This is a genomic window from Qipengyuania sp. L-5Y, assembly GCF_056859455.1.
Window position 1 is genome coordinate 56,007 of the sequence record NZ_JBSXOM010000021.1, and the last position, 55,901, is coordinate 111,907.

Annotated in this window: 60 protein-coding genes (2 of these 60 cut by a window edge); 25 read left to right on the forward strand and 35 right to left on the reverse strand. The window is 60.3% G+C overall.

Annotated features, from left to right (window positions below; all coding sequences use genetic code 11):
- On the forward strand, positions 1-714 hold the 3' portion of the coding sequence (locus AC13F2_RS03400; RefSeq protein WP_482965189.1) for a hypothetical protein. Its footprint begins 84 nt before the window's first position; the window shows 714 of its 798 coding nt (coding positions 85-798); its start codon lies beyond the left edge, outside the window; it ends in the stop codon at positions 712-714.
- Here the strand turns inward: AC13F2_RS03400 and AC13F2_RS03405 are convergent.
- Together AC13F2_RS03405 and AC13F2_RS03410 are read right to left on the reverse strand one after the other, a co-directional pair.
- On the reverse strand, positions 711-1,679 hold the full coding sequence (locus AC13F2_RS03405; protein ID WP_103023371.1) for an NAD(P)H-dependent flavin oxidoreductase: 969 nt from the start codon (positions 1,677-1,679) through the stop codon (positions 711-713). The two genes, AC13F2_RS03400 and AC13F2_RS03405, sit on opposite strands and share 4 nt — an antisense overlap.
- 80 nt (positions 1,680-1,759) lie before the next feature.
- Positions 1,760-2,809, reverse strand: a complete 1,050-nt coding sequence (locus AC13F2_RS03410) for an amidohydrolase family protein (RefSeq protein WP_482965190.1) — start codon at positions 2,807-2,809, stop codon at positions 1,760-1,762.
- 228 nt (positions 2,810-3,037) lie between these two features.
- On the opposite strand from AC13F2_RS03410, the gene AC13F2_RS03415 reads away from it, so the two are divergent.
- On the forward strand, positions 3,038-4,840 hold the full coding sequence (locus AC13F2_RS03415; RefSeq protein ID WP_482965191.1) for a sensor domain-containing diguanylate cyclase: 1,803 nt from the start codon (positions 3,038-3,040) through the stop codon (positions 4,838-4,840).
- Here the strand turns inward: AC13F2_RS03415 and leuA are convergent.
- Complete coding sequence (leuA, locus tag AC13F2_RS03420) at positions 4,837-6,519, reverse strand: 2-isopropylmalate synthase (protein ID WP_482965192.1); 1,683 nt, start codon at positions 6,517-6,519, stop codon at positions 4,837-4,839. The two genes, AC13F2_RS03415 and leuA, sit on opposite strands and share 4 nt — an antisense overlap.
- Positions 6,520-6,747: 228 nt before the next feature.
- On the opposite strand from leuA, the gene AC13F2_RS03425 reads away from it, so the two are divergent.
- Positions 6,748-7,170 (forward strand): PaaI family thioesterase, encoded by a 423-nt coding sequence (locus AC13F2_RS03425; protein WP_482965193.1) that lies wholly within the window; start codon positions 6,748-6,750, stop codon positions 7,168-7,170.
- On the opposite strand, the gene AC13F2_RS03430 is transcribed toward AC13F2_RS03425, so the two are convergent.
- From AC13F2_RS03430 to miaA, 7 genes are all read right to left on the reverse strand, one after another.
- Entirely contained in the window at positions 7,167-8,315 is a 1,149-nt protein-coding gene (locus AC13F2_RS03430; RefSeq protein WP_482965194.1) for an alpha-hydroxy acid oxidase, read from the reverse strand. The genes AC13F2_RS03425 and AC13F2_RS03430 overlap by 4 nt on opposite strands.
- A gap of 76 nt (positions 8,316-8,391) precedes the next feature.
- On the reverse strand, positions 8,392-9,048 hold the full coding sequence (locus AC13F2_RS03435) for a YceI family protein (RefSeq protein WP_375245558.1): 657 nt from the start codon (positions 9,046-9,048) through the stop codon (positions 8,392-8,394).
- Positions 9,049-9,157: 109 nt separating this feature from the next.
- On the reverse strand, positions 9,158-10,192 hold the full coding sequence (ilvC, locus tag AC13F2_RS03440) for a ketol-acid reductoisomerase (protein WP_196846244.1): 1,035 nt from the start codon (positions 10,190-10,192) through the stop codon (positions 9,158-9,160).
- A gap of 25 nt (positions 10,193-10,217) precedes the next feature.
- Positions 10,218-10,733 (reverse strand): acetolactate synthase small subunit, encoded by a 516-nt coding sequence (gene ilvN, locus AC13F2_RS03445; protein ID WP_482965195.1) that lies wholly within the window; start codon positions 10,731-10,733, stop codon positions 10,218-10,220.
- Positions 10,730-11,029: a hypothetical protein gene (locus tag AC13F2_RS03450; protein WP_103023380.1), complete on the reverse strand. Its 300-nt coding sequence runs from the start codon at positions 11,027-11,029 to the stop codon at positions 10,730-10,732. Before AC13F2_RS03450 ends, ilvN begins: the two co-directional genes overlap by 4 nt.
- Entirely contained in the window at positions 11,029-12,780 is a 1,752-nt protein-coding gene (gene ilvB, locus AC13F2_RS03455) for a biosynthetic-type acetolactate synthase large subunit (RefSeq protein ID WP_482965196.1), read from the reverse strand. Before ilvB ends, AC13F2_RS03450 begins: the two co-directional genes overlap by 1 nt.
- 25 nt (positions 12,781-12,805) lie before the next feature.
- Entirely contained in the window at positions 12,806-13,840 is a 1,035-nt protein-coding gene (gene miaA / locus AC13F2_RS03460) for a tRNA (adenosine(37)-N6)-dimethylallyltransferase MiaA (protein ID WP_482965197.1), read from the reverse strand.
- Between miaA and serB the strand changes: the two genes are divergently transcribed.
- Together serB and AC13F2_RS03470 are read left to right on the forward strand one after the other, a co-directional pair.
- Positions 13,833-14,729: a phosphoserine phosphatase SerB gene (gene serB / locus AC13F2_RS03465; RefSeq protein WP_482965198.1), complete on the forward strand. Its 897-nt coding sequence runs from the start codon at positions 13,833-13,835 to the stop codon at positions 14,727-14,729. The two genes, miaA and serB, sit on opposite strands and share 8 nt — an antisense overlap.
- Positions 14,730-14,797: 68 nt before the next feature.
- Positions 14,798-15,631: a Coq4 family protein gene (locus AC13F2_RS03470; RefSeq protein WP_482965228.1), complete on the forward strand. Its 834-nt coding sequence runs from the start codon at positions 14,798-14,800 to the stop codon at positions 15,629-15,631.
- Positions 15,632-15,670: 39 nt separating this feature from the next.
- Here the strand turns inward: AC13F2_RS03470 and AC13F2_RS03475 are convergent, their stop codons facing one another.
- From AC13F2_RS03475 to AC13F2_RS03490, 4 genes are read right to left on the reverse strand one after another with little or no spacing between them, the layout of a single operon-like run.
- Positions 15,671-16,420 carry a DUF72 domain-containing protein gene (locus tag AC13F2_RS03475; RefSeq protein ID WP_482965199.1) on the reverse strand — a complete coding sequence of 250 codons (750 nt, stop codon included), beginning with the start codon at positions 16,418-16,420 and terminating at the stop codon, positions 15,671-15,673.
- Entirely contained in the window at positions 16,405-18,651 is a 2,247-nt protein-coding gene (gene purL, locus AC13F2_RS03480) for a phosphoribosylformylglycinamidine synthase subunit PurL (RefSeq protein WP_482965200.1), read from the reverse strand. The genes AC13F2_RS03475 and purL overlap by 16 nt, the downstream gene beginning before the upstream one ends.
- 10 nt (positions 18,652-18,661) lie before the next feature.
- A complete protein-coding gene (locus AC13F2_RS03485) occupies positions 18,662-19,342 on the reverse strand; it encodes a hypothetical protein (protein ID WP_482965201.1) in 681 nt (226 codons plus the stop codon).
- Positions 19,343-19,346: 4 nt separating this feature from the next.
- Entirely contained in the window at positions 19,347-19,742 is a 396-nt protein-coding gene (locus AC13F2_RS03490; protein WP_482965202.1) for a DUF2177 family protein, read from the reverse strand.
- A 64-nt stretch (positions 19,743-19,806) separates the two neighbouring features.
- On the opposite strand from AC13F2_RS03490, the gene AC13F2_RS03495 reads away from it, so the two are divergent.
- From AC13F2_RS03495 to queA, 5 genes are all read left to right on the forward strand, one after another.
- Positions 19,807-20,064: an exodeoxyribonuclease VII small subunit gene (locus AC13F2_RS03495; protein ID WP_103023388.1), complete on the forward strand. Its 258-nt coding sequence runs from the start codon at positions 19,807-19,809 to the stop codon at positions 20,062-20,064.
- Complete coding sequence (locus tag AC13F2_RS03500) at positions 20,061-20,969, forward strand: polyprenyl synthetase family protein (RefSeq protein WP_482965203.1); 909 nt, start codon at positions 20,061-20,063, stop codon at positions 20,967-20,969. The genes AC13F2_RS03495 and AC13F2_RS03500 overlap by 4 nt, the downstream gene beginning before the upstream one ends.
- Positions 20,969-21,478, forward strand: a complete 510-nt coding sequence (gene coaD / locus AC13F2_RS03505; RefSeq protein ID WP_482965204.1) for a pantetheine-phosphate adenylyltransferase — start codon at positions 20,969-20,971, stop codon at positions 21,476-21,478. The genes AC13F2_RS03500 and coaD overlap by 1 nt, the downstream gene beginning before the upstream one ends.
- Before the next feature lie 83 nt (positions 21,479-21,561).
- On the forward strand, positions 21,562-22,311 hold the full coding sequence (locus AC13F2_RS03510; RefSeq protein WP_482965229.1) for a peptidylprolyl isomerase: 750 nt from the start codon (positions 21,562-21,564) through the stop codon (positions 22,309-22,311).
- A gap of 37 nt (positions 22,312-22,348) precedes the next feature.
- Positions 22,349-23,377 (forward strand): tRNA preQ1(34) S-adenosylmethionine ribosyltransferase-isomerase QueA, encoded by a 1,029-nt coding sequence (gene queA, locus AC13F2_RS03515; protein ID WP_482965205.1) that lies wholly within the window; start codon positions 22,349-22,351, stop codon positions 23,375-23,377.
- Here the strand turns inward: queA and AC13F2_RS03520 are convergent.
- Positions 23,347-23,943, reverse strand: coding sequence for a TetR/AcrR family transcriptional regulator (locus AC13F2_RS03520; RefSeq protein ID WP_301642767.1), 597 nt, complete (start codon positions 23,941-23,943; stop codon positions 23,347-23,349). The genes queA and AC13F2_RS03520 overlap by 31 nt on opposite strands.
- Before the next feature lie 45 nt (positions 23,944-23,988).
- Here AC13F2_RS03520 and AC13F2_RS03525 point away from each other — a divergent pair, with 45 nt between their 5' ends.
- From AC13F2_RS03525 to AC13F2_RS03550, 6 genes are all read left to right on the forward strand, one after another.
- Positions 23,989-25,419 carry an 8'-apo-carotenoid 13,14-cleaving dioxygenase gene (locus AC13F2_RS03525; RefSeq protein WP_482965206.1) on the forward strand — a complete coding sequence of 477 codons (1,431 nt, stop codon included), beginning with the start codon at positions 23,989-23,991 and terminating at the stop codon, positions 25,417-25,419.
- Positions 25,420-25,425: 6 nt separating this feature from the next.
- The gene (locus tag AC13F2_RS03530) at positions 25,426-26,367 is read left to right on the forward strand and encodes an ABC transporter ATP-binding protein (RefSeq protein WP_301642769.1); all 942 of its coding nucleotides are present in this window, start codon (positions 25,426-25,428) and stop codon (positions 26,365-26,367) included.
- Complete coding sequence (locus tag AC13F2_RS03535; RefSeq protein ID WP_397490658.1) at positions 26,364-27,128, forward strand: ABC transporter permease; 765 nt, start codon at positions 26,364-26,366, stop codon at positions 27,126-27,128. The genes AC13F2_RS03530 and AC13F2_RS03535 overlap by 4 nt, the downstream gene beginning before the upstream one ends.
- 62 nt (positions 27,129-27,190) lie before the next feature.
- Positions 27,191-28,144, forward strand: a complete 954-nt coding sequence (locus AC13F2_RS03540; RefSeq protein ID WP_482965207.1) for a DUF481 domain-containing protein — start codon at positions 27,191-27,193, stop codon at positions 28,142-28,144.
- Between the two features lie 9 nt (positions 28,145-28,153).
- Positions 28,154-29,278, forward strand: a complete 1,125-nt coding sequence (gene tgt, locus AC13F2_RS03545; protein ID WP_482965208.1) for a tRNA guanosine(34) transglycosylase Tgt — start codon at positions 28,154-28,156, stop codon at positions 29,276-29,278.
- 25 nt (positions 29,279-29,303) lie between these two features.
- The gene (locus AC13F2_RS03550) at positions 29,304-30,065 is read left to right on the forward strand and encodes a M50 family metallopeptidase (RefSeq protein WP_482965230.1); all 762 of its coding nucleotides are present in this window, start codon (positions 29,304-29,306) and stop codon (positions 30,063-30,065) included.
- Between the two features lie 4 nt (positions 30,066-30,069).
- Here AC13F2_RS03550 and AC13F2_RS03555 read toward each other — a convergent pair whose 3' ends face one another.
- Positions 30,070-30,240 (reverse strand): hypothetical protein, encoded by a 171-nt coding sequence (locus AC13F2_RS03555; RefSeq protein WP_173829991.1) that lies wholly within the window; start codon positions 30,238-30,240, stop codon positions 30,070-30,072.
- Positions 30,241-30,360: 120 nt separating this feature from the next.
- Positions 30,361-30,975 carry a 30S ribosomal protein S4 gene (gene rpsD / locus AC13F2_RS03560; protein ID WP_103023398.1) on the reverse strand — a complete coding sequence of 205 codons (615 nt, stop codon included), beginning with the start codon at positions 30,973-30,975 and terminating at the stop codon, positions 30,361-30,363.
- Positions 30,976-31,181: 206 nt separating this feature from the next.
- On the opposite strand from rpsD, the gene AC13F2_RS03565 reads away from it, so the two are divergent.
- Positions 31,182-31,493, forward strand: coding sequence for a chorismate mutase (locus tag AC13F2_RS03565; RefSeq protein WP_103023399.1), 312 nt, complete (start codon positions 31,182-31,184; stop codon positions 31,491-31,493).
- Here the strand turns inward: AC13F2_RS03565 and AC13F2_RS03570 are convergent.
- The 11 genes from AC13F2_RS03570 to AC13F2_RS03620 form a co-directional block, all read right to left on the reverse strand.
- Positions 31,483-32,211 (reverse strand): RNA methyltransferase, encoded by a 729-nt coding sequence (locus tag AC13F2_RS03570; protein WP_482965209.1) that lies wholly within the window; start codon positions 32,209-32,211, stop codon positions 31,483-31,485. The two genes, AC13F2_RS03565 and AC13F2_RS03570, sit on opposite strands and share 11 nt — an antisense overlap.
- Positions 32,198-32,668 carry a transcriptional regulator NrdR gene (gene nrdR, locus AC13F2_RS03575; protein ID WP_103023401.1) on the reverse strand — a complete coding sequence of 157 codons (471 nt, stop codon included), beginning with the start codon at positions 32,666-32,668 and terminating at the stop codon, positions 32,198-32,200. The genes AC13F2_RS03570 and nrdR overlap by 14 nt, the downstream gene beginning before the upstream one ends.
- Positions 32,669-32,893 carry a hypothetical protein gene (locus tag AC13F2_RS03580; protein WP_301642773.1) on the reverse strand — a complete coding sequence of 75 codons (225 nt, stop codon included), beginning with the start codon at positions 32,891-32,893 and terminating at the stop codon, positions 32,669-32,671.
- An 11-nt stretch (positions 32,894-32,904) separates the two neighbouring features.
- Complete coding sequence (gene glyA, locus AC13F2_RS03585; RefSeq protein ID WP_482600574.1) at positions 32,905-34,182, reverse strand: serine hydroxymethyltransferase; 1,278 nt, start codon at positions 34,180-34,182, stop codon at positions 32,905-32,907.
- 37 nt (positions 34,183-34,219) lie between these two features.
- Positions 34,220-34,657, reverse strand: a complete 438-nt coding sequence (rpiB, locus tag AC13F2_RS03590; RefSeq protein ID WP_482965210.1) for a ribose 5-phosphate isomerase B — start codon at positions 34,655-34,657, stop codon at positions 34,220-34,222.
- Between the two features lie 100 nt (positions 34,658-34,757).
- Complete coding sequence (locus AC13F2_RS03595) at positions 34,758-35,123, reverse strand: response regulator (protein ID WP_222827404.1); 366 nt, start codon at positions 35,121-35,123, stop codon at positions 34,758-34,760.
- Positions 35,120-36,535, reverse strand: a complete 1,416-nt coding sequence (locus AC13F2_RS03600) for a sensor histidine kinase (RefSeq protein WP_482965211.1) — start codon at positions 36,533-36,535, stop codon at positions 35,120-35,122. Before AC13F2_RS03600 ends, AC13F2_RS03595 begins: the two co-directional genes overlap by 4 nt.
- A 166-nt stretch (positions 36,536-36,701) precedes the next feature.
- The gene (gene rpoD, locus AC13F2_RS03605; protein WP_103023406.1) at positions 36,702-38,723 is read right to left on the reverse strand and encodes an RNA polymerase sigma factor RpoD; all 2,022 of its coding nucleotides are present in this window, start codon (positions 38,721-38,723) and stop codon (positions 36,702-36,704) included.
- 52 nt (positions 38,724-38,775) lie between these two features.
- Entirely contained in the window at positions 38,776-40,632 is a 1,857-nt protein-coding gene (gene dnaG, locus AC13F2_RS03610) for a DNA primase (protein WP_482965212.1), read from the reverse strand.
- A gap of 36 nt (positions 40,633-40,668) precedes the next feature.
- Complete coding sequence (locus AC13F2_RS03615; RefSeq protein WP_482965213.1) at positions 40,669-41,361, reverse strand: hypothetical protein; 693 nt, start codon at positions 41,359-41,361, stop codon at positions 40,669-40,671.
- Positions 41,358-41,810: a GatB/YqeY domain-containing protein gene (locus AC13F2_RS03620; protein WP_103023409.1), complete on the reverse strand. Its 453-nt coding sequence runs from the start codon at positions 41,808-41,810 to the stop codon at positions 41,358-41,360. Before AC13F2_RS03620 ends, AC13F2_RS03615 begins: the two co-directional genes overlap by 4 nt.
- A 149-nt stretch (positions 41,811-41,959) precedes the next feature.
- Here AC13F2_RS03620 and carA point away from each other — a divergent pair, with 149 nt between their 5' ends.
- The 3 genes from carA (at position 41,960) to greA (ending at position 47,136) form a co-directional block, all read left to right on the forward strand.
- Entirely contained in the window at positions 41,960-43,138 is a 1,179-nt protein-coding gene (gene carA / locus AC13F2_RS03625) for a glutamine-hydrolyzing carbamoyl-phosphate synthase small subunit (RefSeq protein WP_482965214.1), read from the forward strand.
- Between the two features lie 94 nt (positions 43,139-43,232).
- Positions 43,233-46,556: a carbamoyl-phosphate synthase large subunit gene (carB, locus tag AC13F2_RS03630; protein WP_482965215.1), complete on the forward strand. Its 3,324-nt coding sequence runs from the start codon at positions 43,233-43,235 to the stop codon at positions 46,554-46,556.
- 112 nt (positions 46,557-46,668) lie between these two features.
- Positions 46,669-47,136, forward strand: a complete 468-nt coding sequence (gene greA / locus AC13F2_RS03635) for a transcription elongation factor GreA (RefSeq protein WP_103023412.1) — start codon at positions 46,669-46,671, stop codon at positions 47,134-47,136.
- Positions 47,137-47,272: 136 nt separating this feature from the next.
- On the opposite strand, the gene AC13F2_RS03640 is transcribed toward greA, so the two are convergent.
- From AC13F2_RS03640 to AC13F2_RS03660, 5 genes are all read right to left on the reverse strand, one after another.
- The gene (locus AC13F2_RS03640; RefSeq protein ID WP_482965216.1) at positions 47,273-47,503 is read right to left on the reverse strand and encodes a DUF4170 domain-containing protein; all 231 of its coding nucleotides are present in this window, start codon (positions 47,501-47,503) and stop codon (positions 47,273-47,275) included.
- 113 nt (positions 47,504-47,616) lie between these two features.
- Entirely contained in the window at positions 47,617-48,147 is a 531-nt protein-coding gene (locus AC13F2_RS03645; protein WP_482965217.1) for a hypothetical protein, read from the reverse strand.
- Positions 48,148-48,195: 48 nt separating this feature from the next.
- Complete coding sequence (locus tag AC13F2_RS03650; RefSeq protein ID WP_222827411.1) at positions 48,196-48,519, reverse strand: hypothetical protein; 324 nt, start codon at positions 48,517-48,519, stop codon at positions 48,196-48,198.
- Positions 48,516-48,947, reverse strand: a complete 432-nt coding sequence (locus tag AC13F2_RS03655; RefSeq protein WP_482965218.1) for a phage holin family protein — start codon at positions 48,945-48,947, stop codon at positions 48,516-48,518. The genes AC13F2_RS03650 and AC13F2_RS03655 overlap by 4 nt, the downstream gene beginning before the upstream one ends.
- Before the next feature lie 22 nt (positions 48,948-48,969).
- The gene (locus AC13F2_RS03660; protein WP_103023488.1) at positions 48,970-49,479 is read right to left on the reverse strand and encodes a hypothetical protein; all 510 of its coding nucleotides are present in this window, start codon (positions 49,477-49,479) and stop codon (positions 48,970-48,972) included.
- 13 nt (positions 49,480-49,492) lie between these two features.
- On the opposite strand from AC13F2_RS03660, the gene AC13F2_RS03665 reads away from it, so the two are divergent.
- The 4 genes from AC13F2_RS03665 (at position 49,493) to AC13F2_RS03680 (ending at position 53,356) form a co-directional block, all read left to right on the forward strand.
- Complete coding sequence (locus tag AC13F2_RS03665; RefSeq protein WP_482965219.1) at positions 49,493-49,711, forward strand: hypothetical protein; 219 nt, start codon at positions 49,493-49,495, stop codon at positions 49,709-49,711.
- A 70-nt stretch (positions 49,712-49,781) separates the two neighbouring features.
- Complete coding sequence (gene eno / locus AC13F2_RS03670; RefSeq protein WP_482965220.1) at positions 49,782-51,071, forward strand: phosphopyruvate hydratase; 1,290 nt, start codon at positions 49,782-49,784, stop codon at positions 51,069-51,071.
- A 144-nt stretch (positions 51,072-51,215) separates the two neighbouring features.
- Positions 51,216-52,265 (forward strand): phosphotransferase family protein, encoded by a 1,050-nt coding sequence (locus tag AC13F2_RS03675; RefSeq protein ID WP_482965221.1) that lies wholly within the window; start codon positions 51,216-51,218, stop codon positions 52,263-52,265.
- Complete coding sequence (locus tag AC13F2_RS03680; protein WP_375245528.1) at positions 52,265-53,356, forward strand: Rv3169 family protein; 1,092 nt, start codon at positions 52,265-52,267, stop codon at positions 53,354-53,356. The genes AC13F2_RS03675 and AC13F2_RS03680 overlap by 1 nt, the downstream gene beginning before the upstream one ends.
- Here AC13F2_RS03680 and ribH read toward each other — a convergent pair.
- Together ribH and ribB are read right to left on the reverse strand one after the other, a co-directional pair.
- Positions 53,353-53,775, reverse strand: coding sequence for a 6,7-dimethyl-8-ribityllumazine synthase (gene ribH / locus AC13F2_RS03685; RefSeq protein WP_482965222.1), 423 nt, complete (start codon positions 53,773-53,775; stop codon positions 53,353-53,355). The genes AC13F2_RS03680 and ribH overlap by 4 nt on opposite strands.
- A gap of 5 nt (positions 53,776-53,780) precedes the next feature.
- Entirely contained in the window at positions 53,781-55,022 is a 1,242-nt protein-coding gene (gene ribB, locus AC13F2_RS03690) for a 3,4-dihydroxy-2-butanone-4-phosphate synthase (RefSeq protein WP_482965223.1), read from the reverse strand.
- A 230-nt stretch (positions 55,023-55,252) separates the two neighbouring features.
- Between ribB and AC13F2_RS03695 the strand changes: the two genes are divergently transcribed.
- Positions 55,253-55,901 carry the 5' portion of a tyrosine-type recombinase/integrase gene (locus tag AC13F2_RS03695; protein WP_482965224.1) on the forward strand. The gene runs 650 nt beyond the window's last position, so the window shows 649 of its 1,299 coding nt (coding positions 1-649); it begins with the start codon at positions 55,253-55,255; its stop codon lies beyond the right edge, outside the window.

Genomic DNA, 55,901 nt, shown 5'->3' on the forward strand with positions numbered 1-55,901 from the left:
CGTGACGCCCTGCATAGAATGATAGCGGATATACCGCGTGCCGATGTGAGCATTCCCCGCATATTGAATGCCTCGGAAATTGTGGAAGTCATTGTCGATGGCCTGACATTCGATATCCATGGCCTCGCATCGGATGCTCCGATTTCTCCTCCGCGCATCCACTATGCATTCGATTGTCGCGTTGAAGATCTGTCGGGTTGTGATGTGATGGGCCTTTATCCGGCGCCGCATCTGTCAGGCGGCGCAAATGCCTTGCCCGTCATCCGCACGATGCTGAGTCTCGGCATAAAGCTTGCGGAACGTATCGACGGGGTGCGCGCCGTGTGCTGGACGCCCGCCAGAACTGCGATTGCAGCATCGACGTTCATTGATGCGGTCAATGCTTGGCTGGCCGGCGGGCAAATTCCCGCGCCCGGCCTGTTCGGGCTTTACAGCGAAGCGGACGGTACGCGGAGAACCGATGGACTGACCTTCCTCTTCGGACGGGAGCTCGTCATCGACAAAGATCTTTGCAATGACGACGCCGCTGCCATGCGTATGGCTGCGAGCATCGCCCACGATCTGGCAGGCTACGGCGCCCCCGATGTTGCGGAAGACCGCTGGCTGGAGGATGGCTGCGTAATCCGACTTGAACCGGATGATCGGACGGCAACCATTGGCGTGAGACCCGCACCAAAATCTGCCGAACTGGCAGTTGCGGCGCGCGCCCGTTAGCCGATAGTTTTCGCCAGTTCCGTCTTGGCCGCCTGATACTCGCGTTCAAGCCGGGAGACGGTTTCTTCGACCGGCGCACTTTTCGTGACCGTTCCGATGCCCTGACCCGAACCCCATATGTCTTTCCAGGCCTTGGCCTTGGTATTGCCCCCGCTGCCGAAGTTCATCTTGCTCGGATCGCTGACCGGAAGATTTTCCGGATCGAGGCCGGCGCCTTCGATGCTCGAGCGCAGATAGTTTCCATGCACACCGGTAAACAGGTTCGTATAAACGATGCCGTCGGCACGCCCTTCCACGATTGCCTGCTTGTAGCGTTCGTCGGCATTGGCTTCGGTGGCGGCGATCCAGGGCGATCCGATATAAGCGAAATTCGCGCCCAGCGCCTGGGCCGCCAGGATCGAGCGCCCATGCGCGATCGAGCCAGACAGGGCCACCAGCCCGTCGAACCATTCGCGTATTTCCTGCATCAGCGCGAACGGGCTGAGGACACCTGCATGGCCGCCCGCGCCCGCTGCCACGGGGATGAGGCCGGTAGCACCCTTCTCGATAGCCTTGCGCGCAAACCGGTCGTTGATGACGTCGTGCATGGAAATGCCGCCCCAGCCTTTGACGGCGCTGAACACCTCTTCGCGCGCGCCGAGCGAGGTGATGACCAAGGGCACCTGCCATTTCGCGCAGGTCGCCATGTCCGCTTCGAGCCGGTCGTTCGACTTGTGCACGATCTGGTTCACGGCATAGGGCGCCGCCGGACGATCGGGATTGTCGCGATTATGTGCGGCCAGTTCTTCGGTGATCTGATGCAGCCATTCGTCGACCTGGGTTTGCGGGCGGGCATTGAGCGCGGGGAAAGACCCGATGATCCCCGCCTTGCATTGCGCAATGACCAGTTCCGGACCCGATACGATGAAGAGCGGCGAGCCGATGACCGGCAGGCGCAGCTTGTCGAAGGGGGCGGGCAGGGTCATGGCGGTAGGTCCTCTCTCGTGTGATCGAGGAGGGGTTATGGCGGCTTCGTCCCGTTGTCGAGGGTGACGTTACGTAAACGTCAAGCGGCGGGAAGAATGTGCTCGATGTCGTAAATGCGCGCGGCATTGCCTGCAAACAACGCACTCTTTTCCTCGGCGCTGTAACCTTGAGCAAGCCGTTTGAATGCATTCCACAACACCGGATAACTCGCGCCCCACCGGTCGACGGGATAATTCGATTCGAACATCGCCCGGTCTGTGCCGAAAGCTTCGATGCAAGTCTCGATATAGGGCTGCCACATTTTGGCGAGTTTTTCTGACCCATCGCCTGCTGCAGGTCCGTCTTCGGGCATGCCGCAAAACGCCATGGCAAGACCGCCCAGTTTTACCGCGACATTCGGGCATTCGCCAATCGCGTTGATCGATGCGCGCCACGTGTCGAAGCGTTCGTCCAGCTTTCCGCGATAGCTGGCAATGTTGAGCGGCGTACCGCAATGGTCGAGAACGATCTGCTGATCGGGAAACGCTTTTGCCAGCTCCAGCACATCGCCGAGTTGCGGCTCGAGCAGCCAGGCATCGAAAGTCAGTCCGTGCTCGGCATAAGCGGCAAAGCCGGCGCGAAAGGCATCCGATCCGTAAAGACCTTCCGGAGCGTGAAACGGAGGTCCGAGGACCTCTGCATCGGCATCCCAGGCGCCTGCATGGCGGATCCCCTTGAACCTCCCGTTGCCAGCTGCAACCAGCGCTTCGATCACCGGATTGACTGCTTCGCCCAGTGTAAGGTCGGCATGGCCGATGATTGCGGCACAAGGCCGGTAATCGCCGTAGAGCCCGCTCGCGCCCTGTGCCGCCACGCCGTTCACGAATTCGACCTCGCCCACGGGTTTCATCGCGTCGCCGCGATTTGCGTCGTAAAAGGCACCGCATTCCATGAACACGGTGCCGATGATGTTATGGCCGCTATGCGTGTCCGAATGCAGTTCGTCGAAGGTGTAGTAAGCTGCCCCGGCGATGGCATCGATGAAATCGTGTCGCGGTTCGGGGAATGCCGGGATCAGGGGCCGCAAATCCCATAAATGATGATGCGGATCGATGATCGGCAAATCGGGTTCAAGAATGTCTTCGGTCATCGTCAGCCTCTTCCCTTTTCTTCTTTGCAGCGATGTAAACCTGAAGTGGCACGGCCCTGACAAGCGAAATTGGCGAGTCCGTCCAATTGGTTCGCCCATTGGTTCGACGCCGTGGTGAGGATCGCGGCCGACTACGTGATCTCACCAATATGCTTCCCTTCGCGCGATTAACTGCCGGACTGTATCCAGACGCTCATGGCGATTGCGGATCGAACTATGCGCGCCGCGATGCGTATCGTGGCCTACGGAACGCTCTTTCTTGCCGTTACCTGCTGCACGATCTTCTGGACCCGCTTCACGGGTGGCCTGGCCTTCGTGTGGCTGGGAACTGCGATCGCTTCGGCGCTGTTCCTGGCCCTGCCGCGCGACCAGCACTTCATGGCCGCTGCCTTTCTCACCATGATGAGCACAGCTGCGACCAGCCTCTTCGGGTTCGGACCAGTCTGGGCCTTTCCTCTGGCGCTGATCAATGTGTTCGAAGCCTGGTTCATTGCCTGGCTGCTGGTGCGGATCCGGCCTGAGCGCGACTATATCGAAAGCGAGCGCGGGATCGTATGGCTCGGATTGCTGGCAGGAGTTGTGGGCCCGTTCGCGGCGGCCATTCCCGGTGGGCTGCTGGTCACGCAGATCGTGGGCGGAAGCGCACAATTTCACGCTTTCTCATGGCTGGTGGGTCATGGCCTCGGCACCCTGCTGGTAATGCCGCTTGCCCTGCTGCTGACGTCGTACCGTGAGCCCCTGGTCATGCGGGTCAGAGAAGTCGGGAAAGTGTTCTCCTTCTCCGCCGTCGTCCTGCTAACCCTGGCAATTTCAGCCTGTGCTCTTCTTCAGTCGACATTGCCGTCGCTGTTTTTGCCGATCGTACCGCTGGTACTGGCAAGCTACCATTTCGGTCGCTTCGGTGCATCGATCACCGTCCTGATCATAACGGCATTTTCGGCCGTGACGCTCGGGCTGGATGTCGGTGTCTTTGCCGAACTCCACCTCGCACTGTGGCAGAAAGTCCTGTTCGTTCAGTTCTACCTCAGCGTGCTCCTGCTGATATCGTTTCCTCTAGCCGTGGCGCTCAAGCAGCGACAGCGGTTCATGCAGGAACTGGTCAACCGGGAAGCAATGCAACGGTTGATTGCCGATCATTCCGACGATGCTCTCCTCCATCTGGATGAAAGCGGAACGATCCGCTTCGCATCGCCGGCCTCGACGCGGCTGAGCGGGCACGACGCGGTCGAAGGTCGGCATCTTGCAGCGTTCTTCGGTACGTTCGACCGCAAGATTGTCGTCGATGCGCTCGCGTTGGCTGCCAGATGTCCAGGCCAAACGGAAATCATCGAACGCTCGGTCGAGCGGGGTGGACAGACACGCTGGCTCGAAGCGAAATTGCGGGCCATCGAACCTGCAAGGAAGCAGGCCCCGACCTTTGTCGTGACCATTCGCGACGTCACCGAGCGCAAGCTCGCTGAAATCCAGATATCTCGGGAAGCGCGAACCGATGTGCTGACAGGCCTGCCCAATCGCCGGGCCCTTCTCGGCGTGCTGGAAGAGCAGCTCGAATTTGCCGACGAAAGGCCATTCGGGTTCGCCCTGATCGATCTCGATCACTTCAAGGCGATCAATGATTCCTATGGACATGCGGTGGGAGACAAAGTGCTGCAGCAGGTCGCTGGAATCATGTGTGACAGTGCGAGCGACGATTGCTTCTTTGCTCGCATAGGCGGCGAAGAATTCGGGCTGGTTGCCGTCGGCTCGGCTGTTGATAACATGGCCATCATTTGCGAGCGCCTGCGTCTTGCCATTCTGCGCAACGTGATGGCCGACAATGACGGCGGACATTTCAACGTCACTGCCAGCATAGGTATCGCGCGGATATCAGAACGGTGCAGTTCGTCGATGGCCATGCAGGCGGCCGACGGCCCGCTCTATTCGGCAAAGGCTGCCGGCCGCAATTGTCTGCGCTTTGCCCAGCACATGGGGCATTTCGTGCCAGCGGACACGAACGACCTGCCCGCATCGCCTCTGCGCGCTATCCGCTAGGTCGGCACAACCGCCGAATTGGCCGCGCTGAGCACGGCTCGAACACTGGCCGTTGCGATGTCCTCGTCGATCCCGCAGCCCCAGATCGTGCGTCCCTCGGCAGTACGGCATTCCAGATAGGCCGCCGCACGGCTGTCGCGTCCGGTCGTCAGAGCGTGTTCGGTATAATCGACGACTTCCAGGCTCAGTCCGAAAGCGTCCTCGATCGTGCTCACCACCGATGAAATAAGCCCGTTGCCGCGGCCCGACACCGTCTGTTCCTGCCCTTCCACAGCGATCGTGCCTGTGAAGAGGCGGGTTCCGTCGCTTGCCCGACGCTCTTCGTATTCGACCAACTGGAAATGCTTTGGGCGCGTCTGGACATGGTAGGCCGTCCTGAAGGCCTCCCAGATGTCGGCGGCATTGAGTTCGCGCCCCAGACGGTCCGCCATGCGTTGCACATGCGGGCTGAAATCGGCCTGCATCTTCTTGGGCAGCTTGAGACCCTGATCCTGTTCCAGAACCCAGGCAAACCCGCCTTTTCCGGATTGCGAATTTACGCGGATCACGGCTTCGTAGCTGCGGCCCAGATCGGCGGGATCGATCGGCAGGTATGGTACGCGCCAATGCGGATCATTCTGTGTTTCGAGCGCTGCGAACCCTTTCTTGATGGCGTCCTGATGACTGCCGGAGAAGGCGGTATAGACCAGCTCGCCGCCATAGGGATGGCGCTGATGGACGGGCAGTTCGTTGCAATATTCGACGGTCTCGATAACGCCGTCGATGTCTGAAAAGTCGAGCTTGGGATCGACGCCCTGCGTGTACATGTTCAGCGCCATTGTCACGAGGCAGCAATTGCCGGTGCGTTCTCCATTCCCGAACAGGCATCCTTCGACCCGGTCTGCGCCTGCCATCAGTGCCAATTCGGCTGCCGCGACGCCGGTGCCGCGATCGTTATGGGTGTGAAGAGAGATCACCGCACTTTCGCGATTGGGCAGGTTGCGGATGAAATATTCGACCTGGTCGGCGTAGATGTTCGGGGTGGCCGCCTCGACTGTTGCAGGCAGGTTGAGGATTATGGGATGGTCCGGCGTCGGGGCCAGTACATCCATAACCGCTTCACAAACCTCGAGACTGAAATCGAGTTCGGCAGTCGAGAAGGTTTCCGGACTATACTGAAAATGCCAATCCGTATTCGGTTGACGACCTGCCTCATCGCGCATCACCTTTGCGCCTTGAACCGCGATGTCCCGCACCTGATCGCGGGTCATGTTGAACACCACTTCGCGCCAAGCGGGGCTGACGGCATTGTACAGGTGAACGATGGCCGCCCGCGCGCCGGTCAGACTGGCAAAGCTGGTTCGGATCAGGTCTTCACGGCTTTGCGTCAGTACCTGGACCATCACGTCGTCGGGGATCCGGCCCGACTTCACGAGGCCGGAAATGAAATCGAACTCGGTCGCGCCTGCGCTGGGGAACCCGACTTCGATTTCCTTCACGCCAACGTCGACGAGCAGATCGAAAAAGCGGGTTTTCTTGTGCGCGTCCATGGGGTCGACGATGGCCTGATTACCGTCGCGCAGATCGGTCGACAGCCAGCGGGGTGGGGCCGTTATGGTGCGCGTCGGCCAGTGCCGGTCGGTCAGAGGGACCTGCGGAAAGGGCGAATATTTGGTGCTCGGGTCGCGGAGCATGGACATCTGGAAAATCTCGGATCTTGCGGAAACTTGCGGGTGAAACTTCGTCCCTTGGGCGCTCAGCGCACCCGGGCAGGCACGCAAGCTGTCACGCCCAAGGGCGTGTAAGTCGCAGAATAAGGCCGAGTGCGCCGTTCATGCGCATCGCTATGCGAAAGGATGTATGGGTTGTAAAGAAAAACAGTCTTGGGCATCCCGAGAAATTATATTTCTCATCCACAAGGACAGACAATGGCCGAAGCGCATTCGCTTTATGAAACGATGGGGCTGGTGCGCATCGTTGAAACCGATCCTGAAGGGCGGGCAACTCTCGAATACGAAGCGAAGCGGGAGCAATGCCATTCAGGCGGTGTAGTGCAGGGTGGCTTCATTAGCGGGTGGATCGATGCGGCCATGGCGCATGCTGCCATCGCGAAGAACGGGCCGGGGATCGTGCCGATGACGCTCGAACTCAAGGTCAGCTTTTTCGCGCCGACGCGGCCTGGCCTGGTCATTGCCGAAGCCTGGGTCGAGCGCCACGGCAAGCGCACAAGCTTCTACGAAGGGCACTTGAAGCAAACGGATGGCACTGTGTTGGCCAAGGCTACCAGCACAATCCTGTTGGCGGATATGACCCGCGTGGTAGCGGCATCGAAGAAGGCGACCGAAGGTTAGCGCCAGCGCAGCCTGTCCGGCGTCAGTTGCGAGAGCGACGTGACGCCCATCAGCCGCATCCCCCGCTCGATCTCTTCCTTGAGGATATTCACCGCGCGCTCCACGCCAGCCTGACCGGCGGCTGCCAGTGCGTAGAGATAAAGCCGCCCGCCAGATGCGGCGGTTGCGCCAGCCGCCACGCTTTTGAGGGCGTGCGTCCCGCGCCGGACCCCGCCATCGAGAATGATCTCGATCTCGCCCCCGACCGCGTCGACGATTTCGCGAAGCTGGTCGAACGGCGCGCGACTGCCGTCGAGCTGCCGACCGCCATGATTGGAAATCAGGATCGCATCGGCGCCGATTTCAACCGCCCGCCGCGCGTCGGCAGCGCTCATGATACCCTTGAGCGCGAACGGGCCGCCCCAATCCTGCCGGATCCGCGCGGCGGTATCCCAGTCCATGTTCGTATCGAGCATGGTGTTGAAATAATCCTGGATGCTTACGGGCCTGCCTGTACCTTCCTGCACATAGCCGTCGAGATTGGGCAGGCGGAATTTCGGACCGAAGACGTAATCCATCGTCCAGCGCGGGCGCGTGGCGTAACTCCACAGCGCGCTCGGGGTGAAGCGGGGCGGCGTGGTGAAGCCTGATCGCAGGCACCGCTCGCGTTTGCCGGACACGATTGTATCGACGGTCAGCGCAAGCGCATCGAACTTCGCCGCCTGGCACCGCTCGATCATGCTGGCGTTCAGCCCCTTGTCCTTGTGCACGTAGAGCTGGAACAGCTTGGGCCCGCCCGTCAGCGCTGCAATCTCTTCGATGGAGTGAGTGGCAAGGCTGGATATGCCGAACCACACGCCGAATTTCTCCGCGGCCAATGCGACCGCGCGTTCGCCATCGCGGTGAAACGCGCGCTGCAGCGCAGTTGGGCTCAGCATGAGGGGGAGGGCGCTCCTGCGCCCCATGATCATGCAGGACGTGTCGATATCGCCCACACCTGCGAGAACATCGGGTACTAGATCAACATCGTCGAAGGCGCTGGTGTTGCGTGCCTTCGTGATCTCATCGTCGGCCGCACCGTCGATATAATCGAATACCGGCCAGGGCAGACGCCGCTCGGCAAGCGCCCTGAAATCGCCGATATTATGACAATCGCGAAGCTTCATGACGATCGATCGGCCCGGCTAGTGTGGCGGGCAAGCGGGCGCGTCCATGACCCGGTGCCATGGACGCGCCTGTCTTTCATTGTTTTTCGAACGCGGCGCTGATCGTCAGTTCGACCTCGTCCGATACCATCGGCACGAAGGTCGACAGGCCGAAATCGCTGCGGTTGATCGTCGTGGTCCCCTCGAAGCCGATCGTTTCCTTCTTGCTCATGGGGTTGGCCCCTGCGCCGGTGAATTCGGCAGCGATCGTGACGGGCCGCGTGACGCCGTTCATGGTCAGGTCGCCGACGATGGTGGCGCCCGTTTCGCCCGAGCGGGTGACCGATGTCGAAACGAAGCGCGCGGCATCGGGGTTGGGGCCGAAGAAATCGGGTTCGCCGCCGTCCTTGCCCGCTCTGAGCAGGTGGTCCTTGAGGCCGGCGGATGCGACGGTCACGTCCGCGATCGGGATGGTCACGTCGAGGCTGGCGGCTTCAGGGTTCGCCGGGTCCAGCTGCAGCGTCCCCTCGATGTCGCCGAACAGGCCGAAATAGTCGTTGAAGCCGAAGTGGTTGAGCCGCCAGCTTACCAGCGTGTGTCCGGGATCGGTCGCATAGGTGCCGGCCGTGACGCGCGAGACATCGACCTGGCCGGGGATGGCGGGGGCATCGTCGGCAAAACCCGGGGCGGCCAGAACGAGGGCAAGTCCGCCGGCAAGCGGCAATGCGTGGCGCAGTTTGATGGGGAAAGTCATTGATGCAGTCTCCTGTTGCAGATCCGGGCCGGAGTGTGCGCATCGCGTGGGAAGGGCGCAAGAAGGCACACGGGGGTAACCCCGCAGCGCCCCGCTTGCGCCCGATCCGTCAGTTCTTGTCCTTGTCGACCAGCTTGTTCGCGCCGATCCATGGCATCATGGCGCGAAGCTGCGCCCCGGTCTGCTCGATCGGATGCGCTTCGGCGGCCTTGCGGCTTGCCTTGAGTTCGGGCTGGCCGGCCTGATTGTCGAGCACGAAATCCTTCACGAACCGGCCCGACTGGATATCCTTCAGCACCCGCTTCATCTCGGCCTTCGTTTCGTCCGTGATGATGCGCGGGCCGGTCTTGATGTCGCCGTATTCGGCCGTGTTGCTGATCGAATAGCGCATGTTGGCGATGCCGCCTTCGTACAGCAGATCGACGATCAGCTTGGTTTCGTGCAGGCATTCGAAATAGGCCATCTCGGGCGCATATCCCGCTTCCACCAGCGTTTCGAAACCCGCCTGGATCAGGTGCGTGATACCGCCGCACAATACGGCCTGCTCACCGAACAGATCGGTCTCGCATTCTTCCTTGAAGTCGGTTTCGATGATGCCCGAACGCCCGCCGCCCACGGCACTGGCATAGGACAGGGCGAGCTGTTTCGCATAACCCTGGCCGCCCGACTGCTCGCTTTCCTGGTGCACCGCGATCAGGCAGGGCACGCCGCCGCCCTTGATGTATTCGCCGCGCACGGTGTGACCCGGGCCCTTGGGCGCGATCATGATCACGTCGACGTCGGCCGGAGGATCGATCAGGCCGAAATGGATGTTGAGCCCGTGAGCGAAGGCCAGCGCGCTGCCCGGCTTCATCTTGCCTGCGACCTCGTTGGCGTAGATTGCGGCCTGATGCTCGTCCGGGGCAAGGATCATCAGCACATCGGCCCATTCCGCGGCCTCGGATACCGTCTTCACCGTGAACCCTGCGCCCTCGGCCTTTTTTGCCGTCGCTGATCCTTCGCGCAGCGCGATGACGACTTCGCCGACACCGCTGTCACGCAGGTTCTGCGCATGGGCATGCCCCTGGCTGCCATAGCCCACAATGGCGACCTTCTTGTCCTTGATCAGGTTGGTGTCGCAATCGGTATCGTAATAAACTTGCATTGGATTCCTCTTGAAAACTTTGGCGTCAGTCCTGTGCAGGACCGCGCATCATGCCCACGATCCCGGAACGACCGACCTCGACGAGGCCGAGTTCGCGCATGAGAGCGATGAAGCTGTTGATCTTGTCGGGCGAACCCGTGAGTTCGAAGACGAAGCTGCGGGTCGTGGTATCGACCACATTGGCGCGGAACAGTTCGGCAATGCGCAGCGCCTCGACCCGGTTGTCGCCTTTCCCGGCCACCTTCACCAGCGCCAGTTCGCGTTCCACATGGGCGCCGCTTTCCGTGAGGTCGATCACCTTGTGCACCGGCACCAGCCGTTCGAGCTGGGCGCGGATCTGGTCGATCACCGGCTCGGGGCCGTTGGTGACGATGGTGATCCGGCTGATCGCGTGGTCTTCCGAAATGTCGGCCACGGTCAGGCTGTCGATATTGTACCCGCGCGCAGTGAACATGCCCGTGATCTTGGCCAGGATACCCGGCTCGTTGTCGACGATGACATTGAGAACGTGCCGCTCGGCGGCCTGCATGGCGATCTTCATTGTTCGCGATCCTGCCACAGGGGTTCGAACATGCGCCCTTCGCCGTCGTAGTCGCGCAGGAAATCGCGGCCGCGCCGCACGGCTTCGAAATTATCCGTCTGGCGGCTGAGGTCGAGCGTGTCGGGCAGCAGGACCCAGGCTTCGTCGTCCTGCTTTTCCGCGACTTCCATGCCCAGGAAACGCTGGCCGTTATCCTCGATCCAGTTCAGCAACCGGTCGGCATCGTCACGGGTGAACCACACGCGCCGTTCTGCGCGATCCGCAAACTGCGGCGGTATTTTCTGCTGCATTCCCATCAGACCAGCGCCTTCGCTTCATCATCCATGGTACCGCCCACTTCGTCTCCGTAAAGCAGCATGTCGGTGTGCGCCGCCCCGCTGGGGATCATCGGGAAGCAGTTGGCTTCCTTGGCCACCTGACAATCGACCATCACCGGGCCGTCATGCGCCAGCATGGCCTCGATCCCCGCATCCAGCTGGCTTTCATCCTCGATGCGGATGCCTTTCCAGCCATAGGCTTCCGCAAGTTTCACGAAATCGGGCAGGCTGTCGGAATAGCTGTTGGAATAGCGGCTCTCGTAGGTGAGTTCCTGCCATTGGCGGACCATGCCCATGTACTCGTTATTGAGGATGAAGATCTTCACCGGCAGGCGATACTGGCTGGCCGTGCCCAGCTCCTGGATGTTCATCTGGATGCTGGCTTCACCGGCAATATCGATCACCAGGCTGTCGGGATTGCCCAGTTGCGCGCCGATCGCGGCGGGCAGGCCATATCCCATCGTGCCCAGACCGCCGCTGGTCAGCCACCTGTTCGGCTGCATGAAGCGGAAATACTGTGCCGCCCACATCTGGTGCTGGCCCACTTCGGTGGTGATGATCGGATCGCGGTCCTTCGTCAGCGCGAACAGGCGCTCGATGCTCTTCTGCGGCATGATCTGGTCGCTTCCGCGCTCCGGATACGCCAGGCAGTCGCGTGCTTTCCAGCCCAGGATGCGCGCCTTCCATTCGGACAGGTCGCGGGGTTTGCGATTGCCCCAGGCTTCCACGATCTGTTCGAGCACATGGGCGCAGTCGCCGATGATGCCGAGATCGACGGGGACGATCTTGTTGATGCTCGCGCGGTCGATATCGATGTGAACCTTCTTCGCTTCGGGCGCGAAGGCATCCAGCCGTCCGGTCACGCGGTCGTCGAAGCGGGCCCCGATCGCAATGATCAGGTCGGCCCGGTTCATGGTCATGTTGGCTTCGTATGTGCCGTGCATGCCCAGCATGCCCAGCCAGTCCGGATGGTCGGCGGGGAACGCGCCCAGTCCCATCAGCGTGCTGGTAACCGGTGCGCCCGTCATGTCCTGCAGCTTGCGCAGCAACTGGGTCGCCCGCGGGCCGGCATTGATCACGCCGCCGCCGGTATAGAATACCGGGCGTTCTGCCCCGGCCAGCATCTCGACCGCCTCCGCGATTTCATCGGCGGCGCCCACCATGCGGGGCTGATAGCGGTGCGAGGGAAGGGGGCTTTCGTCTTGACCGTCCCAGCTCGCCAAGGCGATCTGCACGTCTTTCGGAATATCGACGACCACGGGGCCGGGTCGGCCGGATGTGGCGATGCGGAACGCTTCCTCGATGGTCGCGCCCAGCCGCTCGGGGTCCTTCACGAGGTAATTGTGCTTGGTGCAATGCCGCGTCAGACCGATCGTATCCGCTTCCTGGAAGGCATCGGTCCCGATCAGCGCCGTGGGTACCTGTCCGGTGATCACCACCATGGGAATCGAATCCATATAGGCATCGGCGATACCGGTGACGGCATTGGTCGCGCCCGGCCCGCTGGTTACCAGCACCACCCCGGGCTTGCCGGTGGAACGGGCGTATCCTTCCGCAGCATGCGCGGCGCCCGCTTCGTGACGTACCAGAATATGCCGAATGCCGTCGTCCGCGAATAGCTCGTCGTAGATCGGCAGCACCGCGCCGCCGGGGTATCCGAAAACGAATTCCACACCTTGCCGCTTGAGACATTCGATCAGGATTGCTGCGCCGCTGCGCTCGATACTCACGTCAACCTCCGACCCGTTCGGGTCTTCATAAGATACAAATCGGCCCGACGCTGGGGTCTGAAGCGCCGGGCCGACAACGCCTCAGATAGGCGGGCCGTATTTCACGGTCAACCGCCTTATTGAAATAAAGAAACAAAAAATCGTTGTCAGCGATAGTTTTGTTATCCGCCCTCGGCCACGACTGGGGCAGCTGATTGCGGAACCATGTATATTGGCGCTTGGCATACTGGCGCGTGGCAAGCTGGCCAGCGGCGATAGCTTCAGCGCGCGATAGATCTCCTTCAAGCAATGCCTTGATCTCCGGAACGCCGATGGCGCGCATGACGGGCAGGGCAGGGTCGAGATCGCGCGCCAGCAGCGCCTCCACTTCCGCCAGCGCCCCCTTGTCGAGCATGCGCTCGAACCGCAGGTCGCAGCGGGCATTCAGCCACTCGCGCTCCGGCAGCAATACCAATGGGTGCAGTGCGATTTCACCGGCGATCCCTCCGGACTGGCGGTCCTGCCAGTAGATCATCGGATGGCCGGTGGATCGCACCACCTCTAGCGCGCGGGCCATCCGCTGGCTGTCGCGCGGGCCAAGACGTCCGGCGGCCTCCGGGTCCTCCTCGACCAGGCGGGCGCGCAGGTCCTCGGTCGAAAGCTGGCGCACCGCTTCTCGCACATGCGGATCGATCGCGGGGATCGGGGATATGCCGTCCAGCAATGTGCGCATGTACAGCCCGGTCCCGCCGCACAGGATCGGCACGCTGCCGGCGGCGTGCACTTCCTCTATCGCGGCTTTGGCGGCATCGGCCCAGTTGGCGGCAGAGCAGGGCTCGGCACCGTCCCATGTTCCGAACAGCCGATGTTCGATCCCGCCCATCTCGTCTTCGGTGGGCCGCGCCGACAGAATATGCAGGTCGCGATAGACCTGCTGGCTGTCGGCATTGATTATGACGCCATGGCGTCCCTCGCGACCGAGGCGCTGTGCCAGCTTCACCGCGAGATCGCTCTTGCCGCTGGCGGTCGGCCCTGCGATGAGCGCGACCGGTTTCAAATCGGGAGAAATATTGGTGCTCATTGCCCGGCTGATAGCAGACATGGACGGCGTGGAAACACGCCTCGACGCGGCAATGAAAGCCTGTGCAGCGGCGGATATGCCGGTGGCCATGGCGGGCATGCTCGATTTCTGCAGCGACGTGCTCCAGCTTTCGCTCCCGCATGGCGACGGCGGGCAGCTGGCGGAAATCCTGACCGAATATTTCGGCGATTGCGATCTGCTCATCTCCGATCACGAAATCGAAGTGCCACGCCTCTTCGTATCCGACATGGATTCCACCATGATCGGGCAGGAATGTATCGATGAACTCGCAGACTTCGCCGGGCTGAAGGACAAGGTAGCCGCGATCACCGAACGGGCGATGCAGGGCGAACTCGATTTCGGCAGCGCTCTCAAGGAACGCGTCGGCTTGCTCGAAGGGCTGGAAGAAAGCGCGATCCACCGCTGTCTGGCCGAACGCATCCGGCCGGTCGATGGCGCGCGCACGCTTGTCGCCACGCTACGCAGCAAGGGATGCCGCACCGTTCTGGTCACCGGCGGTTTCCATCATTTTGCCGATCCCATTGCCGAAGATCTCGGTTTCGAACGGGTCGTGGGCAATCGTCTCGGTGTCGCGGGCGGCAAGCTGACCGGTCTGCTTGCAGGGCCCGTCAGCGATGCGTCGACCAAACTCGCAACGCTGGAAGAAGAACGCGCACAACTCGGCGAAGGCGCGCGGGTTCTGGCTACGGGCGATGGCGCCAACGACGTTCCCATGATCGAGGCTGCGGATTACGGCATCGCCTATCGCGCCAAGCCCAGGGCCCGCGATGCGGCCAATGGACGGATCAACAGTGTACACCTCACCGCTATACTCCGGCTGTTCGGTATTCCGGAAAGCGAGTGGGTGGAGGATTTCGCTGCCGGCTAACCGGTACGCGCCTTCCCCCAGCGAAGGGGCTAGTTTCTTTGAAGGACCGATCGGCTATAACCGGCGGCATGACCGGAACGTCTCCCGCCGCAATCGATCTGGAAACTGCCTTTGACGGCACGCCCTTGCGCCATCCGACTCGCCCTCGGTCCCGCTATCGCCCGCTGGCAGCAGTGCGGCATTTTCGCGAGCTGCTGAAGGACAAGGAAAACACGGCAGAAGTCTTCAGGATTTACGATGCGCTGCCTTCCAGGCAGTTCGTCCCGCGTGTGCGCGCGCTGACGCTCAGCCCGCATGGCGATGCTCTACGGCGCAGCGAACCATTTTTGCCTCCCATCCTCGACGATCACGATGCCCTGCGCAAAACTCCGGCCGGTTCGGTCGCGCATGCCTATTGCGATTTCATGGAAAGCGAAGGTCTCTCGGCCGCCGGTCTCGTCGCGGAATTCGAAAAGGCAGGGCGGCCGGTCTATGACGATCTGGTCCAGTGGTTCGGCTTCCGCCAGCGCGACACCCACGATCTCATGCATGTGCTGACCGGCTATGGCCGCGATGCCCTCGGCGAACAATGCGTGCTGCTGTTCACCCACGGCCAGAGCCCGAGCCAGGGCCATCTCCTGCTGGGCTATGCAGGCTCGTTGCATCTCAAGAAACTCGTGAAGAGCCGGGCGCCGGTAATGAAGGCCGTTCGCCAGGCTCATCGCACCGGCAAGGCCTGCCCGCCGCTTGTCGAACTTTCGATCCGGGAACTGCTGGTCAAGAATCTCGAGCAGGCAAGGGCCGAACTCCGCATCCCGGAACCGCATTGGTATCGCGAATGCCACCGCATCTGGCGCGAAGAAGGCATCGATCCCTACGATCTGCTCGCCCAGAAACAGGAACCGGAGCTCGTTTCTGCCTGATCGGCAGGCCATCATTCTGTATGGCGGGGTGTTCGGCCCTCAGATCATACGTTTGATCAGCATGCGTGCCGCTGTCGGATTGCGCACTTTCGCGCCGGCGATGAAGAACACATAGGCATCGCGCCCGCCCTTGGACCACCCGCGCGCCTTGTCGGCCCACGCATCCAGAGTCTTGTCATCATAACCGGTTTCCACTGATTCTTCAGTGCGTTGCAGCCGGGCATAGGAAAAATCCGCCGTCGCCTCGTCGATGCAAGGATATTCATCGCTATCGGCAAAAACCACCGCCATGTTCCGCGTGCGCGCAAGCTCGAAGAATGTTGGATCTTCGAAACTTTCATGCCGGATTTCAAGGGCATGACGCAGCGGAGCGCCGTCTTGGCTATCGGGAATGAGGTCCAGAAACCGGGCGAAATCGTCTCGCTCGAATTGCTTGGTCGGCGCGAATTGCCACAGGATCGGTCCCAGCTTGTCGCCCAGTTCGGTAAACCCCTGATTGAGAAACTTCTCAATCGAATCAGCGCCTTCTGCCAGAACCTTGCGCGCAGTCGAATAGCGCGAGGCTTTGACGGTGAACTGGAAACCTTCCGGTACGGCCTCGCCCCATTTGCGCCAGCTGGCCGGCTTCTGCCGGCCATAGAAGGTGGCATTTATCTCGATCGCAGTAAGATGCTGCGCGGCGTATTCCAACTCCCGCCGCTGGACCAGCCCGTCGGGATAGAAGACGCCGCGCCAGGGCTCATACGTCCAGCCCCCTATGCCGATGCGGACCGTCAGCCTTCCATCCACTCTGTAAAGAACGAGGTATGGGCCGCCTTCAGTTCGGCGATCGTCTTGCCAAACAGCGTATCGCCGCCCGTCTTCCCGATCCGCCTGAACCCGATCGAGGCCGTGTCCTCGTTCTCCGTTCCCTTGGCGAGCGCTTCATTCAGCGCCTGCGTATCCGGCACGGTAACGATGTAGCGGCCCTGATCTTCGCCGAACCACCACTGCGCCTGCGTGTAATCGAGGTGCCATTCGACGTCGGCACCGATCCCGCCAGCCATGGCCATTTCCGCCAGAGCGACGGCAAGGCCGCCGTCGGAAACATCGTGCACCGCGCTGACCAGGCCATCCGCGATAAGCTGGAGGACGATCTTGCCGGCGTTCTTTTCGACCGTGAGGTCCGTCGGCGGTGTGCGCCCTTCGTCGCGGCCGTGGATTTCGCTGAGCCAGAGCGACTTGCCCAGATGCGAACGCTCCGGATCGGGCGTCGCCCAATGTTCTGCGCGGATGAGATAGATGGCTTCGCCTTCGGCCTTGAAGGGCATGGTCATCATCTTGTCGTAGTCGCCGATCAGGCCGACCCCGCCAATGGCGGGCGTGGGCAGGATGGCGCTACCGCCGCCGGTCGCCTTGCTTTCGTTATACAGGCTGACGTTGCCGGACACGATCGGGAAATCGAGCACGCGGCAGGCGCGGCCCATACCTTCGAGGGCATGGACGAACTGGCTCATGATTTCCGGGCGCTGCGGGTTGCCGAAGTTGAGGCAGTTCGTCACCGCCAGCGGGCGTGCCCCGACCGCGCAGAGGTTGCGATACGCCTCCGCAATGGCCTGTTTACCGCCTTCATAGGGATCGGCGAAGACATAGCGCGGCGTGCAGTCGGTGCTGATCGCCAGCGCCTTCTTCGTGCCGTGAACCCGCACCACACCCGCATCGCCGCCGGTCTGCAGCGTGTCCGCGCCAACCTGGCTGTCGTACTGTTCGGAAATCCACCTGCGCGACGAGAGGTTGGGCGATGCGAGCAGCTTGATCAGATCGCCGCCGACATCGTCGGTATCGGGCCGCTCGGTCATCGGCTTGATACCGGCCCAATCGGTGTATTCGTCCTTCGAGATATAGGGGCGGTCGTATTCCGGCGCATCCGCGGCTAGCGGGCCGAGCGGGATGTCGCACACGACTTCGCCGCCGAATTCGAGCACCATGTGCCGTGTATCGGTCACTTCCCCGATGACGGCGAAATCCAGTTCCCACTTCTTGAAGATGGCCGCAGCCATTTCTTCCTTGCCGGGCTTGAGCACCATGAGCATGCGCTCCTGGCTTTCGCTCAGCATCATTTCATAGGGCGTCATGCCTTCTTCGCGGCAAGGAACCCTGTCCATGTCGAGCCGGATGCCGGCCTTGCCATTGGTCGCCATCTCCACGCTGGACGAGGTCAGACCCGCGGCGCCCATGTCCTGAATGGCGACGATGGCGTCGGTGGCCATCAGCTCCAGACAGGCTTCGATCAGCAGCTTCTCGGTGAAGGGATCGCCGACCTGCACGGTCGGGCGCTTGGCCTCCGCGTCCTCTTCGAAATCGGCGGAAGCCATGGTCGCGCCGTGAATGCCGTCGCGCCCGGTCTTGGAGCCGACATAGACGATTGGATTGCCGACACCGGTCGCGGCGCTGTAGAAAATCTTGTCTGCATCGGCGACGCCCACCGTCATCGCATTGACGAGGATATTGCCGTCATAGGCCGGGTGGAAGTTGGTTTCGCCGGCAACGGTCGGAACACCGACGCAATTGCCATATCCGCCGATCCCCGAGACCACGCCCTTGACCAGGTGCTTCATCTTGGGGTGATCGGGACGCCCGAAGCGCAATGCGTTGGCATTCGCCACCGGGCGAGCGCCCATGGTGAACACGTCGCGCAATATGCCGCCGACACCGGTCGCCGCGCCTTGATAGGGTTCGATGTAACTGGGGTGGTTGTGGCTTTCCATCTTGAAGATGGCGGCCTGCCCGTCGCCGATATCGATCACGCCGGCATTTTCGCCCGGACCGCAGATGACCCACGGAGCCTCGGTCGGCAGCTTCTTCAGATGCAGCCGGCTGCTCTTGTAGGAACAATGTTCCGACCACATGACCGAGAAGATGCCCAGTTCCACGAGATTGGGCTCCCGGCCGAGGGCGTTCAGAACGCGTTGGTATTCTTCGGAGCTGAGGCCGTGCTGTTCGACGACTTCGGGGGTGATCGCGGATTCGACGTTTGCCATGCGCGCGCGCTTAGCGCCGCACGCCCGACACTGCCAGTCCCACGAGACTTTTATGCCATCTTGTCGACTGCACCCAGAAGGCGAGGGCGGTCAGAATGCCGAAGGAAAGCAGGGCGGTCACATATATCCCCGTGCCTGCTTCCTGCGGCTGCGGGCCGAACCAGTTGATCGCCTGGAATACCAGCATCGTCCCCAGCAAAATGATCGGCGGGACCACCGGACCTTTCGTGCGCCTGATATAAAAGCAGAAGGCGGCCAGCGTTATCCCGATCTCCAGCGGCATTTCGATCCAGGGCGAATTCCACAGCCCCAGCCCGAATTTCTCTTCCCCGCCTGCAAGGGTAAGATCTGGCCTGTGCACGATCAGATCCAGCAGCCAGTGGCTCAATACCACGATGGCTCCCCATGTCGCGGCGATGGCGTTTCGCGAGACGAGCCAGATCACGATTGCGAAGCCCAACGCCCATGCCGCAGTGCCGGAAAGGCTGTGGGTGTACGGCATGTGATAGAGATCGAGCGGGTTCATCGCTGTCATTCCGGGCACGATCCGCAGTTTCTCGATCCCGACGATCGCGAAGGTGAAGAACGCCCAGTCGACCAGCTGCGCTGCGATGAACAGCGTGCCCAGCTTGGGCGCTTCTTCCGTTATGCCGCGAGCGAGGAAGGCGGGGGCGAAGTGACCGATGAACATCGGCTCAGCCGAACCTGTCGGCGGCGAAAGTAGCCGCACCGGCCGCCACGGCAGTCGCAAATGCGCCCCAGCAGATGTCGACCAATGTGACGATCGTCGACCAGTTGCGCATGGTCGCCTGGTTCGTCAGGTCGTAGGTTGCATAACAGATCGCGCCGAGCAGCGCGCCGTTGAGGGCAGCTGTCCCAATGCCGCCCGCCAATCCCGGACGCACGGCAAACCACACGATCGCGCAGATATAGGCACAGTAGAAAAGCAGCGCGGGGACCATGCGGAAGCTTTCCGCCAGCAGACCGCCAAGCTGGGGGCGGTAGAAGTTGGGGCCGGCCCAACCCAGCCACGCCGCGTCGAGGATCCCGAAAACCAAAGCAGCTGTGACGGCGGCGACAATCCACGTCATATTCGCTCCCCCTCTTTTCGCCTTACTTGACCGCGCGCAGGTGGGCCGTCAATGCTTCCCGCCGATGGCAGAGGAACAGTTACAGATTTCGGATTTGAATTTCGAGCAGGCTCTACGCGAGCTCGAAAGCGTCGTGCGACGGCTCGAGAGCGGTGACGTCCCGCTCGACGAGAGCATCGACCTGTACGAACGCGGCGAGCAATTGCGCAAGGCGTGCCAATCGCGACTCGATTCGGCGCAGGCGCGGATCGAAAAGATCGTCGCCGGTGCCGATGGGAAGCCCACTGGGACCGAGCCTTTCGACGCGGACGGCGGTGCATGAGTGTGATGACGACCATGCCTCCTCGTCTGGGCGAGGCGTTCGAGCGGGTACAGAGCGACATAGACAGCGCCTTCGATGCCTTTCTTCCCGTTCCCGACGATAGCAGGGCCCGTCTCGTCGAAGCGATGCGCTATGCCGCGATCGGCGCGGGCAAGCGCATGCGACCCCTGCTTCTGGTGGCGACTTCGGAACTCTTCGGCGTAAACCGCAATGCTGCAATCAACGCAGGGTGCGCGGTGGAGGCGATCCACGCCTATTCGCTTATCCATGACGATCTTCCCTGCATGGACGACGATGCCATGCGGCACGGAAAACCTTCGGTGCACAAGGCGTTCGGCGATGCAACGGCAGTCCTTGCAGGCGATTGCCTGCACGCGCTGGCCTTCGACATCCTGACGCAGCTCGATACCAGCGCGGATCCGTTCGTCCGCTCGGAACTCGTCGCCACCCTGGCCCGGGCCAGTGGCCACGATGGCATGGCTGGGGGGCAAATGATGGATATCGTCTCTCAGGAAGAGAATTACGATCTTCGCCAGATCACCAGATTGCAACAACTCAAGACAGGGGCATTGCTTGCAGCCAGCGTCGAAATGGGCGCAGTGCTCGGCCGTGTGCCGCCCGAAGGGCGCGCGCATCTTCGTGCCTATGCCCGCGATATCGGCCTCGCCTTCCAGATCGCGGACGATCTGCTGGACGTGGAAGGTGACGAAGCGAAAGCCGGCAAGGCGCTGCGCAAGGATGAAGAGCAGGGCAAGCAGACCTTCGTGACGCTGATGGGTGTTGAACAGGCCCGCGCGCAGGCGACGATGCTGGTCGAACAGGCGGGTCGGCACCTCTCAAGCTACGGCGAAGACGCACGGCTTCTTGTCGAACTCGCCGACTTCGTCGTGAAAAGAGATCATTGATGTCCAAACGTATCGGCATTTATCCCGGAACATTCGACCCCATCACGCTGGGGCACATGGACATCATCGAACGGGGCGCCAAGCTGGTCGACGAACTGATCATCGGGGTGACGACCAATATCGCTAAATCCCCTATGTTCGACGACGACGAGCGTATCGCCATGGTCGAACGCGAAGTTGCCGAAATCGCCTGCGACACCATTCGCGTGGTCGGGTTCAACTCGCTGTTGATGGACTTCGCCGAACAGATGAATGCAGGGATCGTCGTTCGCGGAATTCGCGGGGTGACGGACTTCGAATACGAATATCAGCTCACCGGCATGAACCGCCAGCTCAACGACCGGATCGAAACGGTCTTTCTCATGGCCGATGTCGAACTGCAGCCAATTGCCAGCAGGCTGGTGAAGGAAATCGCGTTTTACGGCGGCCCGATCGAAAAGTTCGTCACCCCTGCGGTGCGGGCCGATGTGGAAGCGCGAGTCCAGAAGATGGGGCCGCGCGGCGGCTGACGGATGATTTCCACCTATTCATTGAACGGACAGACGCCTCGCGCTAGTGGGTCGGCAATCCATGACATTGCTACGGAATGACGATGCTCAAGACTTCGCTAGCCATTGCTGCCGCGCTGACAATCGGTGCCGCGCCTCTAGCCGCACAGGTGGCGGAAGACCCTGCTCCGACCGAAAGTGAAGCGACTGCCCCTGCGGCTACGACTTCTGACGGTGATGCAGCGGACGCTGCGGCCTCGACCGAAGCTGAGGACACGCGGACATTCTCGCCGGTCAACTTCAACGTCAATGAAGATCTCGAGAACATTCTTCTGCTGGATCTGTCGAACGGCCAGCGGGTTGCCATCCGCCTCAAGCCTGACTGGGCACCCCACCACGTGGAGCGTATCAAGACCCTCACCCGGCAGGGCTTCTACGACGGGGTGATCTTCCACCGCGTCATCGATGGGTTCATGGCACAGACGGGCGATCCGACCGGTACGGGTACCGGTGGTTCGCAGCTTCCCGACATCGCCGAGGAATTCAACCGCATGCCGCATGTGCGCGGTACGGTTTCGATGGCTCGCGCGGCGAGTGAGGACAGTGCGAACAGTCAGTTCTTCATCGTCTTTTATCCGCGCCTGAACCTCGACAACAATTACACCAATTTCGGGCGGGTCATTTCCAACATGGCCGCGGTGGATGCGATCCAGCGCGGCGAACCGCCTGCCAATCCCACCCGCGTGCTTCAGGCGTCGATCGCAGCCGACAACAAGCCGGTCCCGGCGATGCCGGCGCCGCAGGTGCAGCAGGATATTTCGATCGACGATCTCAACGCGCCGATCGGCAACTGACTTTTCATTGCGCTGACCCCGCACTAGGGGCGGCGCAATGAAAGTAGACCTCTTCGATTTCGAACTGCCGGTAGAACGCATCGCGCTGCGCCCGGCGCGGCCGCGCGATGCTGCGCGCATGTTGATCGTGCGCGAAAGCGGCCCGTTCGAGGATCGCGGCGTGCGGGACCTGCCTCAGATGCTGCGGGCCGGCGATGTTCTCGTTTTCAACGATACGCGCGTTATTCCCGCACAGCTCGAAGGTCGGCGGGGCGAGGCTAAAATCGGCGCCACGCTGCACAAGCGCATCGATCTTCGTCGCTGGCAGGCCTTCGTCCGGAATGCCAAGCGGCTCAGGCCGGGCGATGTTGCCGAATTTGGCGGCGGCGTCACCGCCGTGGCTGAAGAGCGTCTGGCCGATGGAAGCTTCGTGCTGTTCTTCGAAGGGGAAGAGCCGGTCGAGGTCCTGCTCGAACGCGCCGGGCGGATGCCCCTGCCTCCCTATATCGCAGGAAAGCGCGATACGGACGAACAGGATCGCCTGGATTACCAGACTATGTTCGCGGCAGAGGACGGCGCGGTAGCCGCCCCCACTGCGGCTCTTCATTTCACGCCCGAACTGATTGCCGCTCTGGATGCAGCCGGCATTGGGCGCGAAACGCTGACTCTTCATGTCGGGGCAGGCACGTTCCTGCCGGTCAAGGCCGATGATACCGCCGACCACGCGATGCATTCCGAATGGGGCAGGGTGGACCGCGACGTTGCAGACCGCCTGAATGCCGCGCGAAAGGCGGGCGGGCGATTGATCGCGGTCGGGACAACCAGCCTGCGACTATTGGAAAGCGCAACCGGGGACGATGGCATGATTGGTGAATTTTCGGGCGATACCGACATCTTCATCACGCCCGGCTATCAGTTCCGGGCAGTCGATGGATTGATGACCAACTTCCATCTTCCAAAATCGACCCTGGTCATGCTCGTCAGTGCGCTGATGGGGCGCGAACGGATGCTGTCGGCCTATCGGCACGCGATCGAAAACGAATATCGATTCTACAGTTACGGCGATTCCTCGCTCTTGCTGCCCTGATCGGGGAACAGGCTTTTCGTATCGAGCATCCGGTCGATAAGCGCGTCGTCGACGGGAATTCTGCCGTCCAGCATGAGCATGGCGATACCGTGGGCGATTGACCAGGCCTGTAAGGCAAGCGTCTCGGCCCGCTCGGGGTTGCTGGCGAGCGCCCGCGTATTGGCGATCAGCAAGGCACGCGCTTCGTCCACCGGTTCGGCCTTGTCGACCGGTTTGCCCTGTGTGAACATCAGCCTGAAAAGCACGGGGTGGGCGAGGGCGAAGCGGACATAGGCCCGGCCCGTTTCGGCAAAACCGGCGGCACCTCCGCCGGCCTTTTGGGCGGCGGCGGCCTGTTCGCTGCCGAGCATTTTCAGTCCTTCCCGTGCGAGCGCTTGGTCCAGGGCCTGTTTGTCGGGAAAATGCCGGTAGACGGCCGTCGGCGAAACCCCCACCTTGCGAGACAATTCGCGCAGCGAAGGCGCCTTCCCGTCGGGGCCTTCGAGAGCCCGCAGCCCTTCGAGGACAAGCGCCTCGCGCAGATTGCCGTGATGATAGGCTTCACTCGAAGTTGACACTGTTACCATAGACCCTATGTTTACACCGTTCACTTTAACCAATGTGAGTCGGTCATGGCAAGCGTCATAGAAAAAACAATCCGTAAAGCTGTCACTCCCGCCATTCAGGCCCTGGCGGGTGTCAATCGGAACAGGTTACCAGATGCCCGGACCAACCCGTTCCTGAGCGGCGTCCACACCCCGCTGCGTGAAGAATTCACGCTGGACGATCTGCACGTCACGGGCAGCATTCCTACAGAACTCGACGGTCGCTACGTTCGGATCGGCCCCAATCCGTATGGCAAGGGAGATAAGGGGCATCACTGGTTCCTGGGCGATGGCATGGTTCACGGTGTGCGCCTGAAGAACGGCGACGCTATATGGTATCGCAACCGGTTTATCCGATCGCGCGATCTCGAAGGGAAGGGCGGGCCCAAGTCAGTCGATGGACCGCGTCGCGGCTTCGGGGATACGGTGAACACCAATGTTCTGGCAATCGGCGACAAGATCATGGCGCTTGTCGAAGCCAGCAGCTTCCCTGTCCAGCTCGATGACGATCTCGAGAGCGTCGCTTACTCGGATTTCGGTGGGGGTCTGACGGGATCATTCACCGCGCATCCCCATGAATGCCCGGCAACCGGCGAATTCCACGCAATCTGCTACGATGGCATGTCGGCCGATACCATCCGCCACGTCGTTCTGGCGCGGAATGGAACGGTCTTGCGGGAAACGGAGATTGCCGTCCGCCATGGCCCGTCGATCCACGACTGCGCGCTGACGGAAAATTTCGTGGTCGTGCTTGATCTGCCGGTCACCTTCTCGATGCCCGCCCTCATTTCAGGGCACAGGTTTCCCTACCGCTGGAACCCCGCTCACAAGGCCCGGGTCGGTCTCCTGCCGCGCGGCGGCACGGGCGATCAGATCGTGTGGCACGAAGTTGAGCCTTGCTACGCGTTTCACGTCGGCAACAGCTTCGAGGACGATAGGGGCCAGGTTGTCATCGACCTGTGCGCGTATGAAACCATCTTCGATGGGGACATGCCGGGACCGTATGGCAAGCCTCTCGGTCTCGAACGCTGGACAGTCGATGGCAAGGGCGGGCAGGTCCAGCGCGACGTCCTGGATTCGTCGCCGCAGGAATTTCCCCGCCCGGACGAGCGTTTCTTCACTACCGACTATCGCTATCTCTGGAGCATGGGGCTGCCGGATGATGGCGACCTCGAGTTCGTCGCGCCCATGCCGCTTTATCGCCACGACCTCGTCACCGGGGAGCGTATCCAGCACGACTTTGGTGATGGCCGCATCCCGGGGGAATTCGTGTTCGTGCCGCGCGATGCTGGCGCGCCCGAAGGTGACGGTTGGGTCATGGGATATGTCATCGATCGAAATCGCGGGACGAGCGCGCTGGAAATCCTCGATGCCCACAGCCTCGAGACAGTTGCGTCCGTACACATCCCGCATCTTATCCCGCCGGGCTTCCACGGGAATTGGATCGCAGCTAACTAGGGGTCTGTGGATCCGATTCTCGAACTCAATGGCCTGTCCAAGGTCTACCGCGGCGGGCTGAAGGCGCTCGACAATGTCGATCTCAGCGTACGGAAGGGCGAGATATTCGCGCTGCTCGGGCCCAACGGCGCGGGCAAGACCACGCTTATCGGTGCGGTCTGCGGTCTCGTCCGGCCGAGTTCGGGTACAATCCATGCGTTCGGCCACGATCTGGCAACCGACTGGCGCAAGGCACGCAGCCGCATAGGGCTGGTCCCGCAGGAACTGAGCACGGACATGTTCGAACCGGTCGAACATGCCGTCAGCTATTCACGCGGCCTGTTCGGTCTCGCACCCGACAGGCAGCGGATCGAAGAGATCTTGCGCAGCCTCAGCCTCTGGGAAAAGCGCGGTGAGCGGATCATGGCCCTGTCGGGCGGAATGAAGCGCCGCGTGCTCATCGCCAAGGCTCTCGCGCACGAACCCGACCTCCTCTTCCTCGACGAACCCACCGCCGGCGTCGACGTGGAACTGCGCAAGGGTATGTGGGCGATCATAGATAAGATGCGCGCGCGGGGCGTCACCATCATCCTGACCACCCATTACATCGAAGAGGCCGAGATGATGGCCGACCGCGTCGGTGTCATCAATCGCGGCAAGCTGCTCATGGTTGACGAGAAAGACGCCATGATGGCCCGTCTCGGCCGAACCGAGGCACATATTACCCTCGCGCAACCCCTCGCCACACTGCCTCCAGATATCGGCCGGTTCCCTGTCGAACTGGAAGTGGGCGGAACGGTGCTTCGCTACCGCGGGGGCGATGGGACAGGAAAGGGTAAGGCCGAAGTCGCCGAATTGACCAAGGCGCTCATCGGCGCGGGGATCGATTACGTCGGCATCGACACCCGTGAGAGCAGTCTCGAGGATATCTTCGTATCCCTGCTTGGCGACGGCGAGGTACCGCAATGATTTCCTGGCGCTCAACCTGGTCGATATACACCCGGGAGCTTATTCGCTTCCTTCGCACGGCATTCCAGTCGGTGCTGGCACCCGTTCTCACGACCTCGCTCTATTTCATCGTGTTCGGAGCGGCGATCGGCGGGCGCATGCCCGATCTGGATGGGGTGCAATATGGTGCGTTCATCATCCCGGGGCTGCTGATGCTCACCCTGCTGGGAGAGACCACCAGCAATTCGAGCTTCGGCATTTATATGCCTCGCTTTACCGGAACGATCTACGAATTGCTCAGCGCTCCTGTCGGCGTGACCGAAACGCTTATCGGGTTCGTGGGGGCGGCGATGACAAAAAGCCTTATCCTCGCGACGATCATATTGGTTACTGCCCGACTGTTCGTCGATTATTCGATCACTTATCCGGTGTTGGCGGTGTTCTACATCATGCTGGTCGCAGCCGCCTTCAGTCTCTTCGGATTCATCCTCGGCATCTGGGCCGATAACTTCGAAAAGCTCGGCATAATCCCGATGCTGTTCCTTACCCCGCTCACGTTTCTGGGAGGCACGTTCTATTCGATCGATATGCTGCCGAAGCCGTGGGATACCATCGCTCTAGCCAATCCGATCGTTTATCTTGTCAGTGGATTGCGCTGGACATTCTATGGGACGAGCGACGTCAATATCTGGGTCAGCTTCGGTATCACCTTGGGCTTTCTCGCCCTGTGCGTGTCGGTGATTGCCTACATTTTCAAGACAGGTTGGCGGCTACGCGCCTGAATACGAACGCGCTTTGTCGATCCAGGGTGGCGAGCGCCGAAGAGCCACGCTAGGCTTCTGGCATGTTTGTGAGAACCGCCCTATTTACGTTTGCGGCTTGCACGGCCGCATTTGCATCACCGGCACATGCCGAGCTCCCCGAAGCTGCCCGTCAGATGATCGACACAGCGCTGGCTAGTGGCGATAACGCCAAGATTGCGACCGTACTGGACTTGGCCCGCAAGACATGGCCGGACGATGGGGAGGAAATCGCCGCGATCGAAAGCGCGTGGGCAAAAACTAAAGCCGAAAAAGCCGCTTTGGCCGCGAAGGAGAAGGAAGAGGCCATTCGGACAGCTGGCCTGCTCGACCGGTGGACAGGGCAAGGTGAATTGGGCGGGTTCCATTCCACAGGGAATAGCGACACGACCGGCATTACCGCTGCGCTTCATCTCAAGCGGCAGGGAATCGACTGGTCGCATCACCTGAGAGCGCGTTTCGATTACCAACGCCAGAATGGTATCACCAGTCGTGAGAAATACTTCGCGTCCTATGAGCCTCGGTGGGAATTCGATGAGGGCATCTTTGCTTATGGACTGGCACAGTATGATCGCGATGCCTTTCAAGGAATCGACGGCCGGTATTCTGTTTCCGGGGGATTGGGATATCAGGTGATCGACGGAAACAGTCTCAGCCTGTCGCTCAAGGCAGGACCGGCTTACCGCGTTACCGATTACACCGATGGGCGCGTCGAAAACCGCGTGGCCGGCCTCGCAGGCCTCGATTTCGACTGGCGGATTCTCGACCGGGTGACCCTGACGCAGGATGCAAATGCTGTCGCCGAGACCGGCGGGCAGGCGGTCGTCATCGTGGACAGTTCCAATACTACGCTCAATCTGGTCACCGGCCTCGATTTCAAGGCTACCGAAAAACTTCGGGCGAGGATGAGCTATGCGATTGATTATGACAGCAACCCTGCAGTAGGCGCTGTTTCGACCGACACGGTAACCCGTGCATCGATCGTTTACGACTTCTGAGATTTGACATTGACCAATCGTTTTTCGTTTGCCGTTGAGGCGGTCGATGGTGCTGCGCGGACGGGTGCGATTTCCATGTATCGCGGCCAGATCCGTACGCCGGCTTTCATGCCGGTCGGCACCGCGGCCACCGTAAAGGCCATGAAGCCTGAAACGGTGCGCAAGACGGGCGCGGACATAATCCTTGGCAATACTTACCACCTGATGCTGCGCCCGGGAGCAGAGCGCGTGGCAAAGCTCGGCGGCCTTCACAAATTCATGAACTGGGACCGGCCGATCCTCACCGACAGCGGCGGTTATCAGGTTATGAGCCTGTCGGACCTGCGGAAGCTGACTGAGAAGGGTGTGGAATTCCGCAGCCACATCGACGGGTCGAAGCATATGCTGACACCGGAACGCAGCATGGAAATCCAGCGGCTTCTGGGCAGCGACATCGTGATGGCTTTTGACGAATGCCCCCGCGCCGACCGTCCGCGCGACGAAATTGCCGCAAGCATGGAAATGAGCATGCGTTGGGCGAAGCGGAGTCGAGAGGGTTTCAACGCAGGCGGCAAACATGCGGAACGGTCTGCCTTGTTCGGTATTCAGCAAGGCGCGCTCGACGAAGATCTGCGCAAGATCAGTGCCGATAAGCTGGCCGATATCGGGTTCGATGGATATGCGATCGGCGGTCTGGCCGTGGGCGAGGGGCAGGAGGCCATGTTCGCCACACTGGACTTTGCCCCCGCGCAGCTTCCACAGGATCGCCCTCGTTATCTCATGGGCGTGGGTAAGCCGGACGACCTGGTGGGTGCGGTTGAACGCGGTGTCGACATGTTCGACTGCGTGTTGCCAAGCCGTTCCGGACGAAATGGACAAGCGTTTACCTGGAACGGCCCGATGAACCTTCGCAATGCGCGGTTCGCGGAAGACACCGATCCTCTGGATAATCGCTGCACTTGCGACACGTGTAACACCTACTCGCGCGCCTATCTCCACCACCTCGTGAAATCACAGGAAATTCTCGGTGCAATGCTGATGACCGAGCATAATATCGCTTTCTACCAGCAGTTGATGCAGGCAATGCGCGATGCGATTGGGGAGGGGAGATTTGCTACCTTTGCCAAGGATTTCCGCCGGGATTACTTGCGCTGAAGCGGGACTGGCCTAATTTGTGAAAATGGCCAAGCCTCCTCAAACCCGCCCTACCTCTGCTCAATGGGGGCTTCCGTATGCGGATGGCGCGAGTGGTCCCGCCGTTAAACGCGAGCAGACGTATATCATCGCCTTTGCGGTGTTGACGATCGTTGCGTGGCAAACGGCCATCGGTACGTTGGCGCTCATGCCTTTTACGCTGCTATCTACCTGGTGGCATGAGATGGCGCATGGTCTCATGGCGGCTGCACTTGGAGCTGAATTCGAACGATTGGTCATCTTTGCGAACGGGTCCGGATTTGCAGAAAGCTCCGGCGACCTTGGGCGTATCGGCCAGGCCATCGTTGCTGCCTCCGGGTTGCTCGGCCCCACCATCGCGGGCTGCGTCTTGATCATTGCTTCGCGCTCACCCCGTGCAACCAAGGTGATGTTGTTCGGCCTCGCGATAGCGTTGATCGCGAGCACCCTGATTTGGGTCAGATCTATGGCCGGCTGGATCGTGCTGCCGCTCTTTGCAGCAGGTGCATTCTTGATTGCATCCAGAGCAACGAGGAGATGGCAGAGGATCACTATCGAGTTCCTTGGCGTGCAAGGAGCGGTCAGCGTTTACCAGGACATCGATTATCTGTTCAGTCCAGGCGCCGCGGTAGATGGACAAGTTACCCTATCGGATACGGGACGCATCGCGGAAGCGTTGATCTTACCCTACTGGTTCTGGGGCGGGGCTATCACCATCGCAATTGCGGCAATGGTCTGGAAGTCCTTGCAGATTGCAGGCCGGACGTAAGTAGCTAGACCCGCTCTTTTTCGCGCATTTCCAGTATCGTCCCGCGATACGGGACGAACGTGCCGGCACTGTCCAGAAAGCCTGCACCAATAACATTCGCACGCGCCTGCGCATCGTTGAGGCTATCGTACCATTTGCCGCGACGATTGGGTGTGATGAAGCGGTATTGAGTCATAGTAAAAACTGAACCGCCAATCACCTTCCGCGTTCCTGCCAAGGCTTTGAAAATGCGGTGAATTGATACAAAAAAGGCGGCCCTGAGGCCGCCCTTTCCGTATATCGATGAACCAAAGGATCAGCGCGAGTAGAACTCGACGACCAAGTTCGGTTCCATGGTCACCGGATAGGGCACTTCATCAAGCTTCGGTACGCGAGTGAAAGTCACCTTGTCGTTACCATCGGGCGCGACATAATCGGGAATTTCACGTTCGGGAAGGCTCTGTGCTTCGATGACCAAAGCCATTTCCTTGGCTTTGCTGCCGAGGCTGACCACGTCGCCAACCTTCACACGCGCCGAAGCGATGTTGGTCTTCACGCCGTTGAGGTAGATGTGACCGTGGCTAACGATCTGGCGGGCGGCGAAGATGGTCGGTGCGAACTTGGCGCGGTAAACGACCATGTCGAGGCGCTGTTCGAGCAGGCCGATCAGGTTCTGACCGGTGTCACCCTTCATGGCCGACGCTTCCTTGTAGGTGCGCTTGAACTGCTTTTCCGTTACGTCGCCGTAGTAGCCCTTGAGCTTCTGCTTGGCGCGAAGCTGCAGACCGAAGTCGCTCATCTTGCTCTTGCGACGCTGGCCATGCTGGCCTGGGCCGTACGAACGCTTGTTGACCGGGGAATTCGGACGACCCCAGATGTTTTCACCCATCCGGCGGTCGAGTTTGTACTTGGCGCTTGTGCGCTTCGTCATAAATAGTTCCTTCAATTTGCTGGACCGCCCCAGTGGCGGCCATTTAACCCGGCATCACACCGTCAACCTCGAGGTCGACGCGGCTTCCGCTTCACCGGGGTGCAGAGCCAATTTGTGAAGGCGCGCTCGTAGCAAAATTGTGCAGCGCGTCAAGCAGCAAGATAGGCGCTCGACAAGTCGGTTCAAGCGCGGCACTGCGCAGCACCATGAAGGACGATTTCAAACTGCCGGAAGATTGCACCGACATGCGCGAGGTGCGAATTGGAGTGGACACGACTGACCGCGAACTGATGGAACTGCTCGATCGCCGGTTCGGTTACATGCGAGCTGCTGCACGGATCAAGACGGATCGCAATGTCGTTCGCGACGAAGGGCGTAAGGCCGAGGTGATCGAGAACGCCCGCGCTGATGCAGAAAACCGTGCGCTTCCGGCTGATGAACTCGCGCGGATGTGGGACGATCTGGTCGAAACCTCGATTGCCTACGAAATGGAGGAATGGGACAGGATCAGGGCTTAGGTTCGCGTTGAAGTGACGACAGTACACCTCTCAGGGTACGGACTTCGAGATGATTCCAGGCAGGCTTGGTCAACACACCGCGTAATGTGCGCCGGGTAGCTTCGGCGCGGGCTTCCGGACGAAAATAGCCTTTTGGTTCCAGCATGCTTTCCAAATGTGCTATCAGGCCATCGAGCTCCTCCTGTGGGGCAGGGGGCAACAGTTCTTCCTGGGTCGGCTGTACCAGGGTTTCATGCTTGGACCATTCGTAGGCACACAGGATCACCGCCTGCGCGAGGTTGAGCGACCCGAACTCCGGATTGATCGGCACCGTCAAGATAGCACGCGCGAGCGCTACATCCTCGGTTTCCAGCCCGGACCGCTCCGGTCCGAACAGGATTGCACTGCGGCCTTGCGCGACGGCAATTTCCTGACTGGCTTCCTCGGGCGTGACGACAGGTTTCGTAACCCCCCGTTTGCGGACGGTGGTGGCGTAGACATGCGCGCAGTCCGCCACCGCATCGGTAGTCGATCCAAAAACCCTTGCACCTTCCAGCACGATGTCCGCGCCCGACGCGGACGGGCCAGCCGAGGGGTTGGGCCAGCCATCGCGCGGCTCGACCAAGCGCATTTCCGTGAGGCCGAAGTTGAGCATGGCACGTGCGGCCTTGCCGATATTCTCGCCTAGTTGCGGGCGCACGAGGACGATGATCGGTTTTCTGGCGTCAGCCCCGTTCATTGGCTGCCGCTTCCTGCACAGTGCTTGCGAATTCTTCAAAGTCCCGGGCTTCGCTGAAGTCGCGATAGACCGAGGCGAACCGAATATATGCGACGCTGTCCAGTCCGCGCAGTCCATCCATAACCATCTCGCCGATACGTTTGGATGGAATTTCTGGTTCGCCGGCAGTTTCGACCTGCCGCTGGATGCCGCTGACGAGCTGGTCGATCCGTTCTTGCGGAACATCGCGCTTGCGGCAGGCCAGCGAAATTGATTGTTCTAGCTTGCTGCGGTCGAAGGGCTGGCGACGGTCGCCGCTTTTGACCACCGTCACTTCGCGCAATTGCACGCGTTCGAAAGTGGTAAACCGCGCGCCGCAGCTGGAGCACTGGCGACGCCGCCGGATCGAGGTCGAATCCTCGGTCGGACGACTGTCCTTTACCTGGCTGTCGTCATGCGCACAAAATGGGCAACGCATTTACGGTCGGAGGCGCTTGTAGAGCATGAAGCCGGCGCCCGCGACCAGACCGAGGGGCCAGGTCACCACCGGCAATATGCCGGCCGCGATCGCGCCGACTGCCGCGCCGGTCAGCACTGGTTTGGTCGACGGATGGTTCAGCCCCTGCTTCGCCATTCCCTTGATCTCTGCGCTGGCATCCGAAACAAGATCGTGGTCTTGATGCTGCGGTTCTTTGTTTTCCATCATTCGTCTCCTTAGCGACCGGGGTAGACGGGGAAGGCAGCGCAGAGTTCGGCAACTTTGCCACGCACCTGCTCTTCGACCTGCCCGTCGCCTTCCGGACCATTGCGCGAGAGCCCTTCGACCACCTGACATATAAGAGCACCAATCTGGCGGAACTCGTCGGGGCCAAATCCGCGCGTCGTGCCCGCCGGAGTGCCGAGGCGGATGCCGCTCGTAACAAAAGGGCTGCGCGTATCGTATGGAATGCCGTTCTTGTTGCAGGTCAACCATGCCCGATCGAGGCCGGCTTCTGCAGATTTGCCGGTCACGTCCATGGCCGTTAGGTCAACGAGCATGGAGTGATTGTCCGTACCCCCGGAAACGACGCGCAGGCCGTTGGCTTCGATCCCTTCGGCCAAGGCGCGGGCGTTCTCCACAACGCGCTTGGCATAGTCTTTGAAATCCGGACGCAGAGCTTCGCCGAATGCGACGGCCTTCGCCGCAACCACATGCATCAGCGGCCCACCCTGCATCCCGGGGAAAACCGCCATGTTGAACGGCTTTGTAAGGTCTTCGTCGTCCCAAAGGATCACGCCGGAGCGCGGACCACGCAAGCTCTTGTGAGTGGTTGTCGTGACGACGTGGGCGTGGGGGAAGGGAGAGGGATGCGCGCCCCCAGCGACCAGTCCGGAAATGTGGCTCATATCTACCATGAGATAGGCGCCGACCTCGTCGGCTACCTTACGAAAAGCCTTCCAGTCCCAAACGCGGGAATAGGCCGTTCCGCCTGCAATGATGAGCTTCGGCTTGTTGGCTTTGGCAATCGCCATAACCTCATCCATGTCGATCAGTTCATCGTTCTTCCGAACACCGTAGCTGACAGGATTGAACCACTTGCCGCTCATGTTGACAGGAGAACCATGGGTCAGGTGGCCGCCCGAATTGAGGTCCAGCCCCATGAACGTATCGCCAGGCTGTAGCAGCGCAAGAAATACCGCCTGGTTCATCTGGCTGCCTGAATTGGGCTGAACATTGGCGAAACCACAGCCGAACAGCTTCTTGGCGCGCTCGATGGCGAGTGTTTCGATTACATCGGCATAATCGCAGCCGCCGTAATAGCGCTTGCCGGGATAGCCTTCCGCATATTTGTTCGTGAATACTGATCCGGTTGCTTCAAGAACGGCGCTCGAGGCGATATTTTCGGACGCGATAAGCTCGATCTTGTCCTGCTGACGCGCCAGTTCATTGCGGATTGCATCATGAATTTCTGGATCTGCCTCGGCAAGGGTGTCGTGCCAGAAACGATCCATAGGGTCGCGGTCGGTATTGGCGGGCTTGGTAGCCAAATCAGATCTCCGGTTTGGAAAGCTTGTCGACGCGGCGCTGGTGGCGACCGCCGGCGAATTCGGTTTCGAGAAATGCAGTAAGGCAAGCCTTTGCCATGTCGCTTCCGGTCAGGCGGGCGCCCATCGCAATACAGTTTGCGTCATTGTGTTCGCGCGAAAGTACAGCCGAGAGCGGTTCCGAGACAAGCGCACAGCGAACCGATGGATTGCGATTGACGCTCATGGAAATACCAATGCCGGAGCCGCAGAGCGCCACTCCGCGTTCCGCAGTGCCGTCAGCGAGCACATTAGCAAGCTTGTAGCCGAAATCGGGGTAATCGACGCTATCGCCGGTGTCTGGCCCGAGATCCGCCACTTCGTGACCCTGTTCGATCAACCATTCGCGCAATTCTGTCTTTAGGTCGATTGCGGCGTGGTCGGAGGCAATGGCTATACGCATGGGGGAGCACATAGGCATTGCCTTCGATTCGCGCGACCCCCTTGATCCCATTATCAATCGAGCGGATGCGTAGGGATGACTTTGGCATGCAACCGGAAACTTATCGGTCGCTGGCGCTTTCCAGACTTTCGATTGCCGCTCTTATTTGGACGATCGAATATGGCTTTGTGATCGTCACAGAATTCACAAGCTCCTTTGGGTGCTCTGCATCTCCGTACCCCGTTGCAAATGCGAAAGGGATGTCATCAGCCTTCAGCTCGTAAGCCAGCGGATAACTCTTTGAGCCATGCAGGTTCACATCGAGGATTGCATAATCGAACGTTTCGTTTGCTCGGCCCTCGCGCGCCTGCTCGATCGAACTGAAAACCGAAACTGTGGCGCCTTCCTCGATCAGCATGTCTTCCAGAGCGAACGCGATGATCGGCTCGTCTTCGAGCACCAGGATATGTTTTCCGTTCAAGCTCATACTTTGCCCTCAATCCGGCAATAGAGGCCGCTGGCTCGATATTCCAAGGTCGTGCGACTGTCCGGGCTTCCGAGACCTCGCTTGACCAGTCGTGATCCAAAACCGCCGGTTTGAGGCTCCACTACGACCGGTCCGTCATGTTCGCTCCATTCGAATATGAGCAAGGTGCCTTCTGTTTCGGCAGGTTGCGTTTGCCAAGTGATCTCGACGAAGCCGGCTGGCTCGCTCAACGCACCGTATTTCAAGGCGTTCGTGCATAGTTCGTGCACTACCATTGAAAGCGTGACCGCAGTTTGAGGAGCCAGAACAACTTTCGGTCCTGTGAGCGAGTATCGTGACGAATCTGAGCCTGCGGTGGCTGCCAGCGATCCGGTGACGATCGATTCCAGATCGGCAGCTTCCCAACTTCGCTCGGTCAGAAGATTATGCGCGCTCGCCAAAGCTGCGAGACGATTGGAGAATGCGTCTATTCCGGTCGAACCCGGCTCCGAGCGAAAGGACTGTTTTGCGAGTCCTTGGACGACCGCAAGGGTGTTCTTGACCCTGTGGTTGAGCTCATTGATCAAAATTCGCTGGTGTTCTTCAAAGGCCACTTCTTCTGTTACATCATGCCCTTGAACCAGAATGCCTTCGAAGTCGTCTCCACCGTGGATCGGTTGGTAGATGAACTCGAGAAACCGGGCCTCAAGTTCTCCGTCCTCGCCCGAATTCAGGAGGATCCTTTCTTTCTTGCCAAAGTATGGCTCGTTCTTGTCGAGCACGTCGTCGAGCAACTGGATGAACCCCTGATCGATAACTTCCGGCAGCGCTTCCGGCACCGTTCTGCCAACCAGCTTGCGCTGACCGACAAGCTGACGATACGCAGCATTCGCCATTACAAATCGATGATCTCGTCCACTCAGCACCGCTACGAACCCGGGTGCTTGTTCGAGCAGGGAACGGAATCGATCCAGCTCCTTGCTGGCCCCCCGATAACGTTCCTCCACCGCTTCGGCGCGCCGGGCGACGCTGGCAGCGTCGCGCTCCGAGCCCGATTGCTCCAACCCTGTGATGCGAACCGTATGCTGGAGAATATATTCGACATCGCCATTCTCATCGAGAAAAGGCGTGTGAGTGGCGCTCCATATATGGGTGTCAAAGCCGCCTTGGGCGTTTGGAATATTATACGGGATTCGAGCGATTTCGTCAGCTTCGCCAGTCTCGAGGACTCGATCGAAAGACGACTTCAACTGGCGATAACTTTCACCTTCGCTCGGGAAGGCTTCGAAAATTCCGCGCTGCTTGATCTCGTCCCATCGGCTTTCCGTGGCGCTCAGATAGGCTGCATTTGCCCACTGAATGACCAGAGATGCATCGAGAATAACGTAGGGGTTGGGAGAGCGCGCAAGCACACTCTCGAAATCTAAATTCATGCGTGCCCCGGAATACCAGCTTTTCTAACTGGATCGGGAACCTGGATTTGGCTCACCTATCCAACTGAGTAAGGAAAAGCTTGGAAAGAAAGTCCGTTCCGGGGGACAGGCAGCGGATTTCGCCGTGTGACATTTCGGTCACTCCGCTGCCTGACGCGGATATGTATTACTGGTCGAGGAAAGACCGCATCTTTCTGCTCCGGCTGGGATGCTTGAGCTTGCGGAGCGCCTTGGCTTCGATCTGACGAATACGCTCACGCGTGACCGAGAATTGCTGGCCCACTTCCTCGAGCGTGTGGTCCGTATTCATACCGATCCCGAAGCGCATGCGCAGGACGCGCTCTTCACGCGGCGTAAGGCTGGCAAGAACGCGGGTGACCGTTTCCTTGAGGTTGGCCTGGATCGCCGCGTCGACCGGAATAATCGCGTTCTTGTCCTCGATGAAATCGCCGAGATGCGAATCTTCCTCGTCACCTATCGGTGTCTCGAGACTGATCGGTTCTTTGGCGATCTTCATGACCTTGCGCACCTTTTCAAGTGGCATGGAAAGCTTCTCGGCCATCTCTTCGGGTGTCGGCTCGCGTCCCTGATCGTGCAGGAACTGACGGCTGCAGCGGACCAGCTTGTTGATCGTCTCGATCATGTGGACCGGGATACGGATGGTCCGCGCCTGATCGGCAATCGAACGCGTGATTGCCTGGCGAATCCACCAGGTTGCGTAGGTGCTGAACTTGTATCCGCGGCGGTATTCGAACTTGTCGACCGCCTTCATCAGACCGATGTTGCCTTCCTGGATAAGGTCGAGGAATTGCAGACCGCGATTGGTGTATTTTTTGGCAATGGAGATCACGAGGCGAAGATTTGCCTCAACCATTTCCTTCTTGGCGATACGCGCCTCGCGCTCGCCTTTCTGGACCATGTTAACGATCCGGCGGAATTCCTCGAGTGCCATGCCAGTCTGGCCGGCAATGTCGGAAATCTCGGCGCGGATCCGCTCGACAGCATCGGCTTCCTTCTCGGCGAAGGCCGCCCATTTCTTGTCCTTCTTAGCGCGATCGGTGAGCCAATTATCGTCCAGTTCATTGCCGATGTAGGCATCGAGAAAATCGATACGCTTCACTTTGTGGCGTTCGGCAAGGCGAAGCATCTGCCCACCCAATGCGGTCAGGCGGCGATTGAAGGCGTAAAGATTGTCGACCAGAAATTCGATTTTGGTCGCGTGGAACTGAACGCTCTCAACTTCAGCCGTAAGCTGCTCGGAAAGCGCCTCGTATTTCTTTTCCTTGGCAGGCGTGAACGCCTCGCCGCGGGCCATCACGTCGACGCGTTCCTTCTGGAGCTTCTCGAACTTTCCGAACAGATCGGTGATCCGAGCAAAGCGCTCGATGGCGTCCGGCTTGAGCGCGGCTTCCATCTGAGCAAGGGACATGGTGTTGTCCTCTTCCTCGTCATCGTCGCTCTTGGACGAACCTTCTTCGCCATCTTCGTCGTCGGAATTGGAATCGTCGTCCTCATCCTCGTCATCATCACGGATGGTCGGACCGGCGGTCTCTTCGGAGATTTCACCGTCATCGTCATCGTCTTCGGCGTCGTCGTTCAGCTTGTCGGCCGGGGGTTCCTTCGACAGCATGGCGTCGAGATCGAGAATTTCGCGTAGCTGCATTTCCTCGGCATTCAGGGCTTCCGACCATTGGATGATCGCGTGGAAGGTGATCGGAGACTGGCACAGGCCCATGATCATCATGTCGCGTCCGGCCTCGATCCGCTTGGCGATGGCGATTTCGCCTTCGCGGCTGAGCAGTTCGACCGCACCCATTTCGCGCAGATACATGCGCACCGGATCGTCCGTGCGTTCTCCGGTTGCGGTCTTTTTGGCAGCAGGCTTGGCCGCAGCCTTGCTGTCCTTTTTGGTGTCGGTCGTGATTTCCTCGACCTCGTCCGCTTCTTCAGCGGCAGCCTCGGCATCTTCGTCGCTTTCGACGATCTGCACACCCATGTCTGACAGGGCGGACTGGATGTCTTCGATCTGATCGGAGCTCATCTCACCCTGCGGCAAAGCGTCGTTGAGCTCGTCATAAGTGACGTAGCCCTTCTTCTTCGCCTTCGCGATGAGCTTCTTCACCGATGCCTCATTGAGGTCGATCAGGGGAGCATCGCCATCGTCCTTGGTCTTTGACTTGGTGGCCATAAGGTAATTCAGTCCAGTCTTCTCTTGCCCGCGGGTCGCGTAACCGCGGGGATCATGAATCCGATTCGCCGTCTGCAGCTGCCTTCTTGCGACCGAAACGCTTCAACCGCTCGTTAAGGGCCAGTAATCGCTCACGCAATCGGGCCTGTTCGGCGATGGAGCCTTCCGGGTCACGTTCGAAACGCGCAGTGGCTGCGGAAAGCGCAGCCTCAAGCGCAGGTCTTTCGACCAGCAAAGACACGGCCTCGGCCAGATCCTCGCGCGCATCAACCGGGTCGGTGCCTTCATGAAGGAAGGCGAATGATGTTTTTTCCGGTGGGGCGGGAAGGCCTCGTTCCAGCGATATGGTCGATCGCGCGGACAAATCAAGCGTTTCGGCGGCTTCTACCAATGAATCGAGCGCGGGACCGACATTTTGATCACGTCTGGCCAGATCGGACAAGGCCTCCTCGTGTCGCAGTATCTGATCCGGGAACTTCACCAGGCCGGCAATCACGGCCCGGGTCAAGGCATCGCGGGCACCTCCGGTCATCGCGCGGGTAAGGCGCTCGCGGGCATTCGGCGAAAGCGTTGGAGCGGGCTGTTTGAACTGCCCCTTCTTCCAGTCGCTGCGTGGACGAAATTCGCGCTGCGGGCGAGGGGGGAAGGCAAATGTAGAGAAGCGTTCGAGCAGTTCGCGCTTGTACAGTGCACGAATGTCGGGGTGCTGGATGTTCTCAACGTGCTCAAGGAGGCGCGCCTTGAAGCCCGCCTTGTCTTCCGGTGAATTGAGCGGTGAAGCGGCTTTTTCGAAGTCCCAGAGGGTGTCGAGCAGACTGGAAGGCTGACCCAGAAGCTCCTCGAGCGCCGTGACGCCTTTCTCCCGTATCAGATCGTCGGGATCCAAACCGGCAGGCATGCGAACGATGGAAAGGGAGTGGGCGGGGCGAAGCATGGGAAGAGCCCGTGCCACTGCTCGCATGGCGGCGCGTTGTCCGGCATTATCCCCATCGAAACACAGGATCGGCTGCTCCACCTGTCGCCAGAGCAGTTCGATCTGGTTCTCGGTCAGTGCGGTGCCCAGCGGGGCAACCGCCTCCTGAATTCCTGCATTGGCTAACGCAATCGCATCCATATAACCCTCGACTACGATCAGGCGGCCGCTTTGGCGTGCGGCAGGCGCTGCGCGGTGAAGGTTGTAGAGCGTGCGACCCTTGTCGAAGAGCGGTGTGTCGGGACTGTTCAGATATTTCGGAGCATTCGGATTGGCTTCGCTGTCGAGAATGCGTCCCCCGAAGGCAATCACTCGTCCACGCGTATCATGAATCGGCAGCATCAAGCGACCGCGAAACCGGTCGTAAGGTTCCTTGCCCTCGACGGTGATCCGCATTCCGGCCTCTATGAGCATAGGCTCGTCGAACCGGGCGAGAGCACGCTTTAGGGCCTGCCGATCTTCCGGGGCGTAACCGAAACCGAACTCCCTGATGATGGCATCTGTAAATCCTCGGCGCCCAAGATAGCTGCGCGCCTGCATCCCGTCGCTACCGCGCAACATCCCTTCGAACCATTCTTGAGCGGCGCCGGTCACATCGTGGAGGCTGGCGCGCTTCTCCGCTTGCTGGGCTGCTCGAGGGTCGGGCGCGGGGACTTCCATCCCCGCTTCGGCCGCCAGCTCTTTCACTGCGTCCATGAAGGGCATGCCCCTCTGATCGGTCATCCAGCGAATGGCATCGCCATGCGCCTCGCAGCCAAAGCAGTGGTAGAAGCCCTTCTCGTCATTGACGTAGAAGCTGGGCGTTTTCTCGTTGTGGAACGGGCAGCACGCCTTGAACTCACGCCCAGCCTTGGTCAGCCGAAGGGTACGGCCGATCACTGCGGACAGCGTGGTCCGCATGCGCAATTCGTCAAGCCATTGGGGAGACAGGGCCATGAGGTTTCCGACCTTACCCGCGCCCCGCCCAGACCGCTAGCGCGGGCGGGCGCCCTCCACAGGCTTTTCTTCTGCCGGGAAGGGGCCGGTAGCAATGGCCTGATTGCCATCGACCTCAAGGAGATACGCTTCGGCGGGGCCTTGAGGTGGCGCAGTGGATTGCCACCAGAACGTCATTGTGCCGCCCGGCTTCCAGCCTGAGCCGCGCGATACTCGCCAGATCAGGCTGCCGCTGTCGTTGGTAATCGAGATCGCGTCAGGATCGCCAAGCGTCGCTTCCGCTTCCGCAGTGGAATAACCGACCGACTGGTTGAACCCTGGAACTTTGCGGATCGTGCGGAACAAGGTCGGGGCGCTTTCCACCACCTCAGGACCGTCCGTTTCGGCCATCTGCGTGCCATCGTCTGCATCGGCAAGGGTCACGCTGTGCACGTATGTGTACACTGTCCCCTCAGGCATTTCGCCTGGTTTGCATTCAACCGTATCGGCGGGGCACGCAACATAGCTGACCAGGCGACCGATCTCGCGATTACCTGCGCTAAGCACGGTGCGAACCTCGGGGCCTTGCGGGCCGACGATTTTCGCGCCGAGTGTCGACAGATCGAGATCGGCTCCGACGAGGGTGCGCGGTGCGGCAACGGTTGGTGTGGGGGTAGGCGCGGGCTCTGGTTCAGAAGATCCGCAGGCTGCCAGCATGCCAATCGATAGGAGGGCGAGGGGGTGCTTCATGAAAGTGCTTCCTTCACCAGACTGCTTGCCTTGCTCATGTCCAGCGTTGCGCCGTGACGGCTTTTGAGTTCTGCCATAACCCGGCCCATATCTTTCATGCCTTCGGCCGAAAGATCGGTTTTGATCTCGGCGATAGCAGCGCGGGTTTCTTCCTCGCTCATCTGCTTGGGGAGAAACTCCTCGATCACTGCGAGTTCGCTTTTCTCCTTGTCGGCGAGCTCCTGCCGTCCTCCGTCCTCGTACATCTCGATCGATTCGCGACGCTGTTTGGCCATTTTCAGCAGGACGTCCGTGACGAGTTCGTCATCCTCGGGCTTCTTGTCGGCCGTTCGCAATTCGATATCGCGATCCTTGATCTTTGCCCCGATCAGGCGGAGCGCAGCGGTGCGATCCTTGTCCTTTGCCTTCATGGCGGTGACGGTTTCGGCCTGGATATTTTCGCGCAGCATGGGAATTCCCGGTGTTTGGAGGTGGTTTCGGCCACTCATTTAGAACAGTGCACCGATATGCCAAGTGTTCCGCTTGACGGGAATCGTCCCGGTCCCTAGCGGCTGGGACTTAGCACACATCGCTGGAAACCTTTTTACCCGGAGCGCCCATGGCCCTGTCCGCATCTTCGCACGCGCAACCCAAAGGCGCGACCGGAGTCCTCGTCCTTGGCGACGGCACCGTAATCTGGGGCAAGGGCTTCGGCGCCAGCGGTCACGCAGTGGGCGAAGTCTGCTTCAACACCGCGATGACCGGGTATCAGGAAGTGATGACCGATCCTTCCTACGACAGCCAGATCGTGACGTTCACCTTCCCGCATATCGGCAATGTCGGCGCGAACGAGGAAGATCACGAGAGCCGTGGGCTGGGCGCGGTAGGGCTGGTGGTGCGGCAGGAGATCACGCCACATTCGAGCTTCCGCGCGCAGAACGAGTTTGTGGAATGGTGCGTAACCCACGGAAAGATAGGGCTTTCCGACGTCGATACGCGCGCTTTGACGCGGCGGATCCGGATGAGCGGGGCGCCGAATGCGGTTATCGCTCATAATCCGCACGGAGAATTCGACCTCAAGGCCTTGAAAAAGCAGGCGGAAGAATGGGGCGGGCTGGAGGGGCTCGACCTTGTTCCGGGTGTGACGCGGGAAGGGCAGGAAAACTGGACCGGCGGGCACTGGCAGCTTGGTTTCGGCTATGGCGAAGGCAATGCCGACAAGCCCCACGTGGTCGCGATCGATTACGGCGCGAAGGATAACATCTTCAGAAATCTCGTGAAAGCGGGCGCCAAGGTGACTGTCGTGCCTGCAAAGACCTCCTTCGACGAGATCATGGCACTGGAACCCGATGGCGTTTTTCTGTCGAACGGGCCGGGCGATCCGGCAGCCACCGGACAGTACGCAGTCCCGTCAATCATACGTATGATCGAGGCCGATATACCGTTGTTCGGTATCTGTTTGGGGCATCAAATGCTCGGCATTGCGGCTGGCGCGAAAACGGCAAAGATGTTCCAGGGCCATCGCGGCGCCAACCACCCCGTCCAGCGGGTCGGGAGCGAATGGGGCGACAGCGAAGGCCTCGTCGAGATCACCAGCATGAACCACGGCTTCGCCATCGACGGCGAAACCCTGCCGGACAATGTCGAGCAGACCCATGTCTCGCTGTTCGATGGCACCAATTGCGGGATCAGCATCAAGGGCAAGAAGGCCTTCGGTGTCCAATACCATCCCGAGGCCAGCCCCGGCCCGCAGGACAGCTTCTATCTCTTCGAGAAATTCGTGGGGATGCTGGGATGAGGCGGCGATACGAAACTGCCATCCCCGGTTCTGCTCCTGAAACAGCAGGAGCAATCACTGCGCATGTCTCCTTTTACGATATGGCTAAAATCTAATGCCCAAACGCACTGACATCTCCTCGATCCTCGTCATTGGCGCAGGTCCCATTATTATCGGCCAGGCGTGCGAGTTCGACTATTCGGGCACGCAGGCGATCAAGGCGCTTAAGGAAGAGGGCTACCGGGTCATCCTGGTGAACTCCAATCCCGCGACGATCATGACCGATCCGGAAATGGCCGACGCGACCTATGTCGAGCCGATCACGCCGGAAATCGTCGCGAAGATCATCGAGAAGGAGCGGCCCGATGCGGTGCTGCCGACGATGGGGGGGCAGACGGCGCTGAATTGCGCTCTCGACCTTGCGAACCAGGGCATTCTTGAGAAATTCGGCGTCACCATGATCGGCGCCAATGCCGATGCCATCGACAAGGCCGAGAACCGCCAGCGCTTCCGCGAGGCGATGGACAAGATCGGTCTGGAAAGCGCGCGCAGCGGCGTCGCCAATACGGTCGATGAGGCGTTCGCGGTACTGGAAACCACCGGCCTGCCCGCCATCATCCGCCCCAGCTTCACACTTGGCGGGACGGGCGGCGGCATCGCCTATAACAAGGCGGAATTCGACCGTATCGTGCGCGAAGGTCTGGATGCGTCGCCCACCACCGAGGTCCTGATCGAGGAATCGCTCCTCGGCTGGAAAGAGTACGAAATGGAGGTGGTGCGCGACCGCAAGGACAATTGCATCATCATCTGTTCGATCGAGAATGTCGATCCGATGGGCGTGCATACGGGCGATTCCATCACTGTCGCACCGGCGCTGACACTGACCGACAAAGAATACCAGATCATGCGCACCGCCAGCATCGAAGTGCTGCGCGAAATCGGCGTGGAAACAGGCGGTTCGAACGTACAGTTCGCAGTCAATCCGCAGGATGGCCGCCTGATCGTGATCGAGATGAACCCGCGCGTATCGCGCAGTTCGGCGCTCGCTTCGAAGGCCACCGGCTTCCCGATCGCGCGCGTCGCAGCGAAGCTGGCTGTCGGTTATACGCTGGACGAAATCCAGAACGAGATCACCGGCGCAACGCCGGCAAGCTTCGAACCGACCATCGACTACGTCGTGACGAAGATTCCGCGCTTTGCCTTCGAAAAGTTCAAGGGCTCTAAGAACGAGCTGTCGACCGCGATGAAGTCGGTCGGCGAAGTCATGGCGATCGGGCGGTGCTTTGCCGAGAGCATGCAGAAGGCGCTGCGCGGTCTGGAAACCGGACTGGACGGATTCAACCGGATCACCGAGTTCGAAGGGCTGAGCCGCGAGATCGTGATCGCATCGCTTTCCAAGCGCACGCCGGACCGCATTCTCAAGATCGCCCAGGCTTTCCGTGAGGACTTCACGGTCGAGGAGATCGCCAAGATCACCGGTTTCGATCCATGGTTCCTGCGCCAGATCGAGGCAATCATCTATGAAGAGAAGATGATCGGCCACAATGGCTTGCCCAATGATGCGGCCGAAATGCGCCGCCTGAAGGCGATGGGCTTTTCCGACAAGCGGCTTGCCACGCTGGCCGTGCGGTCGGTGGGCGTCGCAGGCGGGCTCGGCGAAACGCAGGCGAAGCGTTCCGGCCTGCTGCATGACGCGCTGCGCGCCATGGCGGGCGCGACGAGCGAGGAAGAAGTTCGCAAGCTGCGTCGCAAGCTCGGCGTCTATCCGGTGTTCAAGCGGATCGACAGCTGTGCTGCCGAATTCGAGGCGATCACGCCCTATATGTATTCGACCTACGAAGCCCCGAGCTTTGGCGAGGCGGAGGACGAGGCCGATCCGAGCGACCGCAAGAAGATCGTTATCCTGGGCGGCGGGCCGAACCGCATCGGGCAGGGTATCGAATTCGATTACTGCTGCGTCCACGCGTGTTTCGCGCTGGCAGAAGCCGGGTTCGAGACGATCATGGTCAACTGCAACCCGGAAACGGTTTCGACCGATTACGATACGTCCGACCGGCTTTATTTCGAGCCGCTGACCGAAGAAGACGTGCTGGAGATCATGCGGGTCGAAATGTCCAAGGGTGAAGTCGTGGGCGTGATCGTCCAGTTCGGCGGGCAGACCCCGTTGAAACTGGCCGCTGCGCTGGAACGCGAAGGCATCCCGATCCTGGGCACATCGCCGGACGCGATCGATCTTGCCGAAGACCGCGAGCGCTTTGCCAAACTGGTCAACAATCTGAAGCTGAAGCAGCCGATGAACGGCATCGCCAAGAGTCGCGACGAGGCGGCAGCCGTGGCCGCGCGCATCGGCTATCCGGTGCTGCTGCGCCCCAGTTACGTGCTGGGGGGAAGGGCGATGGAAATCGTCGACAGCGAGGCCCAGCTCGACGATTACATCAACACTGCGGTGAATGTGTCGGGCGACAGCCCGGTGCTGGTCGACCAGTATCTGCGCGATGCCATCGAATGCGATGTCGACGTGGTGTCGGACGGCGAAGAGGTCCGCATTGCGGGCGTGATGCAGCATATCGAGGAAGCAGGCGTGCATTCGGGCGACAGCGCCTGCACCCTGCCGCCCTACAGCCTTTCCGGCGACATCATCGCCGAAATGGAACGTCAGGCGATCGACCTAGCCAGGGCGTTGCAGGTACGCGGTCTGATGAACGTGCAGTTCGCGGTAAAGGAGGGCGAGGTCTATCTGATCGAGGTGAACCCGCGCGCCAGCCGTACCGTGCCATTCGTGGCCAAGGCCATCGGTCGCCCAATCGCCAAAGTGGCGGCACTGGTCATGGCAGGCCAGCCGCTGACCAGTTTCGAGCCGTTCGACCTCAACCCCCATCACATGGCTGTTAAAGAAGCCGTGTTCCCCTTCGCTCGCTTCCCCGGTGCCGATCCGGTGCTTTCACCGGAAATGAAGTCGACCGGCGAAGTAATGGGTATCGACCGCAGTTTCGCGGCCGCCTTCCTCAAATCCCAATTGGGCGCGGGAATGAAACCGCCGCAGTCGGGAACGCTGTTCGTATCGGTGAAGGACAGCGACAAGGCGCTGATCGTGCCGGCGGTGCAGACCCTGCTGGACAAGGGGTTCCGCGTCATCGCAACCGGCGGGACGCAGCGCTACCTCGCCGATCAGGGGCTGAAGGTCGAACTGGTCAACAAGGTTGCCGAGGGACGGCCCCACATCGTGGATGCGATCATCGATGGCGAAGTCCAGTTGATCTTCAACACCACCGAAGGCTGGCAGTCGTTGCTGGACAGCAAATCCATCCGCGAGGCGGCGCTGGAAAAGAAGCTGCCGTACTATACGACGGCCGCTGCCTCGCTCGCCGTTGCGCAGGCGATAGCAGAGGTTTCGCCGGACCAGCTTGAAGTGCGTTCATTGCAAGACTATTATAGCTGACGAAGAATACGCCTGCTCCTCCATACATTCGAACCGCCTGGGTTCCGCAAATCGGCGGACCGGGTTTGAATTGTCCCGAGGGTGAGCATGAACAGGAAGGGCAAGGGGTCCTATGGAAAAAGTGCCGATGCTGGCCGAGGGTTATGAAAAGCTCACGGCAGATCTCAAAGCCTTGCGGGCGGAACGACCACTGATCGTCGACGCGATCGAGGAAGCTCGGGCGCATGGCGACCTGTCGGAAAACGCCGAGTACCACGCTGCCAAGGAGCGCCAGGGCCAGGTCGAGGCCATGATCGGCGACCTTGAAGACAAGATCAGCCGCGCGCAGATCATCGATCCCACGACGCTGTCGGGCGACAAGGTTATCTTCGGGGCGACCGTGACCCTGCTGGACGAGAACGACAAGCCGGTGCGGTACCAGATCGTCGGCCAGACAGAAGCCGACGCCGCAAAGGGCCGGATCAGCTACAATTCACCGATCGGCCGTGCGCTGATCGGCAAGCAGCTCGAAGAAGAGGTCGAAGTGACCGTACCTTCCGGCGACAAGTTCTACCTGATCGACAAGATCGAATTCATCTGACGAGATTTTCCGTCGCCCAACTGCAAATCGGGGAAGCCCGATGCAGATGGGCGATGGTGAACTCTCGATATTCGGCTGCAATCGTCCCGTCCACTCGCGAGCGGCGGGATTGGATTATTACGGCCTGTCTGCCTGATCAGGCTTCCGGATCGAGCAGTTTGTGAAGGTGGACGATGACGTATTTCATTTCCGCATCGTCGACCGTGCGCTGGGCATTCGAGCGCCACGCTTCCACGGCGTTGTCATAGCTGCTGAACACGCCGGCAACGTGAATGCTTTCCGGATCGCTGAAGGTTACGTTGCGGGGATCGGTGACCCGGCCGCCCATGACCAGATAGAGCGCCTGTTTGCTCTCTTTTTCTTCCATGTTCTGACTTTCTCGATGGGGAGGGAGGATGGTTGCGCCACATAGCGAAAGCGGCGCCACAGGCAAGCCTGTCGCGCCGCTCGGTCATCCTGCGATGCAGGATCGCTTGTTGATCAGTATTTCAGACGCGTGCGTAGCGAACGATAGGCCCGGCTGCCCTTGCGGCCTGCCTTGCGGCGCGAACTGCGCAGGGCATCGCCTGCAATGTCCAGCTTGTAGGAGGTGTCACGGCGAAGACCGCGAGCCGCAGTGGCTGCATTATCGCCGAAATCTTCGAAACGATCGCCTGCATATTGTGCGCCGCTGGCCACACTGTCCATCATGCGGGCGCCATAGGCCATGACTGCATCGGCAGCCAGGCCGGCGAACATACCGCCGCGGCGACCGAGATTGCGGCCGCGCCGCGTCATTGCACCGATGGCGAGACCTGCAACGAGCACACCGCCAACGACGGCGAACGGGTGGCGCTTGGTGAATTCAAGCGCACTGTCGGCAGCGTCGCGCGCCTGATCGGCAAGCGAGCGTTCCTGGATGCGCTGTTCGCCAGCATCGATGCGCGCACGAAGCTCTTCACGCTTCTGTTCGTCGCTCAGATTGCTGTCGGCACTGATGGGGGTGACATTGTTCTTGGCTGCTTTGGCCATGATTAATCTCCGGATTTCGCGTTCGTCAGACCAACGGCCCTGGAAGGGTTAATGTTCCGACCTGGGGTAATATCCGTCATCTTCATCATCGGCGTCGGTATCGATGCCGAACAGTTCCAGTATGGGGTGACGGGCGAACCAGACCACTATGGCAGCGATCAGCGCGGCGAGCGCGCCCTTGTTGTCTTCGGCGACATCGAGGGCTTCGTCGTAGAGGTCCGTCGCGCCTTCGCGCACGCGGTCGAGCGCACGTTCGCCCAAGCCCTTGTGCGCGAAGTTGGATTTGAGCGTCTTGATGTCGGCATCGATCAACGCGCGCGCGGAATCGCGCAGATGCTTGTCTTCCAGCATTCGCATTCGGCGAGAAGTCATTCATCGCCCCCTTCGAAAGCGTCACGGATATCGTCGATCCGGCCTTTGAGAAGGCGCAGCATGATCAAGCCGATCACGACAAGACTGATAGTGACGATCAGCGTGGCACCCAGCGGCCCGGTAATGGGTATGAGAGCCAGAACGAGACCAACCGTCGCCGCGATCAGGGCGAGATGGAACATGCCGAACGCGGCAAAGATGTAGATCAGCGCGCTCTTGACGCGATTGCCCACAAACCCCGCGCGGCTTTTCTGGAAGCGCAATTCGGCTTCGGCATAGGTCTTGCCGTCTTCGAACAGTGCCAGCACATCGTCCGTCAGTGAGAACTGGCGCGCCTCCGGTTCCTCCGGCTCAGGAGCGCCGTGTCCATCAGGTAAATCGAGCGGGCCGGGATAACCCTCGGCCCGCTCGTTATTATCGTCCCGCATTTCTGCCCCCGACGCCACTCGCTTAGCGCGAGCCGCGGAAGAGGCGCGAAAGCATGAAGCCGACGACCGCTGCAATTCCCAGCGCCTTGCCGGGGCTCTTGCGAACGAATTCGCGGCCATCTTCCACCAGATCGTCGACGCTCTTTTCGTCGAGTTTGCTGGCGTAACCGTCGATCGATTTGGATGCGCTGCGGGCATAATCGCCGTATTTGGCGCCGAGCCGTTCATCGACCTGATGCGCGTTTTCGTTGACCAGCTTGCTGAGCGAACGCAGGCCTTCGCCAGCCTTCACCTTACCTTCGGTAGCGAGTTCGCGGCCCTTGACCTTCGCGTCTTCACCATAGGCCTTGGCTTCGCTGACCCAGTCGTCGCCCTTGTGGCGAGCCTGGTCGCGATAGGCTGCTGCACGGTCCTTGCCTTCGGCCTTGAGCGCTGCGGCGCCGGCCTTGGCTTCTTCCAGTGCGGCGTTGAAGCGCGACTTGGCTTCGGTGCGGTTGCTCGAGGCGGTGGTGTTGGTGGCGGTATTGGTCACGGGAGCAGTCTCCTTGGCTACGCCTTTCTTCGCCACGGTCTTGCGCGGCTTGCTGGCGGTTGTTGTTTTGCTTGATGCTGGTTTCTTTGCGGCAGAGGCTTTGCGCTTGGTTGGTATGCCGTCTGGTGTGGTTTCAGCCATAGTACTCGTCCTTGCCCTCAATTCGCATTCGTCCGGCGAATTCGCCTTCGATGGTGCAACGCAACTTGCGCGCCAATGTTCCGGCGAATAGAGCGCTGCCGACTCCCCATCTGGGGGTGTTATAGCCCATTACAACACCTTTGCCCGGAGCGCTTTGACCCATGACCGCGATTATCGACATCCATGCCCGCGAAATTCTCGATTCGAGGGGCAATCCAACAGTCGAAGTCGATGTGCTGCTGGACGACGGCAGTTTCGGCCGCGCCGCCGTTCCCAGCGGAGCGTCCACCGGCGCCCACGAAGCGGTCGAACTGCGTGACGGGGACAAGGATCGCTATCTCGGCAAGGGCGTGACCCAGGCCGTCGGCGCCGTGAATACCGAACTCAGGGATTTGCTGGTCGGTGCATTCGATGCCGAAGACCAGCGCGACATCGATCTGTCCATGATCGCCCTCGATGGAACGCCGAACAAGGGCCGCATCGGGGCGAACGCCATCCTCGGCACGAGCATGGCCGTGGCGAAGGCTGCAGCGAACGCCCGCGGTCTTCCGCTCTATAGCTATATCGGCGGCGTATCGGCGCATGTTCTTCCCGTGCCGATGATGAACATCATCAATGGCGGCGAGCACGCGGACAACCCGATCGACATTCAGGAATTCATGGTAATGCCGATCGGTGCGGACAGCCTGACCGAGGCCGTCCGCTGGGGTGCCGAGGTGTTCCACACCCTGAAGAAGAAGCTGCATGAAAAGGGCTTGGCCACAGCCGTCGGCGACGAAGGTGGTTTCGCCCCCGATCTCGCCAGCACGCGCGATGCACTGGACTTCATCATGGCGTCTATCGAGCAGGCCGGGTTCAAACCAGGTGAGGATATCGCACTGGCGCTCGACTGCGCGTCGACCGAGTTCTTCAAGGACGGCAAGTACGAAATTTCCGGCGAGAGCCTGTCGCTCGACGGTCATGAGATGGCTGAATATCTCGACAAGCTGTGCCGGGATTATCCCATCTGTTCGATAGAAGACGGTATGGCGGAAGACGATTTCGAGGGCTGGAAGGCCTTGACCGACCGGATCGGCAACACCGTGCAACTGGTCGGCGACGATCTGTTCGTCACGAACCCCCAGCGCCTTCGCGAAGGGATCGATCAGGGTCTTGCGAATTCTCTGCTGGTGAAGGTCAACCAGATCGGCACGCTCTCGGAAACGCTCGACGCAGTTAGCATCGCAAACCGTGCCGGTTATACAGCGGTCATGTCACACCGGTCGGGTGAAACCGAAGATGCAACGATCGCGGATTTGGCGGTTGCGACGAACTGCGGTCAGATCAAGACCGGCTCGCTTGCACGCTCTGACCGGCTTGCGAAATACAATCAGTTGATCCGCATCGAGGAAGAACTGGGCGACAGCGCATTTTACGCCGGGCGTGAATGTTTCGGCCGCATTGGCAGCTAGCTGTTGGCGGCCATCCGGATCTGAGGGCAGAACGGCTACTGCCATTCACCTGCATATCGATAAACTGAAGCGCGCGTTCTGATTAATTGTCAGGACGCTCAGCGCTCGCTAGCGTTGCGCCATTGCTCGTTGTGGGAGAGGAGCGTGGCAGGATTTCCGGTGCATCCGGATGGGGTGACGGCCGAGTGGCTTGGCAATGTACTGGGCGGGCCGGTGGATGCCGTCCGCTGGGAACCCATCGGCACGGGTCAGGTGGGCGACAGCGTCCGCTTTCATTTCGCGAGTGAAGGGGCCGAGAGGACCCTTGCGGGGAAGTTTCCTGCTGCGGACAATGCCAGCAGAAATACCGCCGCGATGCTGGGCCTTTATCGCAAGGAGGTCGAATTTTACCGATCTGCGGCGGCTCTACTCGAAGTCCGTGTCCCCCAGATATTCTTCGCCGAAGTCGATGAGACTGGCAGCGATTTCTTCCTGTTGTTCGAAGATGTCGGCCCGGCAAGGCAGGGCGACCAGATCAGCAGTTGCAGCATAGCTGATGCTCGCGCTGCCATGAGCCAGGCAGCCGCAATTCACGGGCCTAGCTGGGGCCGACAGGATTTGCTCGAGGCATCCTGGGCCGCGCCGCCACCTGATCTTCGTGCAAAGTTGAGGGTGATGTATCCCCAGGCGCAGGCAGTATTCCGTGATCGTTACGCCGAAACCCTAGAACCTGAATACATGAGAATCTGCGACGATCTGGCAGATGCGAGTACGGAATGGTTCGAGCGGGAGGCACCAACGCAATGTCTGGTTCACGGCGACTTCCGTCTTGATAACATGCTCTTCGACATCAAGGGTGGACGGGAACGTATCGCTATCCTCGACTGGCAGACCGTCACTGCCGGCAGACCGATGACGGACGTGGGTTACCTCCTGGGGTGCGGACTGGGGCAGGCTGTTTGGCAGGAACACGAGAGGGACTTGCTGGATCTCTGGCGCGCAGAAATGCACCAGCGGGGAATCGTGTTTAGCCATGACGACATCGAAATGGATTACCGGCTCGGCATCCTGCACGGCGTGTCGACAGCCGTGTTCAGTGCAGCATTCGTCGAACGGACCGCGCGCGGCGACGCGAATTTTCTGTCTATGGCGCGCGGCGCGTGTTCGCTGGCACTTGCCCGCGAAAGTATGGCTGCGTTGAAGGAGGCGTTGTAATGGTTCTAAGTCGCGGTGACGATTACCCCATCCACCAGACGCCCGAACCCGTCGCTTATGCCGGGACGGATCGGAATTTTTACGATCGGTATTTTTTCAACGGCTACGCGCCGGATGGCAGCGGGTTCTTTGCCGTTGCGCTCGGTGTATATCCGCATCTCGATGTGATCGATGCGCATTTCAACGTGGTGCACGAAGGAATACAACACTGCGTCCACGCAAGCGCTGAGCTAAGCATGGAACGTATGGTCATGGCGGCGGGCCCGATTTCCATCGAAATCATAGAGCCGCTGAACATGCTGCGCATCCGGCTCGAGCCTTTCGATGGGATTTCCGCAGACATTACCTTTACTGGCCGCGCCTTCCCCATCGAGGAGCCCCGGTTCACTCACCGCATCGGTCCGCGCGCCTTCATGGATTACACGCGTCTCACCCAGAACGGTCGTTACACCGGATGGATCGAGGTGGACGGGACAAAGCGCGACCTCGCCGCAGGCACGATGGGCACCCGCGATCGCAGCTGGGGCGTGCGGCCCATCGGTGCCCGCGATGCGCAGCCAATTCCCGGATCACCGAGCCCGGCCTTCTTCTGGCAATGGACGCCGATCAACTTTCCTAATGGTAGCCTGTTCTTTCACGTAAATAATGATCAGCACGGCAATGCGTGGAACACCCGCGCTGCGTGGGCAGGAGAGGGCGCTTCGGTAACCGAAATAGAGGAGGGGCACGGCGGCATGCGAACGCGCCTTCGCTCCGGAACGCGCTGGCCATCCGGAGGGACGCTATCCCTGGCACTACGCGGAGCGCCTGAACAGGTCACGTTCGAACCGCTAGGGCGCTTTCAGATGCGCGGCCTTGGCTATACCCATCCAGAATGGGGACACGGCCTCTATCACGGCAAACTGAAGGTCGAGCGGGAGGATATCGATCTCTCCGATATCGATCCTCTTGCGCCTGAGAACCTGCATGTCCAATTGCCCGTCCACGTCGTTGCCAGTGACGGGGCGGAGGGCATCGGGGTGTTCGAGCAGCTGATCATTGGGCCTTTTTCCCCTTTGGGCCTCGATCAATTGCTCGACGGCGCCGCTTAGGCCGCGAACCTTCCTTGCAGATCGTAAAGCGCCAAGGCCGCCTTGCCAGCTTCGCCGCCCTTGTCCTTTTGTTGCGGATCGGCGCGGACCAGCGCCTGTTCCTCATTCTCGACCGTGAGGATCCCGTTGCCGATGGCCATACCGTCCATCGTCAAAGCCATGATCCCTCGCGCGCTTTCGCCTGCGACGATTTCAAAATGATAGGTTTCGCCGCGAATGACCACGCCAATCCCGACATAGCCGTCGTAGTGGCCGCTCTCCGAAGCTAGTGCGATTGCGCCCGGCACTTCGAGCGCGCCGGGAACGGTCAGCACTTCACAGGCGTGTCCCGCGGCTTCGATTGCCGACCGCGCGCCGGAAATGAGCATATCGTTGAGGTGGTCGTAGAAACGGGCTTCGACGATCAGGAAACGGGCCATAAATGTTACTCCGGGATTGGCATGTGATCGACGATATCGAGGCCGTAGCCTTCGATCGCCACGACGTTCGGTTGCGAGTTGCTGAGCAGAATCATTTGTTCGATACCCAAATCCGCAAGTATTTGTGATCCGATGCCGACATTGCGCTGTTCGTCGCGCCCCTGATCGCCCCAATCGGCGCGCCGGCCTGTCAGCAGGACGATGACGCCCGAACCATGATCGCCGACAACCTGCATCGCGCGCTGAAGAGTGCGTTTGCGCGGCCCGGGCTTGCCCAGCAGATCATCGAAAATGGAGATGGGGTGCACGCGGGCCAAAGTTGGCTCACCTTCGATGACCTGGCCTTTCTGCAACACGTAACTCTCGCTTCCGTCGATGGTGTTGCGATAGGTCATCAGTTTCCAGTCGCCGCCATAGTCGGATTGAAACTGGCTCTCGGATATACGCTCGACGAGGTGATCATACCGCATCCGATATTCGATGAGATCGCGGATGGTGCCGATCTTCATATCATGCTTGCGCGCGAAGCTGATCAGATCATCGAGGCGGGCCATGGTCCCGTCTTCGTTCATGATCTCGCAGATCACGCCCGATGGATTGAGACCGGCGAGGCGGGAGATGTCCACTGCGGCTTCGGTGTGTCCTGCGCGGACAAGCACGCCGCCATCGCGGGCAGCGAGCGGGAATACGTGGCCCGGGGTGACGATATCGTCCGGGCCCTTGCTGGAATCGATCGCAACGGTAACCGTGCGTGCCCGGTCGGCAGCGCTGATGCCGGTGGTGACGCCTTCCTTAGCCTCGATCGAGGTCGTGAAAGCGGTCTGCATGCTTTCACGATTATCGCGGCTCATTGGCTGCAGGCCAAGCGCTTCCACCCGTTTGCGGTCCAACGACAGACAGATCAGCCCGCGTCCGTGGGTCGCCATGAAATTGATGGCGCTGGGCGTGGCCATCTGGGCCGGAATGATGAGATCGCCTTCGTTCTCGCGATCCTCGTCGTCCACGAGGATGTACATCCGGCCGTTGCGGGCTTCGTTGATGATTTCCTCGGCGCCGACGATCACCGGCGTCTCGTCATTGGCTTCCAGAAAGGCTTCGAGCTTGGCGAGCGTGTCTGTGGTTGGGTTCCAGCTATCGTCGCCGCAATCGCGTAGCGTGTTGGCGTGGAGGCCGGCGGCCCGGGCGAGACCGGCGCGGGTCATCAGGCCCTGCGATACCAGCGTACGAACTTTTTCAATCGTGTTCATGCGATGACTGATATCACATTTCGATGTGATGTCCAGTATCTCGGTCACATTGAATGTGATGCGACAATACTCTGGGGCGATGAGAAATGCACTGAAGGGGGGTGGTGGACGCACTAGGGCTCGAACCTAGGACCCGCTGATTAAGAGCGGAGCTTTGTACTCTTTTCGTTCCTTAGAAATGTTGCGCTAGACTACGCTCAAAGGCTTGAAACGGTTGGAGTTTTTCCGCCGTGGATTATTTTAGCCTACGCCACGACTTTCTGACATCTGATTACGTGGCGATTACGTGGAGAGAGCGTCTCACCATGCCAAATCAGTCGATCACGGTCCGCACCATACGTTCTATCAGTCCCGATCCGAAGCGCGACATTTACGTGTGGGACACCCGTTTGAAGGGCTTCGGACTCCGGACCACTCCGAAAGGAGCACAGTCCTTCGTTTTTCAGTATCGCGTCGATGGCGGCCCAGCTCGTCGCACGACAATAGGACCGGTGGGAAGTCCCTGGACGCCGGTCACTGCACGCAAGGAAGCTGAACGGCTTCTCATCAAGGTTTACCAGGGAATCGATCCCGTCCAAGTCGAGCGTGAAGCCAAGCGGAGGAAGGCAACGCTCAACTTTCGTGCCTACTGTGAGAAGTTCACCGAACTCTACCTCAAGGAGAATTGGCGGGGAACTCGGAAAAAAGCGGATTACACATTGAGGAACGTGGTTATTCCCCGTTGGGGAGACCGGTCCGTCGAAGAGATATCGCGTGCCGATATCGTCAAGGTATTGGATGATTATTCTGATCGACCGGCTCGTCGCAAGGACATCCATTCCGTTTTGCGCAAGCTCTTTAACTGGGCAACCGACCGGCAGGATATCGAGGTTTCTCCGC

Coding starts and splice junctions, on each gene's coding strand:
- AC13F2_RS03405 (WP_103023371.1), bottom strand. CDS start 1,679: ATGACCCTGCCCGCCCCCTTCGACAAGCTGCGCCTGCCGGTCATCGGC.
- AC13F2_RS03410 (WP_482965190.1), bottom strand. CDS start 2,809: ATGACCGAAGACATTCTTGAACCCGATTTGCCGATCATCGATCCGCAT.
- AC13F2_RS03415 (WP_482965191.1), top strand. CDS start 3,038: ATGCGTATCGTGGCCTACGGAACGCTCTTTCTTGCCGTTACCTGCTGC.
- leuA (WP_482965192.1), bottom strand. CDS start 6,519: ATGTCCATGCTCCGCGACCCGAGCACCAAATATTCGCCCTTTCCGCAG.
- AC13F2_RS03425 (WP_482965193.1), top strand. CDS start 6,748: ATGGCCGAAGCGCATTCGCTTTATGAAACGATGGGGCTGGTGCGCATC.
- AC13F2_RS03430 (WP_482965194.1), bottom strand. CDS start 8,315: ATGAAGCTTCGCGATTGTCATAATATCGGCGATTTCAGGGCGCTTGCC.
- AC13F2_RS03435 (WP_375245558.1), bottom strand. CDS start 9,048: ATGACTTTCCCCATCAAACTGCGCCACGCATTGCCGCTTGCCGGCGGA.
- ilvC (WP_196846244.1), bottom strand. CDS start 10,192: ATGCAAGTTTATTACGATACCGATTGCGACACCAACCTGATCAAGGAC.
- ilvN (WP_482965195.1), bottom strand. CDS start 10,733: ATGAAGATCGCCATGCAGGCCGCCGAGCGGCACGTTCTCAATGTCATC.
- AC13F2_RS03450 (WP_103023380.1), bottom strand. CDS start 11,029: ATGGGAATGCAGCAGAAAATACCGCCGCAGTTTGCGGATCGCGCAGAA.
- miaA (WP_482965197.1), bottom strand. CDS start 13,840: ATGAGCACCAATATTTCTCCCGATTTGAAACCGGTCGCGCTCATCGCA.
- AC13F2_RS03470 (WP_482965228.1), top strand. CDS start 14,798: ATGACCGGAACGTCTCCCGCCGCAATCGATCTGGAAACTGCCTTTGAC.
- purL (WP_482965200.1), bottom strand. CDS start 18,651: ATGGCAAACGTCGAATCCGCGATCACCCCCGAAGTCGTCGAACAGCAC.
- AC13F2_RS03485 (WP_482965201.1), bottom strand. CDS start 19,342: ATGTTCATCGGTCACTTCGCCCCCGCCTTCCTCGCTCGCGGCATAACG.
- AC13F2_RS03490 (WP_482965202.1), bottom strand. CDS start 19,742: ATGACGTGGATTGTCGCCGCCGTCACAGCTGCTTTGGTTTTCGGGATC.
- AC13F2_RS03495 (WP_103023388.1), top strand. CDS start 19,807: ATGGCAGAGGAACAGTTACAGATTTCGGATTTGAATTTCGAGCAGGCT.
- AC13F2_RS03500 (WP_482965203.1), top strand. CDS start 20,061: ATGAGTGTGATGACGACCATGCCTCCTCGTCTGGGCGAGGCGTTCGAG.
- coaD (WP_482965204.1), top strand. CDS start 20,969: ATGTCCAAACGTATCGGCATTTATCCCGGAACATTCGACCCCATCACG.
- AC13F2_RS03510 (WP_482965229.1), top strand. CDS start 21,562: ATGCTCAAGACTTCGCTAGCCATTGCTGCCGCGCTGACAATCGGTGCC.
- queA (WP_482965205.1), top strand. CDS start 22,349: ATGAAAGTAGACCTCTTCGATTTCGAACTGCCGGTAGAACGCATCGCG.
- AC13F2_RS03520 (WP_301642767.1), bottom strand. CDS start 23,943: ATGGTAACAGTGTCAACTTCGAGTGAAGCCTATCATCACGGCAATCTG.
- AC13F2_RS03525 (WP_482965206.1), top strand. CDS start 23,989: ATGGCAAGCGTCATAGAAAAAACAATCCGTAAAGCTGTCACTCCCGCC.
- AC13F2_RS03535 (WP_397490658.1), top strand. CDS start 26,364: ATGATTTCCTGGCGCTCAACCTGGTCGATATACACCCGGGAGCTTATT.
- AC13F2_RS03540 (WP_482965207.1), top strand. CDS start 27,191: ATGTTTGTGAGAACCGCCCTATTTACGTTTGCGGCTTGCACGGCCGCA.
- AC13F2_RS03550 (WP_482965230.1), top strand. CDS start 29,304: ATGGCCAAGCCTCCTCAAACCCGCCCTACCTCTGCTCAATGGGGGCTT.
- AC13F2_RS03555 (WP_173829991.1), bottom strand. CDS start 30,240: ATGACTCAATACCGCTTCATCACACCCAATCGTCGCGGCAAATGGTAC.
- rpsD (WP_103023398.1), bottom strand. CDS start 30,975: ATGACGAAGCGCACAAGCGCCAAGTACAAACTCGACCGCCGGATGGGT.
- AC13F2_RS03565 (WP_103023399.1), top strand. CDS start 31,182: ATGAAGGACGATTTCAAACTGCCGGAAGATTGCACCGACATGCGCGAG.
- AC13F2_RS03570 (WP_482965209.1), bottom strand. CDS start 32,211: ATGAACGGGGCTGACGCCAGAAAACCGATCATCGTCCTCGTGCGCCCG.
- nrdR (WP_103023401.1), bottom strand. CDS start 32,668: ATGCGTTGCCCATTTTGTGCGCATGACGACAGCCAGGTAAAGGACAGT.
- AC13F2_RS03580 (WP_301642773.1), bottom strand. CDS start 32,893: ATGGAAAACAAAGAACCGCAGCATCAAGACCACGATCTTGTTTCGGAT.
- glyA (WP_482600574.1), bottom strand. CDS start 34,182: ATGGATCGTTTCTGGCACGACACCCTTGCCGAGGCAGATCCAGAAATT.
- rpiB (WP_482965210.1), bottom strand. CDS start 34,657: ATGCGTATAGCCATTGCCTCCGACCACGCCGCAATCGACCTAAAGACA.
- AC13F2_RS03595 (WP_222827404.1), bottom strand. CDS start 35,123: ATGAGCTTGAACGGAAAACATATCCTGGTGCTCGAAGACGAGCCGATC.
- AC13F2_RS03600 (WP_482965211.1), bottom strand. CDS start 36,535: ATGAATTTAGATTTCGAGAGTGTGCTTGCGCGCTCTCCCAACCCCTAC.
- rpoD (WP_103023406.1), bottom strand. CDS start 38,723: ATGGCCACCAAGTCAAAGACCAAGGACGATGGCGATGCTCCCCTGATC.
- dnaG (WP_482965212.1), bottom strand. CDS start 40,632: ATGGCCCTGTCTCCCCAATGGCTTGACGAATTGCGCATGCGGACCACG.
- AC13F2_RS03615 (WP_482965213.1), bottom strand. CDS start 41,361: ATGAAGCACCCCCTCGCCCTCCTATCGATTGGCATGCTGGCAGCCTGC.
- AC13F2_RS03620 (WP_103023409.1), bottom strand. CDS start 41,810: ATGCTGCGCGAAAATATCCAGGCCGAAACCGTCACCGCCATGAAGGCA.
- carA (WP_482965214.1), top strand. CDS start 41,960: ATGGCCCTGTCCGCATCTTCGCACGCGCAACCCAAAGGCGCGACCGGA.
- carB (WP_482965215.1), top strand. CDS start 43,233: ATGCCCAAACGCACTGACATCTCCTCGATCCTCGTCATTGGCGCAGGT.
- greA (WP_103023412.1), top strand. CDS start 46,669: ATGGAAAAAGTGCCGATGCTGGCCGAGGGTTATGAAAAGCTCACGGCA.
- AC13F2_RS03640 (WP_482965216.1), bottom strand. CDS start 47,503: ATGGAAGAAAAAGAGAGCAAACAGGCGCTCTATCTGGTCATGGGCGGC.
- AC13F2_RS03645 (WP_482965217.1), bottom strand. CDS start 48,147: ATGGCCAAAGCAGCCAAGAACAATGTCACCCCCATCAGTGCCGACAGC.
- AC13F2_RS03650 (WP_222827411.1), bottom strand. CDS start 48,519: ATGACTTCTCGCCGAATGCGAATGCTGGAAGACAAGCATCTGCGCGAT.
- AC13F2_RS03655 (WP_482965218.1), bottom strand. CDS start 48,947: ATGCGGGACGATAATAACGAGCGGGCCGAGGGTTATCCCGGCCCGCTC.
- eno (WP_482965220.1), top strand. CDS start 49,782: ATGACCGCGATTATCGACATCCATGCCCGCGAAATTCTCGATTCGAGG.
- AC13F2_RS03680 (WP_375245528.1), top strand. CDS start 52,265: ATGGTTCTAAGTCGCGGTGACGATTACCCCATCCACCAGACGCCCGAA.
- ribH (WP_482965222.1), bottom strand. CDS start 53,775: ATGGCCCGTTTCCTGATCGTCGAAGCCCGTTTCTACGACCACCTCAAC.
- ribB (WP_482965223.1), bottom strand. CDS start 55,022: ATGAACACGATTGAAAAAGTTCGTACGCTGGTATCGCAGGGCCTGATG.